Here is a 54,109-nt window from a genome sequence, read left to right as displayed (position 1 = left end):
GTCGGTTCGCACTGTGTCGGTTCGCACTGTGTCGGTTCGCACTGTGTCGGTTCGCACTGTGTCGGTTCGCACTGTGTCGGTTCGCACTGTGTCGCCTGACACAGTGTTGCCTGACACAGTGTTGCCTGACACAGTGTCGCCTGACACAGTGTCTACGGCCGTAGAGCCGTCCGCCGCCGCGTCGGACGGTGGTGTGTCCCCCGAGTCGGTGCTGTCTTGCGTGGGCGCTGGCTCATCGACAGCCCCCGCTGCTGGCGTGAGCGTAAGGCGTCGGCCCTCGGGCACGGCGTCGGGCGAGACGGGCCGCTGGAGGTCGAAGTAGTCAAACGAGCGCCACACGTCGATGGCGTCGTCGTAGTGCGTGCTCAGCGGGTTGCCGGACTGGCCGCCGGGATAGACGCCGCGCCCGACGGGGCCCGACGCCGTAAACTCGACGACCATGCGCCACGACGCGGCGTGGGTGGTCGTGAACGAGGTCCAGCCGCCGCGCAGACTGCCCGTGCCCGGCGCCACCGAGCGCGAGAAGCCCGGGTGTGGGTAGGGCCCGCGCCACAGCGGCCGCAGCGCCTCCGACTGCGTGAGGTGCTGGAACTCGACGGCATGATGCTCGCCCCAGGTCCAGTCAGCCGGCTCGGGACCGTAGCGGTTCGACAGGACGCGCGCGGCCGCTTCGAGCGCCGCCCTGAGGAGGTCATCGCGGTTCTCCAAGCCCAGCGTGAACTGGATGTCCCACCAACGCGCACCGGGGTCCTCGATGAGCCGTCGGTAGAGCGTCAGGTCGCCCGGACGTAGCTCGCGGCCGTCGAACTCGTCCCAGCCAAGCGCATCGAGCTGGCGCAGGAAGAGCGCGAGCGGCAGCGCGCCCTCCGCGTCGAGGTCGGCCACGCCGTCCCAGCGGACGATGGCGTCGCGGGCCGCTGCGGCCTCGGCGCTCAGCCCCGAGAGCGTGTCGAGGAGCGGGACGTAGAGCCCGTGCTGCACGGCACGCACGTCCCCGTGGTAGCTCGCCACCTGATTCGGCGTGTGCGAGAGTTGTCCGTCGAGGAGTTGCTCGATGCGGAGGGCGCGGAAGCCCTCGCGCCAGTCGTGGCCGAGGTAGGTCGTGTCGGCCTCGCCCGTGGGCGGCTGGTTGGCCGAGAAGACGTAGCCGCTCTCGGGGTCGATGACGGTCGGGAGCGCCTCGAAGGGGACCATCGCGACCCAGTCGCCGTCGGTGCTCGCGCCATCAAGGAGGCCTGCACCGGAGCCGCCGCGTCGGATCGGATAGGCGCCGGTAGAACGGATGGCGATGCTTCCATCGGCGCTGGCGACCGTGACGTTTTGCATCGGCGTGTCCCAGGAGCGCAGCGCCTCCTGGAAGGCGTCCATCCCATCGGCGTGGATCATGTCCCAGAGCGCCTGCATCGTGCGGGCGGGCCGGTGCGCCGTCCACTGCACGGCGACGGGCTCGGGCACCTGTTCGAGGATCGGCCCCCAATGCGTGACGCCCAGCGTGGTCGGAATGGGATCGCCCCCCTTCACGTGGATCGTGTCCGGGACGAGGTCGATGTCGAGCCAGCGGCCGTCGTAGCGGTACTGCGTGCCGTCGTCGGAGAGGGTGAGGCGGTAGTGGTCGACTTGATCGCTGCCGGTGTTGGTGAAGCCCCAGGCGACGGCGTCGGTGAAGCCCGCCACGGGCAGCGGTGCGCCGGGGATGGTGACCCCGTAGACATCCATCGACGGGGTGACGAGACGGCACTCGTACCAGATGGCGGGCAGCGTCAGCGCGAGGTGCATGTCGTTGGCGAGTACGGGCCGCCCCGTGGCCGACCTCGTCCCGTTGACCGCCCACGAGTTCGATCCTTTGCCCGGGACCTCTGCGCCGCGACCCAGGATGCCGTCCGGAAAGCGCGCCACGATGTCGGCCCAGGCAAACCCATCGGACGCGCTCGTCGTGTCGGCAGGCTGCAGGGGAGCGCTGGGCGTGTCTGGCAGCAGGAAGAGCGAGTCAGGGACGAGGCTGTCGGGCGGCACCGTGCCTCGCTGGAGGTCAGCAGGCCGGAGCGCGCCGGTTCCGGGCACCACGGGTGCGTAGAGCGGCGCGAGCGACGGGAAGAGCCGCTCGTACTCCTCCGTACCGAGTTCGTCGCGGAGTTGGGTGTAGCCTGCCTTGTCGGTCCACCACGAAAGGTCATAGCTCATCGCCTGGAGCACGCGGAGCGTGTGGAGCGGCGTCCAGCGCTCAGGGGCGAGGTCCAACAGGCGAAACTCAAGCGGCAGGTCGCGGGGGTCAAGGGCGTCGGTGTAGGCATTCACACCAACGGCGAACGCTTCGAGCAACGCCAGTTCGAGGCCGCCCTCCTGCTCGATGCGCTCCAGGTTGCGCCGCGCCCCGAGTTCCATCCCGGTGCGCCGGAGGAAGCGGTCCGTCTCCACGAGGTCAGGCCCGAAGGCCTCCGCGAGCCGCCCCGCCGGCATCCGCGGCGTGAGATTGAGCTGGAAGAGGCGGTCTTGCGCGACCACATAGCCAAGGGCCTGCACGGCGTCGAGGTCGTGCTCGGCGAAGATGTGCGGCACGCCGCGCGCATCGCGCACGACGGTCACAGGACCCTCAAGGCCTGGCAGATCGAGCGTGGCCTCGTCCGGCGTCGCGGCAGCACGCGCGGTGCGGTAGAGCCCGTCGAGCGGATCGAGCCACGCGCCTACCCGCGGGATCGTCCCGAAGGCTCCGAGCAACGCCACGACCACAGCACCGGTGAGCAAAGCGAGGAGAAGAGGGCGCATCGGCGGGAAGTGTGAAGTGCAGCGGAGGAGTTTGAGAGCGCCGTAGGTTACGATGCCGGTTTGAGTTCACGCGGCACGCTGAACGTCCATCGCCTCACTTCGAACCTCGCACTTCACTTATGTCCACTGTGCGCGGGCCGCGTCGAGGTCGGCATCGCCAGGCGCGGGCGTCTCGTCGTCCGGGGCGCTGGGCTCGGGCGGCGCTGGGGGCGCGACCGGCTCAGGCGACGTGACGTTCGCCTCACCGAAGAGGTACTGCCCGAGTTCGTCGGAGGCGTTGGCATAGTCGAGCGCGCCCCGCGAGGTAATGTCCCGGTCGAAGATGGTGGCGCCGCCCTCGGCGAACTCGGCGAGTTGGGCGGAGGTGCGGATGACGTTGGCGAGGATGCGGTCGCCGTAGCGCTCGCGGAGGTAGTGGGTGTAGGCCGCGTGGTCGCGCTTGCGGGCGTCGACCTGTGTGAGCAGGAAGAACGGGTCGCCGAGCGTCGGGTTGAGCTTCTGGCGCACCGTCTGCACCGTGCGGAAGGTCTGCTCCGCCCCCACGACAGGCTGGTACTCCGGCGTGACGGGGATGAGCGCATAGTCCGACGTCACGAGCGCGTTCATGCTGAAGACGCTCACCGCCGCCGCGGTGTCGAAGATGATGAGGTCGTAGGGATGGCCGTGCTGGAGTGCCTCCTTGATCCAGAAAACGTCGGTGGGCTTGTTAAGCCCACGTTGGGCGCGCGTCATCCCGGTGGCCGCCGGGAGCAGGTCGAAGTTCTTGAGCCGCTGGATGCCGCCGAGCGCCCGGAGCGTCACCGCCGCGTCGAAGAGCGCCAGCGACGAGTCGGCGGGCATGGGGCGGCTGATGCCGAGCGTCTTCGTGAGGAAGCCCTGCGGGTCGAGGTCCACCAGCAGCACGCGCATCCCGGAGAGGCCGTAGGCGGCAGCGATGTGGAGGACGGACGTGGTCTTGCCCGTGCCGCCTTTGTGATTGACGGCGGTGAGAATCGGCATGGCAGCAGCGCGACGGCAGCGTGGGGTGAAGGGCCGAGTGGAGAGGGCGACAAAATACACGGGGCCGCGCGGTCCCGCTTGGCGATCCCGGGAGTCGCAGCAGGCTTCACGCAACGATGAGCAGGCCGCCTCGCCGACGGGCCTGCCCTGCGCCCAACCGCCTGCCGGGTACGTGAGTTGCGCGCCCACGCGGGTCGCTGGGCGCTTCTGGAACGGTTTTCCCTGGCTTCAAGGGGTCCATACGTGCTGGCTATAGCCGCGCCCCATTCCGCCGATACCAGGCGTGATCGTTCCGCTGTGCGTTCCCTACCCGCACGTCCCGTCTTTATGCCCCCCCCTGTCCAGGCTGCTTCTGGCTCATCGCACCCCTTCCGCGCTCCGGTGTGGATGTTGCTGTCGGGTGTCCTTATGGGGCTCAGCCTCCCGCCAGCAGGGCTGTATCCGCTCGCCTGGCTTGCCCTCGTGCCGCTCGTCGTCCGCTGGCTCCACAGCCCGTCACCGTGGTTGTCCTTTGGCGATGCCTACGCAGCGTTCCTCGCGATGTCGGTGGTCGGCGGCTACTGGTCGCTGCTGCATGAAGAGCCGGCTCAAGCGATGAGTGCCGGGGTGTTACTCCTCGTCCTACCCTCGCTGATGGGGCTCCCCTTTATGTTGGGCTGGGTCGTTCGCCAGCGCGTCGGTCCGGTGCTTGGCTTCGCGGCCCTCGCCGCTTCCGCCCTGGTCATGGAGCACGTGATCGGAGGCTGGGCAATCCCGCTTCCCTGGGCACAAGTCGGGCATACGCAACTCGCGTCGCTGACCTTGCTGCAGGCGGCTGACCTGAGCGGGGTGTCCGCCTTATCCGCATGGCTCTGGATCGTGGGCGGGCTGGGCGCGTGGGTCGTCGTGACGGAGAGCTACGTCTGGCCCGTCTTTACGAACCGTACGGTGGCGCTACTCGTCCTCGCCATTGCTTTCATGTTGCCGTTTCTCTACGGCACCTACCGGCTCGAACGCATCTCACCCGACGTGCGCGGCCTACGCATCGGGCTAGTGCAGCCGTCCCTCCCGCCGCAGCAGTGGCTCCACTCCGACCCTGCGGCGCGCATCGACCACCTCGCCAGCCTCTCCACCTCGCTCCTGAAGCACGGGGGCGCGCCTGTTGCGAGCGCCGAGGCTGGGTTTAGCGCTCCCTACCCTTCGCGGCCGCACACCATCGATGTGGTCGTGTGGCCGGAGCTGGCCCTTCCTGTCTACGCGGACGTGAGCCGCACGGAGCGGCTCTACCGACGGGTCAACGCCTGGGCCCAGACGCAACAGGTCACGCTGCTTGCCGGAGCCGCCACGCTCCCCGACGGCACTACGCCTGCCGCAGCCACCCAGCGGTTCAACTCGGCGTTGCTCTTTGACGCCGAGGGAGCGCTTCAGCGCAGCGACCAAACCCGTATCCACCGGGCCTTCGACGGAGCCCGCTTCGTGGAGCCCCCGACCGAGGTCCCTCAGACACAACCCCACTGGCGCATCGCGCAGGCCGAGCAACCCTTCGCGGCAGCCTCCGACAAGCAGCCACTGAGACTGCCCAAGGGCCGCCTAGGCACGCTCATCGGCTTCGAGGCGCTGTTCTCCCAGGAGGCGCGCAGCCTCGTCCGGCAGGGCGCCGACGTGCTCATGGTGCTCTCCCAGGACGATTGGTGGGGGACCCAGACCGCGTCCGATATGCACTTCGCCCTAGCGCAGCTTCGTGCCGTCGAGACCCGGCGCCCCGTAGTCGTTTCCACAGTGAACGGCGCGACGGGCGTGGTGGAGCCGAGCGGCGCGAGCCAGAAGTACGACGCGACGGAGCAGCCCATTGGCGCCTATCGCGTGCTGCTGTCGGCCTCCGAGGCCGCCTATGTCCGATACGGCAACGTGGTCCTCAGCGGCTCGTGGCTCCTGCTCGTCCTCGTGTCGATCGCCTATGCAGCGCGGACCCTCCGCCCCCACCGACCGAATAAGGCAGACCCTGTGCATCCTCCAGCCGACGACAACGAGTTCGTCTCGTCGCGCAAGGGCGGCCTCGCCTGGCCGGAGGAGTCCACGGCCTACGACGACCTCGTCCTCGATCAGGAGGATCTCAACGCGCTCCCTTCGTTCGGAGCGCTTTCGCACGCTCCGTACGCCGCCATCGAGGAGCCGTCTGTGCAGGCTCCGCCGATGCCTCCGGTGAATAGCTTTCAGGAGCGCCTCGCGGCTCCCTCGCCGTTCTTGGGCGACGGTGGCTTCGAGGGGAACACGCCGTCTGCTCCCTCCGTCACGCAGGCCGCCGCTTCCCCCCCGCCTGAAGACAACCCGTGGTACGCCTCTCCGTCCCCCTCGTCCTCGCCTCCGGCTCCCCCCGCCGACGCCGACTCCTCCGCTCCCTGGGCCTCCCCTTCGAGGTTCACGTCTCCGGTCACCCCGAAGACTTCCCCACCGACGTCCCGCCCGGAGACGCCGTAGCGCGCCTCGCGCTGGAGAAGGCCCAACTCGTTGCCCCGGCGCACCCCGAGGCGCTCATCCTGGCTGCCGACACCACCGTCGTCCTAGACGGCCGCGTGCTCGAAAAGCCGACAGACGCAGACGACGCCAAGCGGATGCTCCGGGACCTCTCGGGCGCTACGCACACGGTCTATACGGGCGTCGCGCTGCACCACCTCGCCAGCCAGCGCACGGTCCACACCGCCGAGGCCACGCAGGTCACGTTCGGCACGCTCAGCGACGCGGAGATCGACGCCTACGTCGCCACTGGCTCCCCGCTCGACAAAGCCGGGGCCTATGGCATTCAGGACGACCACGGCCCGCTGTTCGTCGAGCGCATCGAGGGCGACTTCTACAACGTGGTGGGCTTGCCGCTGCGCCGGGTCTACCGTCTGCTGCGGGAGCACTTTGGTGACTTGCTGGTTTGAGGGCTTCGCTCTCATCTCACCTCCGCTCGTCGCCCCATGTCTGCTGCCCGCCCTCGCGTCCGCCTGCTTCAGATTCGAGAGCGGCCGGCCATCCTAGCCGAGGAGCAGGAGAGCTTCCGGATCCGCTGCGGCCTGGAGCCCGAGCAGCTCGTCGTCACGAACGTGCTCCGCGACCCGCTCCCGACATCGCTGCTGGACGGGGTCGAGGCCGTCATGATTGGCGGCGCGGGGGCCTACTCGGTGACGCAGACGTTTGACTGGACGGCAGCCCTGCTCGCGCTCGTCCATGCTTGCGCCGATCGTGCGCTTCCGCTGTTCGGCTCGTGCTGGGGCCATCAGTTCATCGCGCGGGCCTTCGGGGGCCGTGTGGTCAACGCGCCCCACCGATCTGAGATGGGGACCCACCGCGTGCACCTGACGCAGGCCGGACAGACCGATGCGCTCTTCGGTCAGCTTCCGCCCACGTTCGAGGCTCAGATGGGCCACCAGGACTGGGTCGAGACGCTCCCGGCTGATGCCATCGAGCTAGCCACCAACGACCGCGCGCCGCATCAGGCGTTTCGGATGGCCGGGCTTCCGATCTACGGCACGCAGTTCCACAGCGAACTCAACGCCGCCGCCGAGCGCGACCGTCTCGTCACCTACCGCGCCTACTATCCCGAGATGCAGGACGGCGCGCGCTTTGAAGCCGTCGTCGGCGGCGTCCGGGACACCCCAGAGGTGGATGCGCTGCTTGCGGCGTTCTTGGCTACCTACGCCGCGCCTGAAGTGCGCAGCAGCCCCGTGAGTTGATCGACCACCCTACCGTGTGGCCTCATCGAAGGCGGGGATGGCATCGAGGAACGTGTAGTGCTGCGTCTCAACCTCGACGCGGCAGCAGTAGTGATCCAGTCCGTTCGTCACGACAAGGTAGGGCGCCTGCACGACGGAGTTGTACCGCGCTGCCTGGTCGAAGACGCCCTGGTTGATCGGGACCGACGCGGCCTTGCACTCGGCGAGGAGCAGCGGCTGGTGGTCGCGCCCGACGGCGAGGACGTCCGCCCGATGTGCGGCCTGGAGATACCGCACCTCCCGCTCGATGGCGAGGAGGCCGGGCGGGTATGCGAGCGCCCCGATGAGGTAGGCGACGAGGTGTTGTCGCACCCATTCCTCCGGGGTGAGCCGCACCCAGCGCCGCCGCACGGGGTCGAGCACGTCGCGGCCACCGTCCCGTTCGCGGGTTTGCAGCGCGGCGGCTGGCAGCGTCAACTCGGGGAACGCACCGGCCACTTGCTCAGCCGCCGTCGGCTGTGGATTCCACCGTGACGTGCTCGGCAAAGAACGCAGCGGCACGGCGCTCCGACCAGTAGGCGCCCTCGCGCGTCACAAAGCCGACGTGGCCGCCGTAGGCTGAGACCTCTAGGGTCACCTTCGAGTTGGCTTCTGCCTCGGCGTGCGGGTAGCACGCGGGCGGCAGGAACGGATCGTCGGCGGCGTTGAGCAGCAGCGTGGGCACCGCGATGCGGTGCAGGTGCGGCTTAGCGGAGCACCGCGCCCAGTAGTCATCTGCATCGCGGAAGCCGTGGATCGGGGCCGTGTAGGCGTCATCGAAGGCCTGGAACGTACGCATGCGGTCGAGGCCTTTGGTTGAGAGCGCTGGATAGCGCTGGGCCTTCTCGTAGACCTTGCGCCGCAGCTTGCGCATGAAATAGAGCATGTAGCCCTGATTGTCCCAACGGGCGAGATGCGCCGCCCCCGCCGCGAGGTCCACGGGCACGGAGATCGCCACGGCGGCCGCGATGCGTCCGGGAGCTGTCCCTGCTTCCTCGGCGAGGTACTTCAGCGTGAGGTTGCCGCCGAGGCTGAAGCCGACCAGCGCGAAGGTGGTATAGGCGGAGCGCTCGGCGTGCTGGAGGACGCGCCGAAGGTCGTCCGTCGCGCCGCTGTGGTAGCTCCGGAGCAGGCGGTTCGGCTCCTCGCTGCAGCCCCGAAAGTTCCACGCGAGCACGTCGAATCCGGCCTCGTGGAGGGTGCGCGCCATGCCGACCATGTAGGGCCGGTGGGTGTTGCCTTCGAGGCCATGGGCCACCACGGCGAGCGGGCGGGGCGAACCCGAAGGCTCGTGCGCGAGCCAGTCGAGGTCGAGGAAGTCCCCGTCGTCCGTGTCGAGGCGTTCGCGGCGGTAGGGCACCGGCGGCACGCCGCGGCCGAGCGAGGCGAAGACGGTCTGAGCGTGCCCGCTGCGCAACCACCACGGCGGCTGGTAGGCAGGTGCCGGGGTGGCCGCCTGCGCCCCGCTGGTGTTCTGTACGCCGCTGGCTGCCTGTGCCGTCGTCGTCTGCCGCGTCGTCGTCTGCCGCATCGTCGCCTAGCTCGCCTCGGCGAGGGCCTCCGTCGGGCGCTCGCGCCGCACGTGCCGCTGGGCGACACGAGGCGAGGTCGGCTCGACGCGCTCGGCGGCACGCTGGCGGAGCAGCCGTCGGACGTAGAGGCGACGCATCGTCTTCGAGAGGCGCACGTAGCCCAGGAACCGAAGCAGGGCGTACACGAACGCCACGAGCCCGACCAGCAGCACCGCAGCCCGCACCATGCCGCCTGAGGCAATGAGCACGGCCGTGATCCCGAACACCATGCCCACCCCGTAGAGGACGAGCACAGCCCGGCGATGGCTCGCGCTGCTGCGCCGGACGCGATGATGGATATGATCCCCGTCGGGCATGAATGGCGAGCGGTGCTGCGCAATTCGACGGAAGAACGTCACCGACGTGTCCATGATCGGTAGGCCGAGCGCGATCACCGGGACGAGCAGCGCCAGCAGCGGATCGGCGTGCCCCGTGCCCTGGATGCTGTACATCGCGAGCAGAAAACCCAACACGAGGCTCCCGCTATCGCCCATGAAGATGGAGGCCGGGTTGAAGTTGAAGACCAGGAAGCCGACGAGCCCACCCGCGAGCGCCAACGCCAGCACGACCATGCCGATGTCGCCGTTCGATGCGAAGGCCACGGCCAGCGCCAGCAGCGCGACCATGCTGATTCCACCCGCCAGACCGTCCAAGCCGTCTAGCAAGTTGATCGCGTTGATGATGCCGACGATCCAGAGGAGGGTGAACGGCAGCGCGATCCAGAGCTGATGGTAGACACTCAGGTTCTCAATGAACGGGATCCCATCGAGCCGGAAGTGGAAGCCGGCAGCCACCATGAAGTAGGCCACGACTAACTGGACCGCGAACTTCCGTTTGAAGCCAAGGCCGTGGATGTCGTCGTAGAGCCCGGTGGCAAAGAGGACCAGGGCGCCGCCCCATACGGCCCACGTGCGGGGCGGTATGTCGAACGGCAGGCCGTCTTGGACGAGGTAGGCCAGGGCGAGCCCGGCGGTCAGTCCCGCGAAGATGGCGATGCCTCCGACGCGGGGGACGGGGACCGTGTGGATCTTGCGGGCGTCGGGGATATCGACCCAGCCAAACCGGAACGCGGCGGTTCTGAACGTGGGCGTCAGCACTAGGGCCACGCCGAGGGCCGCCAGGAAGATGAGCGCAAGCAGGACGAGCGCAGGAGCCGAGGCGAGAGTCGAGAGCAGGGAGCTGAGTGACGCAAACGCAACGAGCGCAGGAGCGGTAGCCAAAATGAGGATTGGGATGGCTCGAACAGGGGTGTGCGGGTATGGGAAGCAAATATGCTTCCGACTCGGCGCGCTTGCGGTGGTCAGCCGACGCCAGGGCTTTGAAGCTGGGTGAGGGCTTGCGCTTCGGCTCGGCAGTGCAGGGGTGATCTGACCTCTGCCAAGTCCTGTGACGCTGGCAAGAAAGTAAGGCTCTACCTCGCCCCCATGTCAATCCCTCCCACTATGATGCTGTAAACCTTCAGAACTCCACACGACTTTGTCGCTGCTCCATAGCACCGCGCACCCGTCAAGCTCGGCTGTCCAGCCCCCTCTGCCCTGCTTCGGCATTGCGCTTCGGCATTGCGCTTCAGCATTGCGCTTCGGCATTGCGCTCCAGCACGGCCTGGCCCTCACTCACCGAAGCCTTCCGAGGCGAGCTTCGAGCCGGTCCCAGTAGCGGCGGCTCAACCGCAGCGTGGTGTCGTCGCGCAGCCGCACCCGGTAGTCGCCGTGGTCGCTGGGGCGCAGCGCCACAACCCGGTCGAGGTTGACGAGCGACGACCGGTGGATGCGCACGAAGCCGTGCGGCGCGAGTTGCCGCTCCAGCGCGGCCATCGTCTCACGGATCAGGTGGCGGCGCCCGTCGACGTGCAGCACCATGTAGTCACCCGCAGCTTCCACCCAGTCGATGGACGCGACTTCCACGAAGACGATCTGCCCGCCGCTCTTCACCATGATGCGGTCCGGCGTCACCTCAGGCGACACCGACGGCTCCTGGGCGGCCTGGCGCTCGCTCACGCGCGTGCAGGCACGCTCGAAGGCCGCGAAGAAGCGCGCATCGTCGTAGGGCTTCAGGAGGTAGTCGAGGGCGCGGGCCTCGAAGGCGCGCAGGGCGTAGTGGTCGAACGCCGTCACGAACACGGTCACCGGCATCTGCGCCGCGCCGATCTCGTCCACGACGGCGAACCCGTCGCCTTCGGGCATCTGCACGTCCAGGAAGACGAGGTCGGGGCGGTGCTGGCGGATGGCGCGGACCGTGGCTGCGCCCGTCGCAGCCTCCCAACGCACCTCGGCCTCGGGGCGGTCGCGCAGCAGAAGCCCGACCGTCTCACGGGCGAGGGGCTCGTCGTCGGCAACGAGCACGCGGAGCGGAGCAGGGAACGCGGTGGACATCGGTTGACCTCGGCAAAACTACTCGGGTTCGCTGACCCACTCTGCGACGGAACGGGGGGTCTCGGCGCGGACGAAGGGCAGGGTAAGGTGGACGCTGAATCCGTCGCCCTCCTCGGCTCCCCCCACGTCGAGCGTGAGGTCGGCGTCCGCGCCGTAGAGGGCGTTGAGGCGCGCCCGGACATTGCCAAGACCCACGCCTTCGCGGACGGCCCCCTTCTCGGCGCCGGGCCCGCTGTCGCGCACTTCGAGGACCAGCTTTGCCTGGCGTCCAGCTCCGACCTTCCGCGCCCGAATCGAGATCGTGCCCTCGGCCGCATGGGGCGCAATGCCGTGCTGGATGGCGTTCTCGACGAGCGGTTGGAGGATCCAGATCGGCACCGCAGCGGAGGCGGCGGCCAGGCTCACGTCGTGCTCCACGTGGAGCCGATCCCCAAAGCGCACCATTTCGATGTCGAGGTAGCGCTGGACGACGTCGAGTTCCTGGCGCAGCGGTACGGTGTGGCGCCCCTCGGTGTCGAGCGCCAGCCGGAGCAGGTCGCCGAGGCGCGTCAGCATGGTCACGGCCTGCCGGTCTTCCCCCTTGCGCACCGTCGCGGCGACGGAGTGCAGCGTGTTGAAAAGGAAGTGTGGGTTGAGTTGCATCTTGAGCACCCGCAGCTCGGCCTCGGCCAGTTGTGCCGCCAACCGTCCGGCCTGCCGCTCGCGGGCGTGCGCGAGCCGGGCATAGTCGAACGCCCAGGTCCCCCCGACTACCACCGCATAGGCGACGGCGTTGACGGCCGCGCGTAGCGTGACGTGCGCCTCGAAGCCCGCGAGCGTCCAGCGCTCCATGAGTCCGCCGAGCTGAAACGCCGCCATGCTACCGACAGCGTGCAGGGCCATCACGACCGTGAGCCCCAACGCGTGGATCACCACCGTCGCCCACCCGCCCTCGGGCATGGCGCGCCGCGCCAGCCACACCACCGGCGGCGTCAGCGCCATCCACAGCACCCATGTCGGCACGGTTGTCCAGAGCGCATGCGCCCAGTCGACGTCGGTGCCAGCGAGGGCACTCTGGAGGTAGGTCTGCCCCAGTGCCACGGCCGCCGGGACGGTCCACGCCGCGACGATGGCGACGGTGACCCACGCTCGGTCGGCCGGGGCCAAGCGAGGCGGGTACGTACGTGATTCGGCGACGCGGGCAGACACAGACGGTGGAGGCTCTGGAGAACTCGTCGGATGAACGAACTACCCAGACGAAGGTGACGAGCGAAACGGTACGCCCTCCCAAACAAAAGTACCAGGCCTCGTTCCAAGGGCTGCGACGAGCGGCAATGCGGCGCGACGAGCGGACCGCGCAGGCGCTCACGCTTCTGGCGCGGCCTCCGGGGGGGTGTAGACGAGGCACCCAGCCTGAGAAGGGTGGTCCTCTACGAGCCAGTCTCCGGGAACGTTACGCAGCACCCAGAGCGTCACGGCGTCGCCGCCCGCCGCCACCGTGAAGAGGAAGCCGAACGCCGTCCACATCCCCCACCCCATCGCTGCGCCGACCAGCGCTGGCACCAAGCCCAGCACGACGCCGGGCGTCGCTGCCGCCACCCGGTAGGCCTGGGCGGTCATGGGGACCTGGCAGTGGGCATAGGGCGAGAGCGCCTTCCAACTGAACCCGAACCGAATCGCCGACCAGGGCACACCGCCGCGCAGGTGCCAGGCGAGCCCGTGCAGGAACTCGTGCGTCACGACTCCGACTCCGAGGCCGACGAGCCACCGCCCCCCGACGAGCCAGTCGTCGAAGCCGCGCGCCAGGTCGACGATGCCGTGCGCGTGGTTGTGCGCGACGAGCATGACAGCACCCAGCGGTAGGATGAGTGCGAGCGCGTAGAGGTTGGCGGCCCACACCGAGACGGAGTGGTCGCGCGCGGTGGAGCGAGGTAGCGATTGTGCGTCCATAAGCGGCGTCTCGGTCGTGCCGTGCAACTGCGGGGGAGTCCGGGCGTAGGTCGGCCCGCTTCGATCGTCCCCAACATCCGTTCCGGCTCTGCCGTCCAGCCCCATGCCCCGCACGCTCGTTGTCCTGTTGGCGCTTGCCACGCTCATCTGCACCCTCCCGGCCGCAGCGCAGAGCGCCACGACCCAAGACGCTGCCGTATCGGATTCGACGCGCGTGCCCCTGATGCTGTGGTCGCTCTCCGACGCCGACAACACCGTCTACCTCCTCGGCTCGATCCACTTCGCGCGGCCCGACCTCTTCCCGCTCGCTGCCCCCATCGAGGCGGCCTACGACCGCGCCGACGTGGTCGTGTTCGAGATTGACCTCGCCGACATGCAGGCGCAGGCGATGTCACTCGCGCAGCGCGGGATGTTCGCCGACACCACGACGCTCGCGGGCGTGCTGCCAGACAGCCTCTACGACCGCGCCGTCGCCGCCACGGCACCACTCGGCCTGCCCGAGGCGGCCGTGGCAAAGATGGAGCCCTGGATGCTCAGCCTCACCCTGTCGAGCCTGGAACTGATGACGAGCGGCTACGCGAACGGCATCGACCAGCACTTCTACGAGCGCGCCGTCGCCGACGAGAAGGCCGTCCGCGCGCTGGAGACGGTCGCCTTCCAGATCGACCTCTTCGACACGATGACGATGGCGACCCAGACCAGCTTCCTGCGGTACACGCTCGACGGGGCAGGCTCGATGGCCACGATGCTAGACGGTATGACGACGGCGTGGGCTCACGGCGACACCGCCGCCCTCGATGCGTTCATGAACGACGGCTTCGTCAACTTCCCCGAGGTGAAACAGCGCCTGCTCGGCGACCGGAACGCGGCGTGGGTCCCGCAGATCGAGGCTCTCCTCGACGGCGCCGACGATGCGTTCGTGGTGGTCGGCGCCGGCCACCTCGTCGGCGGCGAGAGCGTGATGGCGCTGCTTGAGGCGCAGGGACACCGCGTCACGCAGCGCTGGAGCACTCCGCGCTAGTCGCCGGACGCCGCAGCAGATGAGGGCTCACCCTCGGTGTAGCCGACGTAGACGCTGACGCGCCAGAGAACGCCGGTGCCGCTGCGGAGCTCCACCGCAGCCTTCAGGAACGCGGCCAGCGCGCGCACGAACGGAAGCCCCCTGGCCCCTGAGCGCTCCAAGCTGAACCCTTGAGGCAGGCCCCGGCCGTCGTCTTCGACCTCGAGATGAAGGTGCGCCTCCTCGTGGCGCAAGCGAAGCACGACGGTACCGGTCTGCCGACCCACAAAGGCATGTTCGATGGCGTTGAGGACGAGTTCGTAGACGATGAGGCCGAGGGGAGCGGCGTAGCGCACGGGCACGCGGAGCGGGGCCTCTACCCGCACACCGACCCCCGTGGCGAGGCTACCTCGCCGCAGCAGCACGTAGTCCCCGAGTGCTCCGAGGAAGCCCTGCATGTCGATCTCGACGCCCTGGCGCACCACCCGGTGCCGAAGCAAGCGGAGCACCTCGGCCTGGCCCAGCAAGCGACTGCGGTCGGGGATCGGCCCGCCATCGCCAAGCTGCTGGTCCAGCAGAAAGGCTGCGAGGGCGAGCCCCGTCTCTTCGGTGTCGCCCGCAGCCGGAAACCGTGGCGCTTTCGGCTTGGCACCCAGCCCCTCCGGTGCTGTCGCCGCGGCGGCCATGAGCCGCTCAGCGGCGGTCGTGGGCAAGGCCTCGCTGCCTGCATACGTTGCCACACGTGGTCGGACAAACGGCAGACCTACCGGGCCGCCTGCACCAGCCTCGTCTGCGTGGACGTTGTCGGGCAGAGCGTCTCCAGACATAGGCCCCGGGCTCGCCTCGCGCTGCCCATCTAGGTCGGCTTCCGACTCGATGTCTGGGAGCACAACGTCGGGCAGCGCTCTATCAGGGAACGCGTTCTGCCCAGGAGGAGCGGCCGTATCGGCGGTCACGTCCGGCTTCGCAGCGGGCACAGCCACAGACTCAGGCACAGCCACAGACTCGGGCACAGCCACAGACTCAGGCACAATCCGAACGCCAGCAGGGCGGCGTGGCCGCCTGCGGTGTTTTCGTCGGCGTCGGCGCACGGCCGTCCGGATCCGGTACCGGCGCCACGCCGTGAGGCTCCAGAGCACGAGCGCCATCCCGATGGCGCCGAGGGTGAGCGCCCCTGTCACCATCGCCACCCGGCGGCGCCATCGTAGTTGCTCGGCCTCCAGTAGGTCCTGCGTGCGCTCGTCGCCCAGGAGCCGCTCCGCCTCGCGCGTGGCTAGGGCAGCCAGGAGGCTGCGCTCGAGGTCAGTACGCTGCGCGGCGAGCTGCTCCACGAACTCAGCTTCCTGCAGGCCCTCGGCGCGGCGCAACGTCCGATAGGCCAGGTCGTGCTGCCCGATGCTTGCCGACGTCGCCGCGGCCAGGCGCAGGCTCTCAGCCTGCTCAGCGACCAGACCCGCAGCCTGTGCCGCCTCAGCGCTCTCGACGGCCGCGATCCGCGCTTCCTGCCCCCGACCCGCGAGGAGGTACGCCCGGCTCTGCGCCCGGAGCAGCGCAATCTGGGCGGGCGGATCGTCCTCGGAAAACGGCACGGCGGCACCGAAGTGCACGGCGGCCTCCTCGAAGCGATCGAGCGCTTGGAAGCTCGCGCCCAACCCACGGTAGGCCTGCCCTTGCCGCGCACGGTCGGCCGCGCCTTCCGCGATGGCGCGCGCGCGCCCGTAGGTGTCGAGCGCGTCCTCGTGCAGCGCATTGGCGCGCTGTGCCGCGCCGAGCAGCAGCAGCGCCTCTGCCTCAACCGCAGGATTACCGGCTTCCGTAAGTCTCGGAACTAGCTCGCCAATCCCTACGAGCGCCGTCCCCGCAGCGCCCACCTCAAGCTGGGCTCGGATGCCTGCAAACGCACTTGTGTCCGGTGTGACCGCTCGCGCCGTACCGACTTGTGCCCACGCCGGACCTCCTGCAACGCATGCCCACAGGCACGCCGATGCGAGCAGTAGCACGCGCCGCGAGGCAACAGCAGAGGAATCTGGGGCAGAGGAGAAGCGCAAGCGCAGAGGACCGAGCGCGGGTGATAGAACGGGGAGCTACGCTGGGGGCGCGCGAGCCAAGTTGTATGAAAAGCTACCAGGCCATGTCGGTTCAAGTCTAGGTCGATTTAGGCGACCCCGGGTGCGGCGTTGGGCGTCGGCGCTCCTGGCATCATCATCAACACCCGATGCGTCAACACCCGATGCCGTCAGCGCTTCATACGGCGAACCCCGTCCGCCACGACGCGGGGCTTAGGCACCACCACGAGCTCCTCAGCCCGGAACGGATCTACCACGATCGGTACGTAGCGATACGTCTCGAAGAAGCCTGCGCCGCGTTGGTTGAGCGCGCCGATCGCCTTGCGGAGGTGCTCGTAGGCGGCCGGTCCCACTACGATCGCGTGTGGCTCCTCTCCAGACTCCTGCAGCACACGCAGTTCGTCGTCGACGAGGGCGAGGATGGTCTCGCGGGTTGGGCGGTGTTGGCAGACAGTCATCGGGGCAAGCGGGTCGGTGTTTGTGGATGCTCCGTACGCGGAGGCATTCGGGGTGTAGGTTGGAGTCGGCCCATCATCATCTCTTTCAGCCTTCACGCACCGTGCTGCACGCGACCGACTCCATTCAGACACACGACGGGACGACGCTGTTCACGCGCGCCTGGTCGCCGGAACTCGGCAACGTACGCGCCGAGGTGCTGCTCGTGCATGGCATCGCCGAGCACTCGGGGCGCTACGCCCACGTCGCGGCCCACCTGATGATGCATGGCTTCCGCGTCATCGCCTACGACCAGCGCGGTCATGGCGAGTCGTCGGGCGAGCGTGCCTACATCGAGACGTTCGACGCACTCGTGACGGACCTCCGCCGTGTCCACGAACGCTTGCCGTCGCTGCGTGCCACCGTGGGCGGCGACGAGGCGGCCCCGCCGCTCTTTCTGCTCGGCCACTCGCTCGGCGGCCTCGTGGTGGCGCGCTACGTCACCGAGCACGGTACCGACGGCCTCGCTGGCGTTGTGCTCTCCTCGCCCGGCCTGCGGACCGACGTGGCTCCGCTCCTCCAAAAGATTGCGGCGCCCATCGCACGCCTGGCGCCCCGGCTGCCCACGGTCAAACTCGACATGAAGGGGCTCTCGCGCGATCCCCGCGTGATCCGCAACTACCAGGAGGACCCGCTCACGCACACCGGAGCCATCCGCGCCCGCACCGGCCACGAGACCATCGAGGCCATGAAGCAGGTAGACGCCTCGGCGTTTCGCGTGCCGCTCTACGTATTCCAGGGCAGCGCCGACCGCATCACGAGCCCTGACGGCTCCCGCGCGCTCGTGGACAACGTAGAGGCGAATGTCCCCGGTGCCCAGACTACCCTCCGCCTCTACGACGGCCTCTTCCACGAGACGATGAACGAGCCGGAGAAGGAGACGGTGCTCGCCGACCTCACGGCGTGGCTCCTGTCTCAGGTGTAGCGACATCCCGCAAGCCGAGGCCCGTCTGGTAGGAACCGGGGCGCCCCATTGCCGCGCCTTTAGCCCACACAAGCATCGCGCCAGCGTGACGGACTGTGCGCGTGGATAGCACAGTGCTGCGGAGGCCCACCGCTTGATCGGGCGCAGGTAACCGCTTACGCACGAAGCGCCTTGCTGCATGCGTACCGGATTTCACCGCGGCTCCTCGCCGGATTCGTGCGGGCTGCACGCCCGATTGAAGGAAGCTGCACGGTCCTTGCACAGGCCACACCCGTACGTTTTCTAGCCTCCCGCTCCCACCCTCCTAGCCCGCTCCACCCATGACACGCGGCATTGTTACAGCCTACGACGCCAAGAAAGGCACCGGCTACGTCCAGCGCTCTGAAGACGCCGACCGCATCCCGTTCTCCTCGCGAGCGCTCCTCGGCCCGATCCCCAACGTCGGCGACCGCGTTGAGTACAACGTGATCGGCGGCAAGATTGGCTGCCGCGCGGGCGTCGTCCGCCCGATCCGGTAAGCTCGACCCGGTAAAGTTCGGCGTCTACTCGACCCAGACGGACACGTCCTCCAGCGGCTTGCGCTGGAGCGCCGGCACCTGCGCGTCGTCAGCGGGATAGCCGATGGGAAAGAGGATGTAGGGGCGCTCATTGGCTGGGCGCTCCAACAGCGTGCTCAGGAAGCGCATTGGGCTCGGCGTATGCGTGAGCGTGGCGAGGCCTGTCCGGTGCAACGCCGCGATGAAAAGCCCGGCCGCGATGCCGCACGACTCCTGGACATAGTAGTGCTTTACCTTCGCGCCCGCGTCGTCGAGGCCGTAGTTCTGCGCGAACAGGACCACGATCCAGGGCACCGTTTCGAGGAACGGCTTGTGCCAGTCGGTCCCGATGGGCGCGAGCGCGTCGAGCCACTCGTCAGACATGCGCCCGTGGTAGGACTCGTATTCCTCCTGCTCGGCCGCTTCGCGGATGCGGCGCTTGGTCGCGGGGTTGCTCACCGCCACAAACGTCCACGGCTGCATGTGCGCCCCACTCGGGGCCGTGCTCGCCGTACGGATGGCATCCTCGATGAGCGCGCGCGGCACCGGCCGATCGGAGAAGTCGCGCACCGAGCGGCGGCGGTCCAGGTCCTCGAAAAAGGTGCGCGCCCGGTCCGCCATCGTCTCGGGGGAGTACGCGTGGAAGTCGAGCGGAAGAAAGCCGTCGGCGTCAGCCATGGAGCAGGGCGCGGTCGTAGGTGAGTTGAACGAGGCCGCTCGGAAACGACGTGCTGGCGATCAGACGAAGGGCTGCGCCCGGGAGCGTGCCGTCGAACAGAGGAATACCGTCGCCGAGTAGGACGGGGTGAACCGAGAGCACGTAGCGGTCGATGAGCGCGGCCTCGCGGAAGCTACGCACGAGCGCGCCGCCGCCCACGAGCCACACATCGCCACGGAGCGATGTCTCCCGAAGCGAGGCGAGCCACGCAGCCACATCGCCCTCGGCGACCTCGGCGACCTCGGCGACCTCGGCAGGCACGCCCTCGGGTATGTCGAGCGGGCGGTGGGTGAATACGGTCGTGGGAATGTCTCCGTAGGGCCAGGGACCGAACCCGAGCACCTGGTCGAAGGTCGCCCGCCCCATCACGAGCGCACCGATGGTGCCGAAGAAGTCGGTGTAGCCGTAGTCGGCATCCGTGAAGAGCCAGTCCACGCCGCCGTCCACGTCCGCGACGAAGCCGTCGAGGCTCGTGGCGATGAAGAGGACGACGCGGGGCATGGTTGATTGACGATTGACAGGTGCCAGCCTACACAGCTCTTATCAAGCCAAAAACGGAACCTTTTCGAACGCGATCTCCCTCATCATCAATACGTTGCCTTGTCCACGCGGGCATTGAAGGCGTCGAAGACCGCCTGGCACTCGTCGCGCAGGAAGCCCGAAACGATCTCGACATCGGTCTGGCCGATCTCCTTCAGCGTCTCGTTCGAGACGGCGAGTTCGTTGAAGCCCGAGACCTCGGCATCCGCGATGGAGGTCCCAAAAACGATGCGTTCGATGCGCGCCCAGTGGATCGCCGAGAAGCACATCGGGCACGGCTCCGTCGTCGAGTAGATCGTGCACCCCGACAGGTCGATCGTGCCGAGTTCGAGACACGCCTGGCGCAGGCAATGTACCTCGGCGTGCGCAGTGATGTCGGTGGTGAGCCACACCACGTTGTGCGTGCACGCCACGACGGCCCCGTCCTTCACGATGCAGGCCCCGAACGGGCTCTGCCCTTTCGCAACGCCCTGCATGCCCGCCTCGATGGCAAGCCGCATGAATCGCTGATCGTCTTCGAAGGAGGCGGGAGAGGCGTGCATAGAACGGAGCGGCGTGCGGTCAGGATGGGAGCGTGGCTGAGGACGACGCCCAGCCGCTTCTAACTTCGGCAATCGCCGCGCGCGCGTCCACCCGTCAGCCGTCGCTGATCTCGTAGCTCACGACGACGCTGACCGTCACGCGGGATTCGTTGGCGAGGAGCATCTGGGACTGGGCGAGCATGGACACCTCGGCCATCTCCTCGAAGCCCATGCCGTTGCCCTCGCCGTTGTAAGCCCCGCGCTCGCGGACGCTCACCACTGGGCCTAGCGCGACGCCGGCTGCAGCGGCGACCAACTCGGCGCGGGCCTGGGCGCGCCGCATCGCCTCGGCGAGCACCGCGTCCTGGATGCCCTCCGGGTCGCGGACCGTGTACCGCACCTCGACGTTGCGGCCGCGGACGGCGAGGGCAGCTTCGAGGTCGGCGGCGTCGCGGGCGAGTCCCACCGTGACGGGCTGGACCAGGTCGAGGTCGTCGAGCGTGACCACGAGCGCCCGGCTGACCACGAACGTCTCCTCGTCCCCATTGCCCGCACTCATACCGCGCCGACTGCCCTGCTGCTGGCGCACGGCCAGGTTCTCGACCCGCACGTCTTCCTCGGCGATGCCGAGGCTATCGAGGAGCGCGTCGACGTCGCCGAGGATGGCTTGGTGGCGGTCGAGTGCCTCGTTGGCAGTGGTGCCCTCCGTCTCGAAGGCGAGGTAGACCAGCGCCCGGTCAGCCTGGACGGTGCGCGACGCCTCGCCGCTGACGGTGATTTGCCCGGCCTGCTGCGCCGCGACAGAGGGCATGCCTACAGCGGCGGTGAGCACGACAAGCAGAGAGACGAAGAGCAGACGCCACATGGCACAGGAGGGATAACGGAGGGGGTGAAGCGAACAAAGAAACGGCGCTCCGGTCACCGTGACGCTGCGCAACATACCGACGGGGCGCTCGCCTCGTAACCTCCGCGGAACCTGCTCCGTACTATTTTCCCACGTGCCATCGCTCACCCTCCCTCCTCGCCATGCTCGCCCTCGACCTGATCCTGGCTGCCTCGCTGGTCGGCCTCGTCAAGACGCTCTTGGTGACGCTCATCGCCGTGCTTAACGCGGTGCTTGCGATGCTAGCCAGCCTCGCCGTGTGGAAGTCGTACCTCGCGGTCGGAGCGAAGGTGGCGTTCATCCTGGTGCTGTGCGTCCCCGTCGTCGGGGTGGTGTGGTACCTCGCCTTCGGCCAGAAGCGGGTCCGCGGCGCCCGGCGCTAGCGCCCCATCGAGCCCCATTCACGAGTCCCCACTCGCCTCCTATGCCTACGCTCTCCTCACTCTGGCAGCGCACCGCTGCCGTCCTCGGTCTTTTCGCTGCGACGCTCGCTCTAACGGGCTGCGGCGGTCCGAACCTCATGGACCGCGCCCAGGGGCCGTGGGGCATCTGTGGCCTGCTGGTCTTCATCCTGGCGATCGTTGCCATCGTGGAGGTCATCAACGGCAGCCGCGACACCGGCTCGAAGGTGCTCTGGGTGGCGATCCTGTTCTTCCTGCCCGGCCTTGGCGTGATCCTGTACTACTTCTTCGGACGCGACAAGTAGTCCTCGCCGACTCAGTCCGTGGGGAGCGTCACCGTGAAGATCGTCCCCTCGCCGAGCGTACTCGTCAGGTTGAGGGTGCCGCTGTGGCCCTGCGTGACGATGCCGTAGCTCAACCAGAGCCCGAGGCCGGTGCCTTCGCCGGGGCCTTTGGTCGTGAAGAACGGCTCGAAGATGCGGGCCTGGTTGGCTTCGCTGACGCCCGCGCCGTTGTCCGTCACCGAGATGCGAATGCCGTTGTCGTCGCGGGAGCTGCGGAGCGTGACCACGGGCGCATAGTCGCCGCTGTCGTCGGCCAGCCGGCGCTCGTTGACAGCGTGAAACGCGTTGGTGAGCAGGTTGAGCATCACCTGCCCAATGCTCTGCGGCACCACCTTGACCTCGCCCACGGCAGGGTCTAGCTCGGTCCGGAGGTCCACGTTGAACCCAGGCCTGCGGGCGCGCATGCCGTGGAAGGCGAGGCGCGCGTGCTCGTCGAGGAGCGCGTTGAGCGCGATGCGCTGGCGGTCGCCGGGCTGGCCGCGGGCGTGGAGCAGCATGCCACGCACGATGCGGTCGGCGCGGGTGCCGTGCTCGTTGATCTTGGCCACATTGGTGCGCAGGTCCGCGAGCACCTCGTCGAGGTCGGGCAGCACGTCGCTCACGGGCTTGCTGAGCGACTCCTGGAGCACCTCGTCGACCTCCTGCATGAGGTCGATGGAGAGCGCCGCGAAGTTGTTCACGAAGTTGAGTGGGTTCTTGATCTCGTGGGCGATCCCCGCCGTGAGTTGCCCGAGCGACGCCAGCTTCTCGCGCATGACGAGCTGCTGCTGCATCTCCTGGAGTTGGTCGAGCGTGGTGGCGAGCTCGTCGTTGGCCGAGGCGAGTTCGTCGTTCTTGCCCTGGAGCATGTCCGTCTGCTGCTGGAGCATGGCCGCGTTGTCCTGGAGCTTGGCGGCCTGCTCTTCGGTTTGCCGCTGGGCCTTGCGGAGCGAGGCGGCCATCACGTTGAACGAGTGGGTGAGCCGCCCGAGCTCGTCCTTGGCCGACGGTTCGACGTAGACATCGAGGTCGCCCTCTGCCATGCGGTCGGCAGCCCCGGCGAGCCGGCGCACGGGCCCAGCCATCGAGGCGACGAGCGTGGAGACGATACCGACGGCCAGGAGCGCTGCGGCCGCCAGCAGCACGATGATCACGACGGTCGTAGCGCGGAACGTCTCTTCGGCCCGCGCTGCCCCAGCGGCCGCCTGGGTCCGGTTCGCCTCCACGAGGTTGGCGAGGGTGGCGCTCATGCCCTGATAGACCTGCGTAGCCTCGCCGCGCAGCAGGCTCGTCGCGCGGCTCTCAGCGCCCAGCTCGGTGAGCGTGAGCAACTGGTTGGCGATGTCGAGGTACTGCTCCCAGAAGCTCTCGAAGCGGGCGTAGAGGTCGCGCTCCGTAGCGGGGTTCAGCCCCCGCGCCTGCGCCGTCTCGGTGAGCACCGCGTAGGTGTCGAGGTTGAGGTTGATCGCGTCGATGAGGTCGATCATGGCCACGGCCTGCGCCTGCCGCACCGAGTCGACGGTGGCCGTAGCGTGCTGGAGTTGGCGGATCCGGAGCTCGCCGACCTCCAGGTTGACGTCCGAGATCGCCACCACGCGCGGGAGCCAGAGCGCCACCGTCTGCTCGGCCTCGTCGGAGATGGCGCGGCTGCGGTTGACGGCGAACAGCCCCGCTCCCACCATCAAGAGCAGGATGAAGCCGAAGCCGAGCTTCTGCTTGGTGGCAATGCTGAGGTCGCGAAACGGCATGGCGGGCGGGCGTGAGTACCGCGCGAAGTTACACGTTGGCGGCCTTCCCCTCAGCGGGGCGTCCTCTCACCAGGGACGCGTCATTTCATGGGCACCAGGCGCACCACGCGAACATCGCCGGCATCGCGGGCGCGGTCGGCGCGCACAAAGCCGATGGCCCCGGGCGTCTCTGCGACCTGGGTGAGCACGTCGGCGTCCGAAGCGAGCGCTTCGGGCGGGTCGCCCTCGCCGGCCAGGCGCCGGCGCAGCCACAGCGACTTCATCCGCGAGATGCTGCGCCCGAGGTAGTCGTAGAAGGACTCTTTGACCTCAGTAGTTCGCCGCTGGTCGAACAGGATCACACGGGTGCCATCGTCCCAGAAGCGTACGTCGCCGAGGTAGAGGTCGAGGAGATCTGCCCGGTCGAGCGAGGTCTCGGGCACATCGACGTGCACGACGACGGCCACGGCACGGCTCCCCTGCACCGATGCCTCGTTCTGGGCCTGCGCATTGCTCTGGGCCTGCGCATTGCTCTGGGCCCGCGCATTGCTCTGGGCCTGCGCGCCGGGCGTGCCCACTGCGGCCCCCACTGCAAAGAGCAGCCCTGCCAAGAGCAGCCCCATCGCGCGCCGTCTGATTGCCGTAGCTGTTGATTCCATCGCCTCCCCCTAGAACATCACCGAGACGGCGAGGGTGAGGACGTGCGAGCGCTGGTCAAACACTTTGACCAGGTTCTCTGAGTTGTCCGTCAACCCGAAGGACCGTTCGTCATCGCTCAGCCAGACGACGGCGTACTGGCCCTTGAGCCGCACCCGATCCGTGGGCGCGAAGGAGAGGCCAGCCGTGAGCACGTCCACGTCGGAGCCTTGGCGCAAGGAGGCGTTGCTCACCTCGTTGCGCAGCCGCCCCAGCTCATCGCTGCTCCAGAATGAAACGTAGCCCAGCCATGCCGGATGCGGCTCGTAGCCGAGGGTTGCGTAGTAGAACGTACGCCGGAGGCTGATCGTCTCCTGGTCGTCGTCAAAGCTGACGCGCAGGATCTCGGCGTCGAGCGACCAGGGGCCGAAGAGGACCTGGAGGTCGCTGCCGAAGCGGAGGCGCGGGACGTCGCGCAGGGCGCCCGGCGCCAGCCTCAGCGTGTCGCCGAGGGGCTCGAACCGATTCGTGACGTCGCGCGAGGCGGAGAGGCCTAGTTCCATGGGCCCCACCCGAGCACCGACGCGGCCTCCGACGAGGACCGCCGTGGTCGTGTCCACGCCCGTCTGCCCGCGGAGCGGGTTCGTGTTGACGTTGCCCGTGTTGCCGAGGTAGCCGGCGTAGCTGAACCGCACGTCCCGGTAGGGCAGCGTGCCGCTGACCTGCGCAAACGCCTGGTTGGGCAGGTAGTCTTCCAGCGCTAGGAATTCCTCGAACGAGGTCTCATATACGAGGGGCCGCACGACGTAGGGCAGGAGCGGTGTGCGGTTCTTGATCTCGTTGAGCCGATTGAACGGCGGGACGTGCAGGCCGAGCTTGAACACGAGGCCACGCTTCATCCGGTAGCTCACCCACGCCTCGTTGAGCGCGGCCGAGCCCGTGCCATCGCCCGTCGAGAAGGTGTTGATGAACTCTAGATCGACGAAGGCGGTGGACTTCGAGCCGAGTGCTTTGCGAAAAAAGAGGTTGAGCTGCTGCAGGTTGAACGACGTGACGTCTTCGTCACGGTCGATGACGTTCTCGGACAGAAACGTCGGCGACGCCCCCTGCAAGCGCTCCTCGTCGACGTTCTCGTAGAGGAACTGCGCCTGGAAGTAGCCAAAGATGTCAAGCGGCTCCTCCTGCGCCCACGCGGGCCCTGCCACCAGCAGGGCGAGCAGCAGGGCAGAGCCGATAGCACGAGGCAGGCGCATGGCGTGAGGATCGAGGGACGGACGGGGTGCGGATGAGTCGAACGCGGGCGGCACAATATCGCGCAGAACGAACGCGGGGCTCAGCCGCCGCTCCGAGGCCCGACGTCACAGCCCTCCGCTAGCGATTCAGCGCTTTCGCAATCCACGCTGCCACCGTGCTGGCGGGAAAAGCATCAGCCTGCACAACCACGTCGGCACGCTCGTAGGCCCGCTCGCGCTGGCCGAGCAGCGCATCGATGCGGGCATGCAGGGCCGTGCCCGTGAGCGGAACGCCTGCTCCGTCGTGCAGGAGGGGGCGCTCCGCCGCTGCCGGCTCCAGCCGAGCGGCGAGCAGGTCAGTGGGCACACGCAGGTAGACGACGGCGCCGGCTGCTGCCGCGAGCCGGTATGCCGACTCGTCGAGCAGGGCCCCGCCCCCAGTCGCCACGACGAGGCCGCGACGCTCGGTCGTTGCCTGTAGGGCCGCCCGCTCCGCCCGCCGGAATGCGGCCTCCCCCTCGTTGGCGAAGAGCACAGGGATAGCCAGCCCGGTCGTCTGCTCGATGCTTGCGTCGAGGTCCACGAAGGCCGCGTCGAGCTGCGAGGCCAGCACAGGACCGACGGTGCTCTTGCCGCTGCCCATGAAGCCAGTGAGATAGATATTGGCTCGGGGCATAGCACGACCTGAAGGGGAGGGGAACGCTAAGTTACAGCTTGCCTGGTCTGTCGCCTGCCCGGTCCGCTTGTCTCGCCCGTCTCTCCTCTTCTCTGCTCGATTTCTCTGCCCGATGCGATTTCGCCTCTTGGTCGAATACGACGGCGGCCCCTACGCGGGCTGGCAGGTGCAGCCCGACCAACCGACCGTCCAGGCTGAGATCGAGCGCGCGCTGGCCACGGTGCTGCGCGGCGAGGTCAGCCTCGTTGGCTCGGGCCGGACCGACGCTGGCGTGCACGCGCGGGGCCAGGTGGCCCACTTCGACGCGCCTGGCGGGGCCACCGTGGACCCTGTCCGACTCCGGCGGTCGCTCAACGGGCTGCTGCCGGACGCCATCGCCGTGCTCGCCGCCGAGCGCTGCGCCGACGCCTTCCACGCGCGCTACGACGCCCGCGCACGGCGCTACCACTACCACATCGCCACGACCGCCCGCGCCCTCGACCGGCGCACCCGATGGCACGTCAAACCTGCGCCCGACTTCGTCCGCATGAACGAGGCAGCGCAGGCGCTCCTCGGGACGCAGCACTTCGGCGCGTTTTGCCGCACGCAGTCGGCCACCGTCAACCGCGTCTGCACGGTCACGCAGGCTTCCTGGGTGCCAGAGCCGCGCACAGGCGACTGGCGCTTCGAGGTCGTCGCGGACCGCTTCCTGCATGGGATGGTGCGCGCGCTCGTTGGCACGCTCGTCGAGGTGGGCCACGGCAAGCGCCCCGTCGATGCGATGGCAGGCATTCTAGCCACGCAAGACCGCAGGGCTGCCGGACCGGCCGCCCCCGCGCACGGGCTCGCCCTAGAGCACGTCGCCTACGACGCGCCCTTCGACGCGCCGGACAGGTAGGAAAATTCATACGCTAGGGCAAAAGCAGGCGCGTCCATACCGGAACCAGGAGGTCACCCGTTTCGTGCGTCCGTGCTTGATTTAGCTCCGCCCTATGCGCCTCCTCCCCACCCTCGTTCTCCTCATCCTCGTGCTCGCGGTCGGCGCCGGGTGCGACCGCCCGTTCGTGGAGGAATCGCCGCCGTCCATCACCATCCTGTCGCCCAACCTGTCAACGGTGGTGACCGAACCCGTTGTGGTCGTCGAGGTGCAGGTGGACTCGGAGTTGCGCGGCATCGACACGGTACGGGTCAACGGGCGCAGCGCGGCGTTCGACCCGGAAACGCAGACTTACCGCCTGGACTTTGCCTTTGCTCGTGGGGTGAACGCCCTGCAGATCGAAGCGGAGGACGCAGGCGGCAACGTGTCGCGCGCGACGCGCTTCGGCGTGTTCTTGCCGGCCGCCTTTGCCCTGGAAACCGCAGGCCCGGCCTTCGTGCTGATGCCGGAAGCCCTCGGCGGGCACGCAGCGGTGCGCCTTGACGACGGGCGCGTCCTCGTCACAGGTGGCACGCCACAGCGCGACGGCACGGTGCGTGACATAGCCTACGTGTTCAACCCGCAGTCGAATAGGTTCAAGACCCTCTCAGCGCGCATGGTGGAAGCGCGCGCGGGCCATACGGCTTCGTTGCTCCCTGACGGGCGCGTGCTCCTCCTGGGGGGCGTGCGCCAGTCTCCGGCCGGCGGCTTCGGCGACTTCGTCACCGACGGAGAGTTGTTCGATCCGCGAACCGAGACCTTCACCCGGGTAACCCTCTCCGAACGGAGCCCCGCTATGATCCGGGCAGACCACGCCGCGCACGTCGTCACGGTCGACGGCGGCACGTTCGTCTACGTGATCGGCGGCCGGGGACGAATCGCGAGCTCGGGGACGGCCGTTGGCACACGCTCCGACTTTCGGATTCTCGAACTCGTCCCGCCGAACGACGGGTTTGGCGCCGGGCCGACGCTCGACAGCGGCCTGAGCGTCGGCCCGGCGCTGGCGCGCACGCCCACCGCCGTCTCGGCGTTCACGTTCACCGCGCTCGGCGCGCAGGACGAGGAAGGCTTCGGCGACTTCCTGCTCGCGGGTACCTACGTGCCCCCCAACGACATCGCCGTGGACTCGGTCGCCCTCGCGGTCACGCTCGGGCTCAACCCCAGCTACGACGACGTGCCGGTGCGGCCCATGACGACCGCGCGCATCGGCCACGCCGGAGACGCCATCGAGCCCGGACTAGTGCTTGTGGCGGGCGGCCAGGTGCGCGGCACCGGGGCGCCCGTGCCCGAAGCCGAGGTCTACGCCGCCGAAGCCAGACGCTTCTTCGCCTTTCCCCTAGCCTCCGGCGCACCCCGCCTCAATGTGGGCCGCTCCGACCACACCGCAACCAAACTCGCCGATGGCCGAATACTGTTCCTAGGCGGCTTCGACCGTAATGGCGCGGGCATCGCGCTTGCTGAGTTCTTTACGACGTTGTAGACTCTCCCGCGCTCGCGCGGACCTTCCCTTGTTGCAACGCATTTAGTACGTGTAGACATGCTATCCGGCTTTCCACTATGAATGGATCCATGACCATCCAGCGCATCCTCCAGCTTGTTCTTGTGGCGATCGTGCTCATGATCGCCTTCTCGCTGCTGTCGATGCTGCTCCAACTCGGCGTCGCGCTGCTGGAGTTTGTGTTCCCCGTGCTGGTGGTGCTGCTCGTCATCGCGGTGGTGCTCCGCTTCGTTGAGCTCCTCGCCAAACGCCGACGGTGACCCTGTGCTGCAGCGACCGTTCCACGGCCGCGCCCTCGACCTCGTACTTTCCGAACGCCTGCTGGGACGCCCCGGCAGGCGTTTTCGCTGGCCTCGCCGCTTCTGCGCCCTCCCCCCTTGGCGCTCTCCCCCCTTGGCGCTCTCCTATGCCTACAGCTCCCCCTGCTCCCGCCCGCCCGTCCGACGCCGTCGATACGCTGCACGTCACGTCCGAGACGGCGCTGCTGCGCCAGGTCGTCGTCCACACGCCCGGCGAGGAAATGTCGCTCGTGGCCCCGGATAACAAAGACGCCCTCCTCTTCGACGATATCCTGTTCACCGACCGCGCCCGTGAGGAGCACCAGCAGCTGTGTGCCGTGTTCGAGCGCGTCGTCGGGAAGCCGGAGGCCGTCCTTCAGATCGGGGCGCTGCTCCGCGGGACGTTCGAGGACGCGGACGCAGGGGCGGATGCTCGTGCGTGGTTTGTGGCCGAGCTGAGCCGGGCGCTCCCGGCGCGCAACTACGCACGCTATGAGACCGACCTCCTCGCGCTCGACCCGGACGCGCTCGACCGCTTCGCCGTCACCGGGCAGTCGCCGCTGCCGCTGGTCGCCCCGCCGCTGCCCAACCTGCTCTTCACCCGCGACCTCTGCGCCGTGGTGGGCAGCCACGTGGTGATGAGCCGCGCTGCCACCGACGCCCGCCGCCGCGAGAGCGTGATCGTCGAGGCGATCCTCCGCCACCACCCGCGCTTCGCTGCGAACCGGGACCAGCTGTTCGTCCTACCCGACTATGTCTCGTTCGAAGGTGGCGACCTCCTCGTGGTCAACGAGTCGCTCGTGCTCATTGGGCAGTCGGAGCGGACCTCGCTCGGCGGCGTGATGGCCGTCACGGAGCGCCTACTCGCCGAGACGCCCGTCACGGACGTGCTGATGGTCAACCTGCCGAACAAGCGCTCGTGCATGCACCTCGACACGGTGTTCACCTTCATCGACGACGAGACGTGCATGGTCTATCCGCCGATCATTGCGCGGGAGCGGCACAACGTCTTCCACTTCTCGGAGTACGACGCCACCACCGCAGGGGGCGGGCGCTTCCAGACGCGCGTGCTGCCCAGCGTGCAGGTTGCCATCGAGGAGTTGACGGGGCACCCATTCACGTTCATCCCGTGCGGCGGCGCCGACCCGCTCAACCAGGAGCGCGAGCAGTGGACCGACGGAGCCAACCTCTTCGCCGTCGCACCGAACCTGGTGCTGGCCTACGAGCGCAACCGCCACACCTTCGCCGCGCTGCGCGACCAGGGCTTCCACGTCGTCAACGCCGAGCACTTCCTCTCCTTCTACGAGAACGGCACCGTCCCCGTGGGCGAGAAGGTCGCCCTCCAGCTCACCGGCCACGAGCTCTCGCGCGGCCGCGGCGGCGCCCGCTGCATGACGATGCCGCTGGTGCGAGAGGGCTAGCGCCCTCGTGAAGCCGTGTTTCTGTGGGGCCGTGTTGCCGCGAAGGTGCTCACCCCACGGCCTCACAGAAACACGGCCGCACAGCCACACTCCCCCTACGCCATCTTCCGCAGCGGCTCGACGACCTGGAGGGCGTGCTTGGCCGTCTGCATGATGTAGAAGTGCAGCGCCGGGGCTCCGCCTTCGAGCAGTTCCTGCGCCTGCTGCCGTGCCCACTCGATGCCAACGGCGGACACGTTCTTCCGGTCGGCGGCCTCGACCTCGGCCGCGAGCGCTTCGGGGATCTCTAGGTGGAAAAACGCCGGGAGCGACGTGAGGTGCTTCTTCGATGTGATGATCTTCAGGCCCGGCACGATGGGCACCGTGATGCCGACCTCGCGGCAGCGCTCGACGAAGTCGAAGTAGTGCCGGTTGTCGAAGAACATCTGCGTGACGATGTAGTCCGCGCCGGCGTCGACCTTGCGCTTGAGCGCGAGCACGTCCCACGTCGGGTTGGGCGACTCGAAGTGCTTCTCCGGGTAGCCCGCCACGCCGACGCAGAAGTCGGTCGCCTGCGCGTCGATGAGCTGTTCGAGAAACTGGCCCCGGTTCATGTTGTCGATCTGCCGGACGAGGTCCTCGGCGTAGTCGTTGCGCGAGCGGTTGTTGTTGGTGGGCTTGCGGAAGCCCTTGTCGTCGCCGCGCAGCGCAAGCACGTTGCGGATGCCGAGGTAGTGCAGTTCGATGAGGGCGTCCTCGGTCTCCTCGCGGGTGAAGCCCTGGCAGAGCAGGTGCGGCACGGCGGGGATGCCGAAGCGGTGCTGGATGGCGGCGCACAGCCCGAGCGTGCCGGGGCGCTTGCGCTTGACGTGCTTGCGCACGGTGCCGTCGGGCATCTCCTCGTAGTAGATCTCGGCCGCGTGGCTCGTCACGTCGATGAACGGCGGCTCGTGCGGCTTGAGCTGCTCCACGATGCCAAAGACGCTCTCGATGTTGGTGCCGCGCTTGGGTGGGATGATCTCGTAGGAAATCGGCGGCGTTTCGGCGTTGAGGATCTGATCGCTGACTTTCACGAATCGAAGCGCTAGGAGTAAGAGGTGTGAAGGGAAATGATGATACGGGGAAGGGATCCCCTCTACCGGCAAGGCCCCGCAAAATTGAGGCCTTCTACATAACGACCACGGTGGCTCGTTCCGGTACGCTGCCCCGCAGCCTCCGCCTAGGCTGGATGCGTGGAAGCCGTACATGCGCCGCTTGGGTTCCTTGCGTCTTTGCAGGCACAGCCAGGTCGCTCAGCGTAGGTTGCCCAAGCTTTGCCGATGCCGATGCCGACCGCCCCCACCCCACCCGTTCGTGTGCGAACCGATGCCCCGCCCGGCCCTCAGGGCTGGGGCTTCGTGCGGCTGCTGCCGCGCCTAATGCGCGATCCACTCGGAGCCTTCACGCACATCGCGCGCACCTACGGGCCGCTCGTCTACCTCCACCTGTCCGACGCGGAGACGTACCTCGTCAACCACCCTGACCTCGTCCGTCACGTCCTGCGCGACCGCGTCGAGAACTACACGCGCGGCAAGCTCCTCGACGACCTGCGACCGCTCATCGGGCAGGGACTGTTCACGAGCGAGGGCGACCTATGGAAACAGCAGCGGCGGCTCGTCGGGCAGGCGTTTCGCACGGAGTACGATGCCACCGTCGAGACAGCCCTGCGTACCGAGTTGGACGCGCTCCTCGACACGTGGCAGGACGGGGACGTGGTGGACGTGCAGGCGGCGATGAAACGGCTACTCCTGCGGGTGATGACGCGCACGATGTTCGCGCCCGCCTGGCAAATCGACGCCGACGCGATGATCGCGGACCTCGACATCGTGCTTCAGCACGCGAGCCTAGCCAACAACTTCCTCCGACGCGTCTGGAGCGGGACGCCGGGCCTGCGTCGCCTACGTCCGCCGGGGACGGCACGCGCCGCGGCCGCGCTCGCCCGCATCGACGCGGTCACCTACGACGTGATCGAACGCGCCGCGCTGCCAGACGGGGACCCGCGCGCGCTTGCGCCTGCGCCCCTCCTCCGCCTGCTCCTGAACGCCGAGTCCGAAGAGACGCTCGACCGCAAGCAGATCCGCGACGAACTCAACACCTTCCTCTTCGCGGGCTTCGACACCACGGCTGGCGCCCTCTCGGCTGCCTGGATGAGCCTCGGGATGACTTCAGATGCGCGCGCGCGCATGGACGCCGAACTGGACGCGAGTGTCGCCGATCGCGCGCCAACGCTCGCCGACCTCCGCGCGCTGCCCTACACCGAGGCGGTGCTCCACGAGACGCTGCGGCTCTACCCGCCGGCCTGGGCCTACCACCGCATTGCCCTCGACGACGACGTGATGCCGGACGCGGACGGTGCGGGCTGGCGCGTCCCGATCCGCGCGCACGTGATGCTGTGCCCCTACGCGCTGCATCGCCACCCCGATTTCTGGGACCGCCCCGATGCCTTCAACCCGACGCGCTTCCTCAGCGAGGATGGCGCCCCAGACGCCTTTGTTGGCTTGCACTATGCGCCATTCGGCTTCGGGCGGCACATCTGCATTGGGCGGCGGCACGCGCTCCTGCAGGCTCACCTCGTCCTGGCCACGCTCGGCCAACGGCTCCACCTCGAACCGACCTGGCAGTCGCCGCCAAAGCTCGACGCGGGCATCATCCTGAAGGCGAAAGCCGGTCTGCCGATGCGGGTCGCGGTGAGGCGGTGAGGCGGACATGCCTCTCTCCAACTCCAGAAGTCCTGCTCCTGTGGGCGGCACAGCTATACCGATGCACTGCTACGCCGCAGCGCTCACCCCAGCGAGAGACGCGGGACGCGCAGGTCGGACTGCCCGTCGCCGCTCGCGTGCCCGTCGCCGAGGCCGCGGCCCAGGCCGAGCACGTCGAGGAAATCGCTCAGTTTGTGCTCGATCTCGGCCCACTCGGCGTCGGCGTCGGAGCCGCGTACGATGCCAGCTCCGGAGTAGAGCGCCAGCGAGGTGTCGCGCACGAGCCCGGAGCGAATCGCTACGGCAAACTCGGCGGCGTCGACGCCCACCCAGCCTACGGGCCCGGCATACCAGCCCCGGTCGAACGGCTCGGTGTCGCGCAGGAACGCAAGCGCGGCGTCCGTCGGCGTGCCGCCCACGGCAGGCGTCGGGTGGAGGGCGGCCAGGATGTCAGTCGAGGCAACGCCGTCGTGCAGGAGCCCGCGGATGCCGGAGCGCAGGTGTCGCTTGTTGGCGAGGGCCATTTCGCTCGCCTGCGCGTCGATGTCGAGCGTCTCCGTGAACGGGCGCAGCCCGGCGAGGATGGCGTCGCGGACATAGCCGTGCTCGCGGAGGTCCTTCTCGCTGCCGAGCAGTTCATCGCGCAGACGGGCATCGTCGCCCCGGAGCAGACCGCGGGGGCGCGTTCCGGCGACGGCCTCACTCTGGACGCGCCAGCCATCGCGGTGGAACAGGCGCTCGGGCGAGGCCCCGATGAACGTGGCATCGGCGTCTGAATGCGCGTCGGCAAAGCGGAACGCGAAGTGGTAACAGTTGGGCGTGGCCGCCTCCAGGCGCTCCAGCAGGTCCAGTGCCTCGACGGGCGCGTCGAAGCCGAACGTGGCGCGGCGGGCCAGGACTACCTTCTCGAAGCGGCCCGCGTCGAAGCCATCGAGTGCTTCAGCGATGTGCGCGGACCAATCCGGGTGCGTAGGTGCATCGACGCGTCCGGTCGGCGTCGGGCGGTCGAGGGCATGACGGCGCGCTGGGAGCGGCAGCCGCGTCCACGCCGGGAAGCGCAGGGCCGCGACGGCTGCCAGGACCGCGTCGAGGTTGTCGCCCGGCACGAGGTGACAGGCGAGCGTCGCGGAGCGGGGGCCCGCCGTCAATTCAAAGCGAGGCAGGACGAAGCGCGCGGTGCCGAACGAGGTCCATGCCTCGGAGACGGGCGCCTGCGGGTCGAAGCGGAGGCCGCCGTAGTACCGCGAGACGGGCGCTCGCGTGCGCAGCGCCTCCGTCCGCATGTCGAGGGCTGCCAGCACGGAGGCGACCGACCCATCGAGCTCGTCGGCGACGCCGAGCGCTGCGACAGCGTCGGTGTCGCCGCGCCCGTGCCAGTAGAGGGCGGTACCCTTGACCTGCACGGCGGACTCGTCCTGGGCGTGGAGCCACGCGAGCGGACGCACCGGACCAACCGGGATCTCGACGCGCTGAACGCCACCACGCTCACGCCGTGATGCCTGGGCCACGGCTGCCGCAAGACGCCCGGACAGGGACGCGCCCGTTTCGCGACGGGGGTAGATCTCAGACGCAGGGGGGCGCGACACAGACGTGAGTGGTGGGCGAAGAAAAACCTGGATGGTCCGCGATTTCAGTATCGGCAGCCAATCTGGATAGTTTCAGTCAAAAGTGAAAATAGACGCAATGCGGCAATGCGTGAGGTTGGGACGAACCCGTGCCCCGCCCTGCGCGTCGTAAGCGGCATCTGGGTAGGAACCCGCGTCCGTTTTGTCTCGGCTTGCTTTGCCTCCGCTGGTTTTACATCGGCACAGCGGCGTCCTGCGACATCGCGCGTCCTGCATCAGGCTTTCCCCTAGAACCTACGCCGTAGCGGCGATGAAGTCCACCGACGTCTCTCCTTCCCCTGCAGCCCCGCCGCCCGGTCAGGTCGACGGCAAGCGCGAGCAGGTCGCGGCCATGTTCGACCGCATCGCGCCGCGCTACGATCTGCTCAACCGCACCCTCTCGCTCGGCATCGACGTGCGGTGGCGCAAGCGAGCCATCCGCCTCCTCGCCGAGCGCCTTGTAGGCCCGCCCGAGCGGCTGCTCGACGTGGCGACGGGCACCGCAGACCTCGCCATCGCTGCCCACGAGGCGCTCGCACCGGCGGAGACCATCGGCGTCGACCCGTCCGAGGGCATGCTCGCCTTCGGGCGCGAGAAGGTCGCCGAGCGCGGCCTCGGCGGGGCCGTCCGCCTGGACGTGGGCGCGAGCGAGGCGCTCCCCTACCCGGACGACCACTTCGATGGCGCACTGGTCGCGTTCGGGGTCCGCAACTTCGAGCACCTGCAGGGCGGCTTGGCCGAAATCCACCGCGTGCTGCGTCCAAGCGCACCGCTCGTGGTGCTGGAGTTCAGCCGGCCGCGTGCGCCCGGGCTAAGCCAGGCGTATCAGTTCTATTTCACGCAGGTCCTCCCCCGCATCGGGCGCACCGTCTCCGGCGACGCTGGAGCCTACACCTACCTCCCCGAGTCCGTCCGCGTCTTCCCCGACGGCGACGATTTCCTCCGCGAGCTGCGGGAAACGGGCTACCGCGACCTCCACGCCGAGACGCTCACCTTCGGCATCGCCTCCCTCTACGTCGGAATCGCGTAGGATTGTAGACTGGCGATTTGAGATTTCCGGCGTAAAGGCAGCAATCGTCAGTCACAGGTCCACCCTCATCAGTCCCTGATGATTCGGATGAACGGCTCGTCGTCATCGTCGTCGCGGCGGTAGCGCTCCCCACGTGACGAGGAGCGGGCGCGGCGGGCAGCCTCACGGCGTTCTTTTTTCTCTTGCGTCTCCTGGTTGGGCAGCACGAACCCAAGCAGGATGTAGATGAAGAAGCCCATCCCGCTTCCGAAGATCGAGGCGAGCACGAAGGCGATCCGCACCAGCGTGGGGTCGATGCCGAGGAAGTCGCCGATCCCGCCGGCCACGCCCAGGATCTTCTTTTCGCGGCTCTTCATCAGCTTCTTTCGGCGCCCAGACGACTTCGCTGTCCGCGACGACGACCGCGCGGCGCGGCGCTCGTCCCGCCGTTGGCGCCTCGACGAGGTGCGGCCCTTCGATGAAGTTGCTTCGCGGCGCTCGCGTTCTCGGCGTTTCCGCGCGGCCTGCTGCTTACGGCGGCGCTCGGCGCGCTTCTGCTTTTTGCGGCGGCGGTCCGGGCTCCACGAGAGCAACCCGAAGCCGAGCAGGATGATGAGAATGCCGGCGAGCCATGGCAGCACCGTCATGAGTTCGCCCAACCCGCTCCACAGCGGCAGGCCCATCTGCTGCAGCGAGTAGAGCGTGCCCAGCCCGATCAGCGAGATCCCGGAGGCGGTGGGCAGATTCCAGAAGCCCGGCTTCTTCTGGGCCAGTTCCTCGTAGGCCTGCTCGTCCAGGAATGCCTCGATTTCCTCGTCGGTGACCTCGTCGTAGAAATCGTCGTAGAGGCCCTCGTCGAGCCGGTCGCCGAGCTCTTCGTCGGCACGCGTATCCCTATCCTTGGGATCGGCACGGAGCGTGAGTTCGTCGTCGGACTCGAAGTTGTCGGCGCGGTCGAGTTCGTCCGACCGTCGGCGTTGTCGGGAGCGGGTGGACATGGATGCGGGGCGGCTCGTGGGGCTGTGCCGGAAAGTACGGCGGCGTTTGGCGGGATGTTACGTGGAGACGAAACGGAGACAGCGCTCTGAAGCAAAGACCGTGCGTCGTCTGTCCCCCTGCCAGGTTGGCATTGATGCGGAGCCTCGGCGCAAAAAAGAGGGGTACGGCCCCACCCCTAGAGCCGCACCCCTATTCCCTCTCATGGAGGGTCCCCCTCATCGGGACTGAATGCAGGATGACGGTCTTACGGGACCGTCGCACCTATAACGCCGCTACCACCCGGCTTATTGTCACCGCGAGGCTTGGGCATTCTGAAGTGCCCCGGCTGTCTCCACAAGCCGGATGAACTCGCCCCGGTAGCCGTTCGGGTCGGCCCCGCGCCCGTCGCGGGCGAGCGCGAGTACGTCCTCATAGGTGGTGTCGCCGGCGTGGTCGGAGCCGCGCAGGAGCATGCCGAAGCTGGCTACGGCGGCCGCGAACTGCGTGTCGGCGCTCGCACGGGCCATCGGCGTGTCGGACGGGCGGACCGCGTGCGTGAGCAGCGCGCTCGTGTCACCGTCCGGCTGCTTGTAGCGCAGCTTCACGAAGAGGAGTTCGTCCTCGCCCTCTGTCGGTGTGAAGAGCTCTTCCTGGGTTGGTTCGACGTTTTGCTGGTAGCGCAGCGGATCGACGGTCGGCAAGCCTGAGAGTGTGGGCGAATCGGCACCGACCGGGACGACTTCGTAGAGCGCCGTCACGGAGTGTCCCGCGCCGAGGTCGCCGCTGTCTTTCGTGTCGTCGTTGAAGTCCTCGTCGGCGAGGAGGCGGTTTTCATAGCCGATCAGCCGATAGGCAGCCACGGCGGCCGGGTTGAACTCGATCTGGAGCTTCACGTCCTTGGCGATGGTGAAGAGCGTGCCGCCCATCTGCGCCACGAGGGTCTTCTGCGCCTCCTGGATAGTGTCGATGTAGGCGTAGTTGCCGTTGCCGTGGTTGGCGATGGCTTCCATCTTGCTGTCCTGTAGGTTGCCCTGGCCGAAGCCGAGCACCGAGAGGAAGACGCCGCTCTCACGCGCCTCTTCGATGAGTCGCTGCATCTCCGCGTCCGACGACGCGCCCACGTTGAAGTCGCCGTCGGTGGCGAGCAGCACGCGGTTGTTCTTTTCGGCGTCGAACTGCTGCCGGGCGAGCTGATAGGCGAGGCGGATGCCTTGGCCGCCGGCCGTGGAGCCGCCTGCTTCGAGACGGTCGAGCGCTTCGAGGATCGTCTCCTTGTCCGCGCCGGAGGTCGGTTCGAGGACGACGCCCGCGGCGCCTGCATAGACGGCGATGGCGACAGTGTCCTCCTCTCGCAACTCATTCACGAGCAGCCGCAGCGCCGACTTCAGGAGCGGCAGCTTGTCCGCGTTGCCCATCGAGCCGGAGACGTCGAGGAGGAATACGAGGTTGGCAGGCGGCAGGTCTTCCGTGTCGATACGGCGTCCCTGGAGGCCGATGCGGACGAGCCGGTGCGCGGACTGCCACGGCGCGACGGCCACCTCGGTCGTGATCGAGAACGGTGCGCCCTCCCCGGCAGGGCCCTCGGGGTCGGGGTAGTCGTAGGTGAAGTAGTTGACGAACTCCTCGATGCGGATCGCGTCGGCGGGCGGGAGACGACCGCTGTTGAGGAAACGCCGCATGTTGGCGTACGACGCCGCGTCCACGTCGATGCCGAACGTCGAGAGCGGCGCGTCGCCCACGCGCTTGAACGGGTTCTCGTCGATGGCCGCGTAGCCCTCCCGGTCCGTCGGCAGCGGGTTGTGCGTCTGCACGCCGGGGATGTAGCCACCGGGCGGAGGTGGAGGCGCAGGAGAGACATACGAAGTGAGGCCGTGCATTCGGCTTGCGTCCCCAGACGCCGTCCTTGCCACTCCGACGGCATCGTTCTTCATAGCCGGCCCCTCGTATTCAACCACGATCTCTTGGAGGTCGGACGGCGAGGACAACTCGAAGTCGAGTATGCGGGTCAAGTTGGCAGCCACCTGAACGCCGCGCGTTGTCACGGAGGTGTAGCCGACGAAGCTGGCTGTGACCTCGTATTCCCCTGCAGGAACGCCGAGGATGACGTACTCCCCGTCGATGTTGGTGGCCGCGCCCAACGCCGTTCCTTCGATGACGATAGTGGCACCGGGGAGCGGGTCTCCGGCCTCGTCGGTGACGGTGCCGGCGATCTTGCCGGTGTTGGGCAGCGGAGCCGGGCCGTGGAGCGCAACGGCGGGCCCGAGCAACAGGCCGAGGGCCGCGAGGAGGACAAGCGGTATCGTAGAAATGCGTAGCATGGCTGTGACGAGAGCGTGGACGTGACAGAGAAACCACGGGCGCCTTACGGGACACCGCGCAGAGCGTAGACCGCAACCCCGGAAGGAAGTCGCCGTCAGAGAGCGTCCACGGAAGCACAGCCGGCGTCGCCTCCGCGTCTGCCCCCTAAACAGCTACGGCGCTCCGGTTATTGCCACGGCTCAGAATTGCGTGAGCCGTGGTGCCGCCGTGCTGTCTGGCCGTGAGGTCGCTCCAACGGTGGCACGACACACTGCCCTAAGCGCTCATCCTTGCTCAACTATCCTTGCTCATGCCTCGCCTCGTACTCGCCGCCCTACTTCTCCTCGTCTCCTCTGCGGCCGTTGCACAGTCCAGCGACGACGAGGCAGCCATCGCCGAGGCTGCGGCTTCGTTCTCCAATGCCTTCATGCGCGACGACGTGGACGCGATGCTGGCCCTCTACACCGAGGACGCGGTCATCTTCCCCGAGCGGACCCACGCGCTCCAGGGCACCGACGCCCTCCGCGCCTACTGGACGCTCCCGCCCGGCCGCACCATCACGAACCACCACATCACGCCGACCGCCGTCGAGGTGGTCGGCGACACGGCCTACGACCACGGCACCTACACGGTGAGCGGCACGAACGACGGCCAGGCCTGGGGGCCGAGCTACGGGAAATACCTCATCGTGTGGAAGCGCGGCACGGACGGCGCATGGCGGATGCACCTCGACATGTGGAACAGCGCGCCCAGCCCCGAGACGGAGTAGGCTGCTTCGCTATCACCCGATCACAACCCGCATGCTGCCATGCTGACCCCTGAGATCCTCGACGCCATCGACCGCAGCGTCCTGTGCTGGCTCGCCACCGCCGACGCCAACGGGGTGCCCAACGTGTCGCCGAAGGAAGCCTTCGCGGCCCACCACGAACGCAGCCTCCTGATCGCGCAGATCGCCTCGCCGCAGAGCGTGCGCAACATCGAAGTCAACCCGAATGTGTGCGTGAGCTTCGTGGACGTGTTCGTGCAGAAGGGCTTCAAGCTCACGGGCACGGCTGACCTCGTCGCGCCCGGCACGGCGCGCTTCGAAGCGCTGCTCCCGCCGCTCCACCGCATCACGCAGGGGCTGTTTCCCATCCGCAGCATCATCGCCATCGACGTGACGGCGACCGCACCTATCGTGGCGCCGAGCTACTTCCTCTATCCCGACGTCACCGAAGCCGAGCAGCGCGCCGCGGCGATGCGGACCTACGGCGTCGCTCCGCTTCCTCACCATGATTGACGACCTCCTTCGACTCGCCTCGACCATCCGCTACGTCGCCGTCTACCGCGACGGCCACCTCGCCACGAAGCAGAAGGCCGACGCGCCCGACGCCAGCAGTTCGGAATCGGATCGCTACGAGGAGTTGCTCGTCAACCCGGCGCTGCTCACGCTCGCCACCCAGCGCGGCAACATCGACTGCGGCGGCCTCGACTACGTCCTCGTGCGCTATGGCCACTTCTTCCAGTTCGTCCTGCCGCAGCCGTGGGGCCACGTCTCCGTCTGCATCGCCGCCGAAGCCGACCCGGTCGAACTCGGTGCCCGCATCCGCGCGCTCGTGGCCGACCTAGGGTGACGCGCGAGGCTATCCCACAAGTCGCATCCGCTCGCCGGTCCAGTCGGGGAAGAGCGTCCGGTCGTCGGCGACGCCGAGCGTGGGGCCAGCGACGCCCGCGAAGACCGCGCGGAAGTCGGTAGTGACGGGGAGGTCGCGGCCATCTTCGAGCGCGTCGGGGTCGAGGACGAGGGGCCGTCCGTGGACCCGCCCGCCCGCGACGCCGTTGCCAAGCACGAACATCGCCGAGGCGCGGCCGTGGTCGGTGCCCCGCGCGCCATTCTGCGCCACCGTCCGCCCAAACTCGGTCATCGTCATCACGGTCACCTCGTCGTGGTGGCGTTCGAGGTCGGTCCAGAAGGCGGCGAGGCTCTCGGCGAGGTCGCGGGCCTGCCGGGCGAACGAGCCGTTGGTGCCGCCCTGCCGGACGTGCGTGTCCCAGCCGCCCTGCTCGGCGAAGGCCACTTCGAGGCCGACGTCGAGCTTGATGAGCTGCGCGATCTGGCGGAGGCTCTGCCCCAGCTTGCTCCGAGGGTACTCCGCGCCGTTCTCGGAGCGGTAGTTGCTCAGGTCGGCCTCCTGCAGAATGCGCGCGGCGTCGAGGCCCTCACGGCCCGCCTGGCTGAGCGCGTCCTCCTCCCCGAGCAGGTTGCGTGTCGTCTGTTCGTAGAGCGCTTCCAGGCTCTGCCCGGCGGTCTGGGCCAGGTCGGCCCCGCGCACGTGCAGTCCGAAGTCTTCGAGCTTGGCGATCGAGAGCGCGTTTTCGGGCCCGAAGAGCGAGCGCGGCAGCGCGGGCGTGAGCGAGACGGCCTGGAACGGCGTCGCCTCGTGCCCGGCCAGCCCGACGGCGCGGTTGAGCCAGCCGCTGCGCCCGCGGACGCCCGGCGTGCCCGTCTCCATGTAGTCCTGCGCGTCGAAGTGCGAGCGCGTCGGGACGGGCGAGCCAACGCCGTGGACGATGGCGAGGCGTTGCTCCTCATAGAAGCGCGCGAGCGGCTCCAGCGCCGGGTGTAGGCCATAGGTTCCGTCGAGGTCGCGCAGGCGCGTCTCGGCGTTGCGCGCTGCCGAGAGGGTCAGGGCTGGGCGCACGCGCTGAAGGTGCGGGTCCACGAGCGGCTGCACGGCGGCGAGGCCGTCCATCGCGCCGCGCTGGAAGAGGCACACGAGCGTCTTCCGGCGCTGGAAGAGCCCCGGGCCCGTACTCGCCTGCGCGGTGCGTCCGAGGAACAGCGGGCACCCGCCGAGGCCGCTCGCCAGCAGCGCGAGGCCCGAGGACTTGAGAAAAGCACGACGGTCGATCATGGCGATGCGGTGTTGCTGTGTGGCAGTGGGACGGAGGGCTTGATGACGGCTACCGCCGCACCGCCCAACGGCCTCACCGCTGCACTCATTTACTGTCGTTGAAACTCGGGCGAGCCGAGGATGACGCCGACGACCAGCGCCAGCGTCTCATTCGAGCGAGTGGCGCGCGCGCGCTGGCGACGGGGACGCTCCGGCTCGTCGAGCTGCTCTCCGTCCACGACATCAGGGCGAGCCTCAGGCGCGGCCTCGCGGACGCGGTCCGCAAAGTCGGGGCGGGCGATGAGCGGGGTCAGACGCGCTAGCGTCTCGTCGAGGTCGCGCCCGGGGAGGAGCAGCCGCGCGTACGTCTCCAGCGCGGCCTCAGCAGACTCGGGCTGGCGATGCTGGTTGAGCGCGGCAAGGTCGAGCCGCACGCCGCGGATCGTGCCCTGGGCGAGTCGCAGGCCGAAGTCCATGCGGGCGAGCAGCGACCCGGTGTTGATCCAGGCCTCCGAGGCTTCGTCGTAGCCGGTCGGTGGGACGGCGCGGTAGGGGCCCTCCCCCATCGTGCGGAGCGCGGTCGTGAGCGGCCCGACCCGCGCAACGTCGGCGTCGGTCGCGCGGAGGGCGCTCGCCACGTACTCCAGCGGCGTCTTGACCTTGCCTTCGAGCGCAGGCAGTGCCCAAAACTCAGGCGCCTCCACGATGGCCCACATCATCGCTTTGAGGTCGCCGTTGGTCTCAGCGAAGACCTCCGCAAGTCGCTCCACGAGCACATCGTCGGGCTCGTCTTGGACGAACTTCACGGCCAGCTTGCGCGCGAGGTGCCGCGCCGTGGACGGGTGCGCGGCGAGCATGCCGAGGATGCGCTCGCCCTCGTCCATGCCGCCGCCGGTCGGGAAGCGCTCGCCGAGGATGGTTTTTTCCTCCGCGTCGTGATAGTTGGGGATGAACAAGAAATGGCCCTCGCGGACGATGCCGGGCCGGTTCAAAAATCGGTCGAGTTGCTGCTGGCCCCGGGCATCTACCATCGCGGCCTGAATGCGGCGGCGCGGCAGCAGCGTCCACCCGGTGAACGCCCGCGCGACCTCCTCGACATCGCTCTGCGTGTAGCCCCCATCGACGCCGAGGGTGTGCAGTTCCATCAGTTCGCGGGCGTAGTTCTCGTTGACGCCGCTCAGTCCGCCGGGAATCCGCCGGGGGCGCGGTGCCGTCGTCCGGGTACCCTCGGGCGCGACCGAGAGCGCGTTGTCGAGATAGCTCAGCATCGCCGGGTGGCGGGCCGTCGCGCGCAGCATGTCCTCGAACCGCCCGGTCACATGGGCGCGGATTGCCGTAGTCTCATAGTCGCGGAGGTAGAGCACCACGTCCGGTTCGAGCGTCACGTTGAAGTGGTTGAACCAGAAATCAGTCAGCACCTCTTGCAACTGATAGGGACTGTGGACCGCCCGCATGATTTTGTAGTGCGCCAGATCGCCGAAGATCTCGTTGGCGTTGCGGTAGCCTTTTTCTTCGCGGATCTGGCGGATGGCGGCGGCGCCATCTGGAGCGGCGGGCCGCGTGTCTCGCGGCACCATCCCGCGCGTCCTCGCCTCCTGGAGGACTTCGCCGTTGCGGCGGTAGATGCTGATCAGGTCGTCCATCGAGCGGGCTAACGAGTACCGGTCCGCGAAGAGCGCTGTGACTTCGGGAGGCAGCGCCCCCGGATCGAGTTGCGCGGCAAACCAGGCGTCCAGGCCCTGATTCACCATCGCATCTACGTCGCCGGGGCGAGGTCCGTAGGCGAACCGGTTGAGCAAGTGTGCCGCCGCCTCGCGCTCGGTCAGGCCCGCCTCGATGTAGGGCATGCGCGACGCCTGCATCGCGGTCGGCATCGACGGCGAGGCTCCGGAGCGCTCCGTGGGCTGCGAGCACGCCGACCCGGCGAGGAGCATCCAGAACAAGACGAGGACATGCAAGACCATCACACCGCAGGAGGACGAGGGGGTTGGCAGAGAATAGGCACTCATTCGATCACACGAACGTCCCGCAGGCGCAACGATTGTTCCACGAGCACGGTGAACGTCCGGATGCGGCGGCGCTGCTGCGCGACGAGCGTGAGCGATTGAGCGGCGGGCAGGTCGAGCCCGTTGGTCCGGGCATAGACGGTGGCGATGTCGAGGCGCGTGCGAACGTCGGGGGCACGCACATCCGGACCGCGGCGCGGCGGCGCCCCACGCGGGGGACCACCCCCAGGAGGGCCTCCCCGAGGCAGACGCCCGCTGGGCGGAGGCCGATCGCCGCGCGGGGGCTGGCCGCTCTCGAACGCGACGCGGACCTCACTGGCGACGAGGCGCGGGGCGGCCGGGAGCCGATCCCCGTCGCGGGCAAACCAGAACGTGGCCGCGTCCACGCCGCGCGGCAGCCGCCCAACCCGAGTGCGCCACACGGGCTGGCCGTCCCGCACCTCAGCCACGAGGTCACGGGCTTCCGCGACCCGCAGGATGGGGTAGGGCAGCGTCATCGGCCGTTCGAGCCACGAGGCCCCGCGCCCCAGGAGGCGCCGCAGCGGGTGCGTCGCTCGCTCGTAGTCCGCCGGGGCCATCGTCTCGCCATCGACTTCGAGCGCCTGCACGTCAGCGTCGAAGCGCGGCAGGCCCGACACAGCCTCGCCGTCGAGCCGCACGCGCACGTCCACGTCGGCGCGCAGCCGGTGAGCGCCCTTCGGCCCGTCGACGGTCCGGTCGAGGGTGAGCGCAAACGCGACGCCGTCCGCGGCCCGGAGCTGCGCGGTCTGCTGCGCCCGCCACGCCGCGAGCAGCGCATCGCCGTCGGCTGCGTCCTGCGCACGCACATCCGGCGCGCCTGCGAGGAGCAGGGCCGCGAGCAGCGCCGCGAGCAAGGCCGCGATGGAGAACGAGAGACGCATCGGGGTTGGTAGCCGTGGAAACGTAAGGGGTAGGGTGGCTTCGTGATGAAGTCGGGGCGACCGGGCACGGTAGGCTCAAGAACGGGCCTCGTCGGCGGTAGTTGTCACGAAGCCGTGGCGGAGGCATTGGCATTCTACGGCATCCCGCTGCCTGGCGCCCCTAGCGTGCAACCTCGGCGGACGTTCGCCCTATGTTTGCCCTACCTGCCTAGCTGCACCTGCCTAGCTGCACCTGCTTGGCTGCCCCGCCTACTACGCCGCGCTCCCCTCGCTGAATGCCCCCGCTATGACCACCCCGCACCTGCTCCTCGTCGAGGACGATCCCGACCTGAGCACGCTCGTCGGCACCCGCTTCTCGGACGCGGGCTATGAGGTCACGACCGCCGACACCGGCCCGGCCGCCCTCGATGCGGTCGCGCGCCGCGTCCCCGACCTCGTCCTGCTCGACGTGATGCTGCCGGGCCTCGACGGCCTGGAGGTCTGCCGCCGCCTCCGCGCCGACCACCCGCTGCTCTACATCATCATGCTCACCGCGCGCAGCGACGAGCTCGACCGCGTCGTCGGACTGGAAGTCGGGGCCGACGACTACGTCACGAAGCCGTTCAGCATGCAGGAGTTGGTCGCCCGCGTCCGTGCCGCGCTGCGCCGCCTGCGCCGGATCGAGGAGTTGCGGGCCATCGCCCCAAGCGACACGCCCAGCGAGGCCCCGATCACGTTCGACGACCTCACCATCGACCCAATGCGGCGCGCGGTGGCACGCGGCGGCGACTTCCTGCACCTGACCGTTCGGGAGTACGACCTCCTCCTCCACCTCGCCCAGAACCCAGATCGTCCGTTCTCGCGCACGCAGTTGCTGGAAGACATTTGGGGCATCACCTACGAAGGCTACGACCGCACCATCGACAGCCATGTGCAGCGGCTGCGCGCCAAGCTGGAGGACGACCCTGGCGCGCCGCGTTTCGTCCGCACCGTCTGGGGCGTCGGCTACAAATTCGCCTCGGCAGCAGAGTGAGGGCGTGTGAGCGCTTGAGGGTATGAGGGTGTTTTTCCGATGAAGCAGACGGCTTCGAAATCAACACATTCTGCGGGACGGCTTCCGCGCGACTCGGTGCAACCGCAATCACTGGAAGCGCGCCCCCACACCCCCACACCCCCACGCACCAGTACCCTATTCTGGCGGCTCGCTGCGCTGCTGGCGGGGGCGCTCGTGGCGACGGCGGTGCTGTCGGTGCTGCTGGCCGCGACGCTCGTGCGGAGCGAGTCGTCGGCGCTCATCGAGCGGAGCCTGACGCTGCGCCTGGACGCGCTCGCCCGCGAGATCGAAGACCGGGCCGTCGTCTCCGCCGACACGATTGCGCTGCCGGACCTGTTGCGCTACGACCTCGCCACGCGCTTCGCCGACCCGCTCGCGCTCATCGACACCACGGGCACCCCCCTCGACACGTTCGAGCCAGGTGGGCTCTTCGCGGAGGCGACGCGCCCGACCACCGGCGTGGCCGTGCCCGACAGCGCAGTTGCAGCGGTGCGCGCCGGCCGGATCGCGGTGGCGCTCGACGTCTGGAGCACCGAGACGTCGTGGGCGGCGGTGCCGCTTCTGGACGACGCGGGCTATCCCGTCGCTGGCGTGGTGGTGCAGCCACTCACCGGCACGGTGGAGGAAGAGGCCGCGGGCGCTCAGCGGGCCTACCGAAACGCCTTGCTCCTCGGCGGGGCGATCGCGCTAGGCCTCGCGCTCGTGCTCGGCGGCGCGCTAACGTGGTGGCTCGTGCGCCCGATCCGGCGCTTCACGCAGCGCGTCGAGCGCATCGGCGAGGGCGACTATACCGCCCGGCTGCCCGTCGAGCGCGCCGACGAGATCGGACGGCTCGCTGCGGCCATCAACGACATGGCCGCGCAGGTCGAGGCCAGCATCGACGCACTCGCTGCGACGGGCCGGATGCGGCGCGAACTCGTCGCCAACGTGGGCCACGACCTCCGCACGCCGCTGACGGCCATCCGCGGCTACCTCGACGAGGCGGCGCGCTACCTCGGCGAGGACCGCCCCGACGCCGCCCGCGACGCGCTCGCCATCGCCCAGCGGCAGGGTCGCCAGATGACGAGCCTCGTGTCGGACCTCTTCGAACTGAGCACGCTCGAACGGGCAGCGGCTTCGACGGGCGAACTCGTCGGCGCGCTGCACCTTGGCCCAGTCCCGCTCGGCGAGCTTGCCCGCGACGCCGCCCGCGCCCACGCCAAGCACTTCGCTGGCGCCGACGTCACGCTCGACACCGACCTCCCCGACGGCCTCCCCGTGCTCAGGGCTGACGGTGCGCGGCTGATGCGGGTCCTCGACAACCTGCTCTCCAACGCGCTGCGCCACACGCCCGAGGGCGGCACCGTCCGGCTCAGCGCCGAAGCTTTCGATAGCGTCGTGTGTCTGCGCATCGCGGACACCGGCGAGGGCATCCCACCCGAGCAGTTGGCGACGGTCTTCGAGCGCTACTACCGCGGCACGTCGGCGCGCACGCGCGCCGCTGCGGGTGCGTCCGGCAGCGGCCTCGGCCTCGCGATCAGCCGCGCCATCGCCCACGCTCACGGCGGCGACCTCACGGCGACAAGTAGCTCCGGCGAGGGTGCCACGTTCACGCTGACGTTGCCGACTGGACGCCGCCCCCGTGTCTAGCGACGCTTCACCGTGTTGCCAGCATGGCGATCATGGGTAGAGACGCCTCGGCGAGGCGTCTCTACGGGACCACGGCGTCTCTACGGGGCATCGTGACAACCCACAAAAAAACGCCCCCGACCGCGAGGGCCAGGGGCGTGAACCGGAGCGGACCAGGATGCTGACGCTCGTCACCTCGTCAGCGTGGGCGGCCAGCCGAGCCGTTTAACTGGCAAGCCCGTTGTGAACGGGTCCGTTCCGGATGCGTGGCCCTACGGGGCCGTTTCGAGCAAAGATGCAGGCGGTGAAAAATTTTGCCCCCTACCTTTCTCCTGCTACGAACAACGACTGCGTAGCCACCGACCGAGCCGTCGTCAACCGGCACACGTAGACGCCTGCGACCAGCGAGTCCGTCCGCACGGTTCGCGTGTGTTGCCCCTGCCCAAGACGCCCCGCATGCACTGTAGCTACACGGCGGCCTAGAAGGTCGTAGATCGCCAGATCTACCGGTTCTGCCTTGGCTAGCTCGACATTCAGGGTGGCGCTGCCGCGAGCAGGGTTGGGATACGGCGGGGCGAGCAGCGGCCGCGCTAGGTCTGCGCTGCCCGTCTCGGTAGCCGTTCCCACGTTCGGGTCGCGGAGCAGCAGGCGGTCGACCTGCCCACGGTTGCCGATGAACAGGTCCAGGCGTTTGTCGCCGTCAAAGTCAGCTACTTCGAGCGCGAGGCCGTCGGCGGTCGGCAACGCAGGAAGCAACGCGTCGGTGGCGTCTATGAACACGCCTGCCCCGTCGTTCGTGTAGAGCCGCACCGGTACAGTCTGCCCTACGCCGTGCGCGATGAGGTCGAGGTCGCCGTCGCCGTCCACATCGAGGAACTTCGCGTCGAGGTTGGTGGCGGCCGAGGCCGGGAGGTTGGCCGCGGTGGCATCGGTGAAGACGCCCGTGCCGTCGTTGAGCCAGAGCCGGTCCTGCGGGTCGCGCTGAAAGAGGAAGAACACGTTCGAGAGGTAGACGTCGAGGTCACCATCGCCGTCCACGTCGGCGAACGTCGCCTTGCGCGTCTCGACGGGCGGGGAGGCCGGCAGGTTGGTCGCCGTCACATCGGTGAACACGCCGGTGCCGTCGTTGAGCAGCAGCGCGTTGTCGTTCTCGTTGCCGACGAAGAGGTCGAGGTCGCCGTCGCCGTCCACGTCCGCAAAGGCGACGTCCTGGTTGGTGCGGTCCTCGACCGGAATGCGCGCGGCCGTCTCGTCGAGGAAGCCGCCCTGCCCGTCGTTGATGAGCACGAAGTCTTGACCAGCGTTGCCTATGACGATGTCCGGCCGGTCGTCGCTGTTGAGATCTGCCACGGCGATGGCGTTGGCCTCGCTGTCGGGCAACGTGAAGCGCGCCGGGGTGAAGGTGCCCGTGCCGTCGTTGAGGAAGAACTCGTGCTGGCGGCCGATGCCGTTGAAGTTGATGAAGTCCTCCTGCACGAAAATCAGGTCGAGGTCGCCGTCCCCGTCGAAATCCGCGATGGCGATGTCCTCGGAGTCGTACGTGTTCGAATCGGGCAGACGATCGCGGCCATCGGCGAAGGTGCCGTCGCCGTTGTTGATCAGCAGGACGTTCTCGCAGCCCTCGCAGGCGAGCACGATGTCGAGGTCGCCGTCCCCGTCGAGGTCAGCGGCTTCGATGTCCATCGTGGCGCGTTGGTTGAACGGGATCGTCGGTAGCGCGTCGTCGGTGACGTCGAGATACAGGGGCTGGGCGAGCGCGGGAGGAGCCGCGAGCAGGAGAGCCAGAAGGAGGCGCATGAGGCTGGGGCTGGTGAACGGTGGCGGCCTCAACCTAGCCGCCTGCGCCGCGCGGTTCTAGGCAAATCCTGCACGACCGAGGCGGATTTGGAGGCATGGCCGCTGCTTCGCTGGGGCCTAGGTCTACCCCGCCTGATGCCTCAGGCGCCGCCACATTTTCCCGCCTTCCCCTGCCGATGTCATCCTGAGCGAGCAACGCGAGTCGCAGGATCTGCGGGCCATCATCTATGTGCCCACCGAAGCGCGGGGGTAGACAGGGTGTTATACCCCAATCTCTTTTCCCTACAGCAGGCCATCATCCGCTATACCAGCACACCGCATGCAGCCAAGCGAGAAGTCAAATAAAATCCTCGAACCGAAACGAAAGAACCGAGTCCTGATCGTCGCCAGCATGCTCGGCTGTTACGCTCTCAGCTTCGCTCCTGATGAGTTCGTTCCCATTGCCTGGATGAGCGAAGTCTTAGCGTATGCGATGCTAATTGGCATCCTGGCGAACTACATCTACGATGGAGATTCCGAGCGCTAATTTTTTCAGAACCTGCTCTGCGCCTGGCGGAAGGCCATCGTCACCTTTTACCAAGATGTCATCCTGAGCGAACGGAGTGAGCCGAAGGATCTCTGTCTATCTCAATACCTAGGATGAAGCCGTCAAGCCAGCCCGCAGATCCTTCGACTCCGCCGTTCCGGCTCCGCTCAGGATGACACGCGGGGAGATCGCTGTTCCCTCGACTCCCCGTTTCCCTGTCCCGTCGGTTCGTCACTCCGGCGTCCAGGCGTCGATGCGCTGCTGGATGACCTCGGCGGCGCGCTCGGCGGGGATGCGGACCTGCTCCAGCGAGTCGCGGTCGCGGATCGTCACCGTGCCGTCCTCCAGCGTGTCGCCGTCGATGGTGAGGCAGTAGGGCGTACCGATCTCGTCCATGCGGCGGTAGCGCTTGCCGACGGAGCCCTTCTCGTCGTACATCACGTTGAAGCGCCCGCGCAGGTCGGCGGCGATGGCCTCGGCGCGCTCGGGCATGCCGTCCTTCTTGACGAGCGGGAAGATCGCCGCCGTGAAGGGCGCGAGCTGCGGCTGGAACTTCATCACGGTCCGCTTAGCGACTTTCCCGTTGTGGTCGGCGACTTCCTCCTCCCGGTAGGCGTCGCAGAGCACCATCAGGATCGTGCGGTCGAGGCCGACGGACGTCTCGACGACGTAGGGGATGTAGCGCTCCTTCGTGTGCGGGTCGAAGTACTCCATCTTCTTGCCGGAGTGCTCCTGGTGGCCTTTCAGGTCGAAGTCCGTGCGCGAGTGGATGCCCTCGACCTCGTTCCAGCCAAAGGGGAACTCGTACTGTACGTCCTGCGCGGCATCGGCGTAGTGGGCGAGCTTCTCGTGCTCGTGCCAGCGCAGCTTGCTCGTGCGGATGCCGTTGCCGACGTGCCAGCCCATCCGCTTTTCGGACCACGCGGCGTAGGCGTCCCTCTGGTCACCGGGCTTGATGAAGTACTGCATCTCCATCTGCTCGAACTCGCGCATGCGGAAGATGAACTGGCGCGCGACGATCTCGTTGCGGAAGGCCTTCCCGATCTGGGCGATGCCGAAGGGCACCTGCTGGCGGCTCGTCTGCTGGACGTTGTGGAAGTTGACGAAGATGCCCTGCGCGGTCTCAGGGCGGAGGTAGACCGTGCTGTCGCCTTCAGCGAGCGCGCCGAGTTGCGTCTCGAACATGAGGTTGAACTGCCGCACGGCGGTCCAGTCGAACGCGCCGGAGTCAGGGGCGCGGATGCCCTCGTCCTGGATGATGTCGAAGAGGGCCTGCGGCAGGTCGTCGGCGTGGAGCGCGCGGACGAAGCGCTCGTAGACGGCGTCGGCGTCCTCGTCCTTGCCCTTCTTGCGCAGCTTCGCGATGTGGCCCTCGATGAGTTGGTCGGCGCGGTAGCGCTTCTTCGACTGCTTGTCGTCGATCATCGGGTCGTTGAACGCGTCCACGTGGCCCGACGCCTTCCAGACGGTCGGGTGCATGAGGATGGCCGCGTCGAGGCCCTCGACGTTGTCGTGCTCGTAGACCATCGCGCGCCACCAGCGGTCCTGAACGCGGCGCTTGAGCTCGACGCCGAGCGGGCCGTAGTCGTAGGTCGCGGCGAGGCCGCCGTAGATCTCAGAGGACTGGAAGAGGAAGCCGCGGCGCTTCGCAAGGGAGACGATGGTGTCGAGGGTGTCGGCCATGATCGAGGCGTCAGAGACGGGGGGCGGAGAAAGATGAATCGCGTCCTACTAAAAAAGACACCCCGGCGCGGGATGTCTCAGAATCGTTGGCGAAAGGTACGAATCGGGCGTGGCGGGAACGTCGTGGGCCGCGTGCGCTACAGGGTGCCATTCACGGTTCAAGGTTATTCTCTGCCATGCTTCGCTCCCCCCGTTCTCATCGTCTCCGCGCCTGGCGGCTCTCCGCTCTTCGAACTGTCCCCCTCGCTCGCGAGGGGGACAGCTTGACCACCGTGCAGGTGCGTCAAGCGGGGGGAGCCGCCGTGCTCCTTCTCTCCCTTGTGCTCGCCGCTGGCTGTGGTACGGCCTCGGAAAACGAGGGCGCTACCTTGCTAGAAGCAGACGGTACTGCGGGGATGGTGACGGCGCTGGCCGCCATCGTCGATTCGGCGAACGCGACGCCCACGCCCTACTTCCACCGCAACCGGCGCCGGGCCGAGGCGATCCGGGCGCGGCTCATGCGCGTCGTCGGGCCGCAGGCATTCTCGCTGCGCTACGCCTTTGCCGAGGAGGTGCTCGACGCGGGCGACTCGCGCGCGGCCATCGTCGAGACCGAGGACCTGCTGCGGCAAGTGGGCCTGCGCCCCGAGCAGATCGGCACCGACGCGATGCCTAGCGACCCCCGGGCGCCCGGGGCGCTCTCGCCACGCACGAAGCCGCTCGTGGATCTCCTCGCGCTCAGCCACCTCCGCCTCGCCGAGCAGGAAAACTGCTTGACCAACCACAACGGCGCCGTCTGTATCCTCCCGTTTGCGCCCGAGGCCGAGCACACCGACGAAACGCATGCCCGCACCGCGATCCGGCTCTACACCGCCCTCGCGCGCCACTTCCCCAGTGACCTCGGCAGTCGATACCTGCTGAATCTCGCGTACATCGCCGTCGGCGAGTACCCCAGCGGCGTGCCTGCCAACCTCCGCGTGCCGGGCCTCGCGCGCCCTGCGAACGCCGCGCTCCCGCGCTTCGAGAACGTCGCGCCGAAGCTCGGGCTGGATGTGGATGGGCTCTCAGGCGGCATCTCGGTGGCCGACTTCGACGGCGACGGGCACCTCGACCTGTTTATGAGCGCCTACGGACTCGACGAGAACGTGCGGCTCTTCCTTGCTGACGGGACGGGCGGCTACCGCGACCACACGCAGGCCGCTGGCCTCGACGGCATCGTGAGCGGGCTCAACACGACGCACGCCGACATCGACAACGACGGCAACACGGACGTGCTCGTACTGCGTGGCGCGTGGCTCGGCGCCGTCGGGACGCACCCAAACTCACTGCTGCGCAACAACGGCGATGGGACGTTTGAGGATGTGACGACAGCAGCGGGACTCGGCAGCACCGACTTCGGCGCGGGCCATCCGACACAGGTGGCCGCCTGGGCCGACGTGGACCGTGACGGCGACCTCGACCTCTTCGTCGGGCACGAGTCGATGGGGTCGTACGCCGAGCTAGGCGTAGGCGACGCGGCGGCGGGGCAGCGGCACCCGTCGCACCTCTACCTCAACGATGGCACCGGCGTCTTCACGGAGAGCGCTGCGGACCTCGGCCTCACCGTCGATGCGTTCGTCAAGGGCGCGGCCTTCGGCGACGCGAACGACGACGGCTGGCCTGACCTCTATGTCTCGGTCCTCGGCAGCAACAACCTCCTCTTCCTCAACCGCGAAGGCGCCCTATTCGAGGAAGTAGCGGCCCAGGCGGGCGTGCAAGCTCCGACGTTCTCGTTCCCGACGTGGTGGTGGGACTACGACCACGACGGCGATGAGGACCTGTTTGTTGTCTCCTACGACGCGCGCTTCTTTGAAGACGTGGCGGGCCAGGTCGCCCGCGAGTTTCTCGGCGAGGCGTCGCAAGCCGAACGCCCGCGCCTCTACCGAAATGACGGCGCCGACGAGGCAGGGCTCCCGATGTTCACCGACGTGACAACCGAAGCCGGCCTCGACCGCGTCGTCTTCGGGATGGGCAGCAGCTTCGGCGACCTCAACGGCGACGGCTGGCTCGACGCCTACGTCGGGACGGGCGCGCCGGACCTGCGCTCGCTCGTGCCCAACCGCATGTTCCTCGGTGGCCCGACCGGCACGTTCGACGAGGTGACGATGGACGGCGGCTTCGGGCACCTCCAGAAGGGGCACGGCATCGCCTTCGCCGACCTCGACCGCGACGGCGACGAGGACGTCTACGCCGTCATGGGTGGCGCCGTCGAGGGCGATGTCTTTCCGAACGCGCTCTTCGAGAACCCGGGCTTCGGGCAGGCACACGTCACGTTCTTGCTCGAAGGCAACCCGGCTGCCAACGAAGGGAGCGGCTCGAACCGCAGCGCCATCGGAGCCCGGTTGCGGCTCACCGTCGCCGACGCACGCGGCACCGAGCGGACGATCACGCGCACCGTCTCGACGGGCGGCTCTTTCGGCGCAAACGCCCTGCTGCAGACTATCGGGCTGGGCGACGCTGCGCGCATCCTCGCACTGGAGGTGACGTGGCCCGATGCGGCTGGCACCGTGCAGACCTACGACGCGCTCGAACTAGGCGGCACCTACCACCTCGTTCAAGGCCAGCCTGCCAAGCGCCTCGTCCGTCCGTCCGTCCCCTTCCGCCTCGACTCGCCGACGGAGCACACCGCCCACTCGATGTAACCCTCCTGGTTTCCCGCGAAGCACCTCGACTCGATCCGCGACCTAGAAGAGGTCGTCGAGCGACGGCGAAGCGTCGGGGCGCACGAGCGCGAGGATGGCCTCGTGCGGCAGGATGAGGTACTGCTCGCCGTCGTATTCCAGCTCGATGGCCTTCTCCTGGAGAAACAGGGCGAGGTCGCCGGGCTCGGCCTGGAGCGGGAGGTAGCGCACCGCAGGGCGCTCGGGCGCCCACGGCTCGGCGTCGGAGAACTCGGGGTTCGGCATCATGTGGCCCGGCCCGGTTTTGACTACGCGGCC

At 68.3% G+C, this 54,109-nt stretch carries 49 protein-coding genes (1 of these 49 running past the window's edge); 21 read left to right on the top strand and 28 right to left on the bottom strand.

From position 1 onward, the window contains the following. Both AAFU51_12440 and AAFU51_12435 read right to left on the bottom strand, forming a co-directional pair. The coding region (locus AAFU51_12440) for a penicillin acylase family protein (GenBank protein ID MEO1572069.1) at nucleotides 1–2,763 on the bottom strand (2,763 nt) is incomplete at its 3' end. A 117-nt stretch (nucleotides 2,764–2,880) separates the two neighbouring features. Further along, complete coding sequence (locus AAFU51_12435) at nucleotides 2,881–3,762, bottom strand: ParA family protein (protein ID MEO1572068.1); 882 nt, start codon at nucleotides 3,760–3,762, stop codon at nucleotides 2,881–2,883. Between the two features lie 327 nt (nucleotides 3,763–4,089). Between AAFU51_12435 and lnt the strand changes: the two genes are divergently transcribed. Genes lnt through AAFU51_12420 form a run of 3 tightly spaced genes read left to right on the top strand, consistent with a single transcriptional unit; the run spans nucleotide 4,090 to nucleotide 7,457 of the window. Continuing rightward, nucleotides 4,090–6,219 carry an apolipoprotein N-acyltransferase gene (gene lnt / locus AAFU51_12430; protein MEO1572067.1) on the top strand — a complete coding sequence of 710 codons (2,130 nt, stop codon included), beginning with the start codon at nucleotides 4,090–4,092 and terminating at the stop codon, nucleotides 6,217–6,219. Beyond that, nucleotides 6,141–6,665: a Maf family protein gene (locus AAFU51_12425; GenBank protein ID MEO1572066.1), complete on the top strand. Its 525-nt coding sequence runs from the start codon at nucleotides 6,141–6,143 to the stop codon at nucleotides 6,663–6,665. The genes lnt and AAFU51_12425 overlap by 79 nt, the downstream gene beginning before the upstream one ends. 36 nt (nucleotides 6,666–6,701) lie before the next feature. After that, complete coding sequence (locus AAFU51_12420) at nucleotides 6,702–7,457, top strand: type 1 glutamine amidotransferase (protein MEO1572065.1); 756 nt, start codon at nucleotides 6,702–6,704, stop codon at nucleotides 7,455–7,457. Nucleotides 7,458–7,466: 9 nt separating this feature from the next. Here the strand turns inward: AAFU51_12420 and AAFU51_12415 are convergent, their stop codons facing one another. From AAFU51_12415 to AAFU51_12390, 6 genes are all read right to left on the bottom strand, one after another. Continuing rightward, on the bottom strand, nucleotides 7,467–7,997 hold the full coding sequence (locus AAFU51_12415) for a type I restriction enzyme HsdR N-terminal domain-containing protein (GenBank protein ID MEO1572064.1): 531 nt from the start codon (nucleotides 7,995–7,997) through the stop codon (nucleotides 7,467–7,469). Beyond that, nucleotides 7,939–9,006, bottom strand: coding sequence for an alpha/beta fold hydrolase (locus AAFU51_12410; GenBank protein MEO1572063.1), 1,068 nt, complete (start codon nucleotides 9,004–9,006; stop codon nucleotides 7,939–7,941). Before AAFU51_12410 ends, AAFU51_12415 begins: the two co-directional genes overlap by 59 nt. A 6-nt stretch (nucleotides 9,007–9,012) precedes the next feature. Next, complete coding sequence (locus AAFU51_12405) at nucleotides 9,013–10,266, bottom strand: MraY family glycosyltransferase (protein MEO1572062.1); 1,254 nt, start codon at nucleotides 10,264–10,266, stop codon at nucleotides 9,013–9,015. A 393-nt stretch (nucleotides 10,267–10,659) separates the two neighbouring features. After that, a complete protein-coding gene (locus AAFU51_12400; protein MEO1572061.1) occupies nucleotides 10,660–11,418 on the bottom strand; it encodes a LytTR family DNA-binding domain-containing protein in 759 nt (252 codons plus the stop codon). Between the two features lie 18 nt (nucleotides 11,419–11,436). Further along, a complete protein-coding gene (locus AAFU51_12395) occupies nucleotides 11,437–12,606 on the bottom strand; it encodes a histidine kinase (GenBank protein MEO1572060.1) in 1,170 nt (389 codons plus the stop codon). A gap of 156 nt (nucleotides 12,607–12,762) precedes the next feature. Then, a complete protein-coding gene (locus AAFU51_12390; GenBank protein MEO1572059.1) occupies nucleotides 12,763–13,347 on the bottom strand; it encodes a DUF3267 domain-containing protein in 585 nt (194 codons plus the stop codon). A gap of 103 nt (nucleotides 13,348–13,450) precedes the next feature. Between AAFU51_12390 and AAFU51_12385 the strand changes: the two genes are divergently transcribed. Beyond that, nucleotides 13,451–14,368, top strand: coding sequence for a TraB/GumN family protein (locus tag AAFU51_12385; protein MEO1572058.1), 918 nt, complete (start codon nucleotides 13,451–13,453; stop codon nucleotides 14,366–14,368). Here the strand turns inward: AAFU51_12385 and AAFU51_12380 are convergent. Both AAFU51_12380 and AAFU51_12375 read right to left on the bottom strand, forming a co-directional pair. Next, nucleotides 14,365–16,395 carry an ATP-binding protein gene (locus AAFU51_12380; protein ID MEO1572057.1) on the bottom strand — a complete coding sequence of 677 codons (2,031 nt, stop codon included), beginning with the start codon at nucleotides 16,393–16,395 and terminating at the stop codon, nucleotides 14,365–14,367. The genes AAFU51_12385 and AAFU51_12380 overlap by 4 nt on opposite strands. 188 nt (nucleotides 16,396–16,583) lie before the next feature. Further along, on the bottom strand, nucleotides 16,584–16,871 hold the full coding sequence (locus tag AAFU51_12375; protein MEO1572056.1) for a family 4C encapsulin nanocompartment shell protein: 288 nt from the start codon (nucleotides 16,869–16,871) through the stop codon (nucleotides 16,584–16,586). Between the two features lie 101 nt (nucleotides 16,872–16,972). On the opposite strand from AAFU51_12375, the gene AAFU51_12370 reads away from it, so the two are divergent. Both AAFU51_12370 and AAFU51_12365 read left to right on the top strand, forming a co-directional pair. Beyond that, nucleotides 16,973–17,833, top strand: a complete 861-nt coding sequence (locus AAFU51_12370; GenBank protein ID MEO1572055.1) for a lysophospholipase — start codon at nucleotides 16,973–16,975, stop codon at nucleotides 17,831–17,833. Nucleotides 17,834–18,153: 320 nt separating this feature from the next. Further along, on the top strand, nucleotides 18,154–18,351 hold the full coding sequence (locus AAFU51_12365) for a hypothetical protein (protein MEO1572054.1): 198 nt from the start codon (nucleotides 18,154–18,156) through the stop codon (nucleotides 18,349–18,351). Nucleotides 18,352–18,375: 24 nt separating this feature from the next. Here the strand turns inward: AAFU51_12365 and AAFU51_12360 are convergent, their stop codons facing one another. From AAFU51_12360 to AAFU51_12345, 4 genes are all read right to left on the bottom strand, one after another. Further along, entirely contained in the window at nucleotides 18,376–19,047 is a 672-nt protein-coding gene (locus tag AAFU51_12360; protein ID MEO1572053.1) for a nitroreductase family protein, read from the bottom strand. Further along, on the bottom strand, nucleotides 19,040–19,588 hold the full coding sequence (locus AAFU51_12355; GenBank protein ID MEO1572052.1) for a dihydrofolate reductase family protein: 549 nt from the start codon (nucleotides 19,586–19,588) through the stop codon (nucleotides 19,040–19,042). Before AAFU51_12355 ends, AAFU51_12360 begins: the two co-directional genes overlap by 8 nt. An 86-nt stretch (nucleotides 19,589–19,674) precedes the next feature. After that, nucleotides 19,675–20,169, bottom strand: coding sequence for a nucleoside deaminase (locus tag AAFU51_12350; GenBank protein ID MEO1572051.1), 495 nt, complete (start codon nucleotides 20,167–20,169; stop codon nucleotides 19,675–19,677). Between the two features lie 94 nt (nucleotides 20,170–20,263). After that, complete coding sequence (locus AAFU51_12345; GenBank protein MEO1572050.1) at nucleotides 20,264–21,013, bottom strand: SIMPL domain-containing protein; 750 nt, start codon at nucleotides 21,011–21,013, stop codon at nucleotides 20,264–20,266. A 161-nt stretch (nucleotides 21,014–21,174) separates the two neighbouring features. On the opposite strand from AAFU51_12345, the gene AAFU51_12340 reads away from it, so the two are divergent. Beyond that, nucleotides 21,175–21,414, top strand: a complete 240-nt coding sequence (locus AAFU51_12340; protein ID MEO1572049.1) for a hypothetical protein — start codon at nucleotides 21,175–21,177, stop codon at nucleotides 21,412–21,414. A 41-nt stretch (nucleotides 21,415–21,455) separates the two neighbouring features. Continuing rightward, nucleotides 21,456–21,737 (top strand): PLD nuclease N-terminal domain-containing protein, encoded by a 282-nt coding sequence (locus AAFU51_12335; GenBank protein ID MEO1572048.1) that lies wholly within the window; start codon nucleotides 21,456–21,458, stop codon nucleotides 21,735–21,737. An 11-nt stretch (nucleotides 21,738–21,748) separates the two neighbouring features. Here AAFU51_12335 and AAFU51_12330 read toward each other — a convergent pair whose 3' ends face one another. From AAFU51_12330 to AAFU51_12315, 4 genes are all read right to left on the bottom strand, one after another. After that, a complete protein-coding gene (locus AAFU51_12330) occupies nucleotides 21,749–23,503 on the bottom strand; it encodes an ATP-binding protein (GenBank protein ID MEO1572047.1) in 1,755 nt (584 codons plus the stop codon). An 80-nt stretch (nucleotides 23,504–23,583) separates the two neighbouring features. Continuing rightward, the gene (locus AAFU51_12325) at nucleotides 23,584–24,141 is read right to left on the bottom strand and encodes a hypothetical protein (protein ID MEO1572046.1); all 558 of its coding nucleotides are present in this window, start codon (nucleotides 24,139–24,141) and stop codon (nucleotides 23,584–23,586) included. A gap of 9 nt (nucleotides 24,142–24,150) precedes the next feature. Continuing rightward, a complete protein-coding gene (locus tag AAFU51_12320; GenBank protein MEO1572045.1) occupies nucleotides 24,151–25,371 on the bottom strand; it encodes a hypothetical protein in 1,221 nt (406 codons plus the stop codon). A gap of 118 nt (nucleotides 25,372–25,489) precedes the next feature. After that, the gene (locus AAFU51_12315) at nucleotides 25,490–26,026 is read right to left on the bottom strand and encodes a shikimate kinase (protein MEO1572044.1); all 537 of its coding nucleotides are present in this window, start codon (nucleotides 26,024–26,026) and stop codon (nucleotides 25,490–25,492) included. 112 nt (nucleotides 26,027–26,138) lie between these two features. On the opposite strand from AAFU51_12315, the gene truA reads away from it, so the two are divergent. From truA to AAFU51_12295, 4 genes are all read left to right on the top strand, one after another. Next, nucleotides 26,139–26,903 carry a tRNA pseudouridine(38-40) synthase TruA gene (truA, locus tag AAFU51_12310; GenBank protein MEO1572043.1) on the top strand — a complete coding sequence of 255 codons (765 nt, stop codon included), beginning with the start codon at nucleotides 26,139–26,141 and terminating at the stop codon, nucleotides 26,901–26,903. A 94-nt stretch (nucleotides 26,904–26,997) separates the two neighbouring features. Further along, a complete protein-coding gene (locus AAFU51_12305; GenBank protein ID MEO1572042.1) occupies nucleotides 26,998–28,401 on the top strand; it encodes a kelch repeat-containing protein in 1,404 nt (467 codons plus the stop codon). Nucleotides 28,402–28,490: 89 nt separating this feature from the next. Then, on the top strand, nucleotides 28,491–28,679 hold the full coding sequence (locus tag AAFU51_12300) for a hypothetical protein (protein MEO1572041.1): 189 nt from the start codon (nucleotides 28,491–28,493) through the stop codon (nucleotides 28,677–28,679). Nucleotides 28,680–28,825: 146 nt separating this feature from the next. Next, entirely contained in the window at nucleotides 28,826–30,118 is a 1,293-nt protein-coding gene (locus AAFU51_12295; protein MEO1572040.1) for an arginine deiminase family protein, read from the top strand. A 95-nt stretch (nucleotides 30,119–30,213) separates the two neighbouring features. On the opposite strand, the gene metF is transcribed toward AAFU51_12295, so the two are convergent. Continuing rightward, nucleotides 30,214–31,170, bottom strand: a complete 957-nt coding sequence (gene metF, locus AAFU51_12290) for a methylenetetrahydrofolate reductase [NAD(P)H] (GenBank protein ID MEO1572039.1) — start codon at nucleotides 31,168–31,170, stop codon at nucleotides 30,214–30,216. A 252-nt stretch (nucleotides 31,171–31,422) separates the two neighbouring features. Here metF and AAFU51_12285 point away from each other — a divergent pair, with 252 nt between their 5' ends. After that, complete coding sequence (locus tag AAFU51_12285) at nucleotides 31,423–32,835, top strand: cytochrome P450 (protein MEO1572038.1); 1,413 nt, start codon at nucleotides 31,423–31,425, stop codon at nucleotides 32,833–32,835. Between the two features lie 83 nt (nucleotides 32,836–32,918). Here the strand turns inward: AAFU51_12285 and AAFU51_12280 are convergent, their stop codons facing one another. Further along, nucleotides 32,919–34,343: an isochorismate synthase gene (locus tag AAFU51_12280; GenBank protein ID MEO1572037.1), complete on the bottom strand. Its 1,425-nt coding sequence runs from the start codon at nucleotides 34,341–34,343 to the stop codon at nucleotides 32,919–32,921. A 367-nt stretch (nucleotides 34,344–34,710) separates the two neighbouring features. Here AAFU51_12280 and ubiE point away from each other — a divergent pair, with 367 nt between their 5' ends. Next, on the top strand, nucleotides 34,711–35,469 hold the full coding sequence (gene ubiE, locus AAFU51_12275; GenBank protein MEO1572036.1) for a bifunctional demethylmenaquinone methyltransferase/2-methoxy-6-polyprenyl-1,4-benzoquinol methylase UbiE: 759 nt from the start codon (nucleotides 34,711–34,713) through the stop codon (nucleotides 35,467–35,469). 68 nt (nucleotides 35,470–35,537) lie between these two features. Here the strand turns inward: ubiE and AAFU51_12270 are convergent, their stop codons facing one another. Further along, nucleotides 35,538–36,446 carry a PspC domain-containing protein gene (locus AAFU51_12270; protein MEO1572035.1) on the bottom strand — a complete coding sequence of 303 codons (909 nt, stop codon included), beginning with the start codon at nucleotides 36,444–36,446 and terminating at the stop codon, nucleotides 35,538–35,540. Nucleotides 36,447–36,737: 291 nt separating this feature from the next. Further along, nucleotides 36,738–38,744, bottom strand: coding sequence for a von Willebrand factor type A domain-containing protein (locus AAFU51_12265; protein ID MEO1572034.1), 2,007 nt, complete (start codon nucleotides 38,742–38,744; stop codon nucleotides 36,738–36,740). 290 nt (nucleotides 38,745–39,034) lie between these two features. On the opposite strand from AAFU51_12265, the gene AAFU51_12260 reads away from it, so the two are divergent. From AAFU51_12260 to AAFU51_12250, 3 genes are read left to right on the top strand one after another with little or no spacing between them, the layout of a single operon-like run. After that, on the top strand, nucleotides 39,035–39,493 hold the full coding sequence (locus tag AAFU51_12260; GenBank protein MEO1572033.1) for a DUF4440 domain-containing protein: 459 nt from the start codon (nucleotides 39,035–39,037) through the stop codon (nucleotides 39,491–39,493). 39 nt (nucleotides 39,494–39,532) lie between these two features. After that, the gene (locus AAFU51_12255) at nucleotides 39,533–40,003 is read left to right on the top strand and encodes a pyridoxamine 5'-phosphate oxidase family protein (GenBank protein MEO1572032.1); all 471 of its coding nucleotides are present in this window, start codon (nucleotides 39,533–39,535) and stop codon (nucleotides 40,001–40,003) included. Next, nucleotides 39,996–40,337, top strand: a complete 342-nt coding sequence (locus AAFU51_12250) for a hypothetical protein (protein ID MEO1572031.1) — start codon at nucleotides 39,996–39,998, stop codon at nucleotides 40,335–40,337. The genes AAFU51_12255 and AAFU51_12250 overlap by 8 nt, the downstream gene beginning before the upstream one ends. 9 nt (nucleotides 40,338–40,346) lie before the next feature. Here the strand turns inward: AAFU51_12250 and AAFU51_12245 are convergent, their stop codons facing one another. From AAFU51_12245 to AAFU51_12235, 3 genes are all read right to left on the bottom strand, one after another. After that, the gene (locus AAFU51_12245) at nucleotides 40,347–41,618 is read right to left on the bottom strand and encodes a DUF1501 domain-containing protein (protein MEO1572030.1); all 1,272 of its coding nucleotides are present in this window, start codon (nucleotides 41,616–41,618) and stop codon (nucleotides 40,347–40,349) included. Nucleotides 41,619–41,707: 89 nt separating this feature from the next. After that, the gene (locus AAFU51_12240) at nucleotides 41,708–43,561 is read right to left on the bottom strand and encodes a DUF1800 domain-containing protein (GenBank protein MEO1572029.1); all 1,854 of its coding nucleotides are present in this window, start codon (nucleotides 43,559–43,561) and stop codon (nucleotides 41,708–41,710) included. Between the two features lie 41 nt (nucleotides 43,562–43,602). Next, the gene (locus AAFU51_12235) at nucleotides 43,603–44,505 is read right to left on the bottom strand and encodes a hypothetical protein (GenBank protein ID MEO1572028.1); all 903 of its coding nucleotides are present in this window, start codon (nucleotides 44,503–44,505) and stop codon (nucleotides 43,603–43,605) included. Nucleotides 44,506–44,791: 286 nt separating this feature from the next. Between AAFU51_12235 and AAFU51_12230 the strand changes: the two genes are divergently transcribed. Together AAFU51_12230 and AAFU51_12225 are read left to right on the top strand one after the other, a co-directional pair. Continuing rightward, on the top strand, nucleotides 44,792–45,517 hold the full coding sequence (locus AAFU51_12230) for a response regulator transcription factor (protein MEO1572027.1): 726 nt from the start codon (nucleotides 44,792–44,794) through the stop codon (nucleotides 45,515–45,517). A gap of 96 nt (nucleotides 45,518–45,613) precedes the next feature. Next, entirely contained in the window at nucleotides 45,614–47,167 is a 1,554-nt protein-coding gene (locus tag AAFU51_12225; GenBank protein ID MEO1572026.1) for a HAMP domain-containing sensor histidine kinase, read from the top strand. 300 nt (nucleotides 47,168–47,467) lie between these two features. Here AAFU51_12225 and AAFU51_12220 read toward each other — a convergent pair whose 3' ends face one another. Continuing rightward, nucleotides 47,468–48,943, bottom strand: a complete 1,476-nt coding sequence (locus tag AAFU51_12220) for a T9SS type A sorting domain-containing protein (GenBank protein MEO1572025.1) — start codon at nucleotides 48,941–48,943, stop codon at nucleotides 47,468–47,470. A gap of 391 nt (nucleotides 48,944–49,334) precedes the next feature. Between AAFU51_12220 and AAFU51_12215 the strand changes: the two genes are divergently transcribed. Further along, the gene (locus AAFU51_12215) at nucleotides 49,335–49,469 is read left to right on the top strand and encodes a hypothetical protein (protein ID MEO1572024.1); all 135 of its coding nucleotides are present in this window, start codon (nucleotides 49,335–49,337) and stop codon (nucleotides 49,467–49,469) included. A 231-nt stretch (nucleotides 49,470–49,700) separates the two neighbouring features. Here the strand turns inward: AAFU51_12215 and AAFU51_12210 are convergent, their stop codons facing one another. Further along, nucleotides 49,701–51,152, bottom strand: coding sequence for a glycine--tRNA ligase (locus AAFU51_12210; protein MEO1572023.1), 1,452 nt, complete (start codon nucleotides 51,150–51,152; stop codon nucleotides 49,701–49,703). A gap of 302 nt (nucleotides 51,153–51,454) precedes the next feature. On the opposite strand from AAFU51_12210, the gene AAFU51_12205 reads away from it, so the two are divergent. Further along, on the top strand, nucleotides 51,455–53,812 hold the full coding sequence (locus AAFU51_12205; GenBank protein MEO1572022.1) for a CRTAC1 family protein: 2,358 nt from the start codon (nucleotides 51,455–51,457) through the stop codon (nucleotides 53,810–53,812). Nucleotides 53,813–53,854: 42 nt separating this feature from the next. Here the strand turns inward: AAFU51_12205 and AAFU51_12200 are convergent, their stop codons facing one another. Then, nucleotides 53,855–54,109, bottom strand: partial view of a co-chaperone GroES family protein gene (locus AAFU51_12200; GenBank protein ID MEO1572021.1) — the 3' portion only. Its footprint extends 126 nt past the window's final position; the window shows 255 of its 381 coding nt (coding positions 127–381); the start codon falls outside the window, past its right edge; it ends in the stop codon at nucleotides 53,855–53,857.

The sequence above is a fragment of the Bacteroidota bacterium genome, assembly GCA_039821555.1.
Lineage (GTDB): Bacteria > Bacteroidota > Rhodothermia > Rhodothermales > Rubricoccaceae > JBCBEX01.
Note: the sequence above shows the minus strand (reverse complement) of the source record. Positions and strands in the feature narration are given on the sequence as shown.

Bases quoted from the DNA above. Each gene is read 5' to 3' on its own strand.
- AAFU51_12435 (MEO1572068.1), bottom strand. From the start codon at position 3,762: ATGCCGATTCTCACCGCCGTCAATCACAAAGGCGGCACGGGCAAGACC.
- lnt (MEO1572067.1), top strand. From the start codon at position 4,090: ATGCCCCCCCCTGTCCAGGCTGCTTCTGGCTCATCGCACCCCTTCCGC.
- AAFU51_12420 (MEO1572065.1), top strand. From the start codon at position 6,702: ATGTCTGCTGCCCGCCCTCGCGTCCGCCTGCTTCAGATTCGAGAGCGG.
- AAFU51_12410 (MEO1572063.1), bottom strand. From the start codon at position 9,006: ATGCGGCAGACGACGACGCGGCAGACGACGACGGCACAGGCAGCCAGC.
- AAFU51_12400 (MEO1572061.1), bottom strand. From the start codon at position 11,418: ATGTCCACCGCGTTCCCTGCTCCGCTCCGCGTGCTCGTTGCCGACGAC.
- AAFU51_12390 (MEO1572059.1), bottom strand. From the start codon at position 13,347: ATGGACGCACAATCGCTACCTCGCTCCACCGCGCGCGACCACTCCGTC.
- AAFU51_12385 (MEO1572058.1), top strand. From the start codon at position 13,451: ATGCCCCGCACGCTCGTTGTCCTGTTGGCGCTTGCCACGCTCATCTGC.
- AAFU51_12375 (MEO1572056.1), bottom strand. From the start codon at position 16,871: ATGACTGTCTGCCAACACCGCCCAACCCGCGAGACCATCCTCGCCCTC.
- AAFU51_12365 (MEO1572054.1), top strand. From the start codon at position 18,154: ATGACACGCGGCATTGTTACAGCCTACGACGCCAAGAAAGGCACCGGC.
- AAFU51_12360 (MEO1572053.1), bottom strand. From the start codon at position 19,047: ATGGCTGACGCCGACGGCTTTCTTCCGCTCGACTTCCACGCGTACTCC.
- AAFU51_12355 (MEO1572052.1), bottom strand. From the start codon at position 19,588: ATGCCCCGCGTCGTCCTCTTCATCGCCACGAGCCTCGACGGCTTCGTC.
- AAFU51_12350 (MEO1572051.1), bottom strand. From the start codon at position 20,169: ATGCACGCCTCTCCCGCCTCCTTCGAAGACGATCAGCGATTCATGCGG.
- AAFU51_12345 (MEO1572050.1), bottom strand. From the start codon at position 21,013: ATGTGGCGTCTGCTCTTCGTCTCTCTGCTTGTCGTGCTCACCGCCGCT.
- AAFU51_12340 (MEO1572049.1), top strand. From the start codon at position 21,175: ATGCTCGCCCTCGACCTGATCCTGGCTGCCTCGCTGGTCGGCCTCGTC.
- AAFU51_12335 (MEO1572048.1), top strand. From the start codon at position 21,456: ATGCCTACGCTCTCCTCACTCTGGCAGCGCACCGCTGCCGTCCTCGGT.
- AAFU51_12330 (MEO1572047.1), bottom strand. From the start codon at position 23,503: ATGCCGTTTCGCGACCTCAGCATTGCCACCAAGCAGAAGCTCGGCTTC.
- AAFU51_12325 (MEO1572046.1), bottom strand. From the start codon at position 24,141: ATGGAATCAACAGCTACGGCAATCAGACGGCGCGCGATGGGGCTGCTC.
- AAFU51_12320 (MEO1572045.1), bottom strand. From the start codon at position 25,371: ATGCGCCTGCCTCGTGCTATCGGCTCTGCCCTGCTGCTCGCCCTGCTG.
- AAFU51_12315 (MEO1572044.1), bottom strand. From the start codon at position 26,026: ATGCCCCGAGCCAATATCTATCTCACTGGCTTCATGGGCAGCGGCAAG.
- truA (MEO1572043.1), top strand. From the start codon at position 26,139: ATGCGATTTCGCCTCTTGGTCGAATACGACGGCGGCCCCTACGCGGGC.
- AAFU51_12305 (MEO1572042.1), top strand. From the start codon at position 26,998: ATGCGCCTCCTCCCCACCCTCGTTCTCCTCATCCTCGTGCTCGCGGTC.
- AAFU51_12300 (MEO1572041.1), top strand. From the start codon at position 28,491: ATGACCATCCAGCGCATCCTCCAGCTTGTTCTTGTGGCGATCGTGCTC.
- AAFU51_12295 (MEO1572040.1), top strand. From the start codon at position 28,826: ATGCCTACAGCTCCCCCTGCTCCCGCCCGCCCGTCCGACGCCGTCGAT.
- AAFU51_12285 (MEO1572038.1), top strand. From the start codon at position 31,423: ATGCCGACCGCCCCCACCCCACCCGTTCGTGTGCGAACCGATGCCCCG.
- ubiE (MEO1572036.1), top strand. From the start codon at position 34,711: ATGAAGTCCACCGACGTCTCTCCTTCCCCTGCAGCCCCGCCGCCCGGT.
- AAFU51_12270 (MEO1572035.1), bottom strand. From the start codon at position 36,446: ATGTCCACCCGCTCCCGACAACGCCGACGGTCGGACGAACTCGACCGC.
- AAFU51_12265 (MEO1572034.1), bottom strand. From the start codon at position 38,744: ATGCTACGCATTTCTACGATACCGCTTGTCCTCCTCGCGGCCCTCGGC.
- AAFU51_12260 (MEO1572033.1), top strand. From the start codon at position 39,035: ATGCCTCGCCTCGTACTCGCCGCCCTACTTCTCCTCGTCTCCTCTGCG.
- AAFU51_12255 (MEO1572032.1), top strand. From the start codon at position 39,533: ATGCTGACCCCTGAGATCCTCGACGCCATCGACCGCAGCGTCCTGTGC.
- AAFU51_12250 (MEO1572031.1), top strand. From the start codon at position 39,996: ATGATTGACGACCTCCTTCGACTCGCCTCGACCATCCGCTACGTCGCC.
- AAFU51_12245 (MEO1572030.1), bottom strand. From the start codon at position 41,618: ATGATCGACCGTCGTGCTTTTCTCAAGTCCTCGGGCCTCGCGCTGCTG.
- AAFU51_12240 (MEO1572029.1), bottom strand. From the start codon at position 43,561: ATGGTCTTGCATGTCCTCGTCTTGTTCTGGATGCTCCTCGCCGGGTCG.
- AAFU51_12235 (MEO1572028.1), bottom strand. From the start codon at position 44,505: ATGCGTCTCTCGTTCTCCATCGCGGCCTTGCTCGCGGCGCTGCTCGCG.
- AAFU51_12230 (MEO1572027.1), top strand. From the start codon at position 44,792: ATGACCACCCCGCACCTGCTCCTCGTCGAGGACGATCCCGACCTGAGC.
- AAFU51_12220 (MEO1572025.1), bottom strand. From the start codon at position 48,943: ATGCGCCTCCTTCTGGCTCTCCTGCTCGCGGCTCCTCCCGCGCTCGCC.
- AAFU51_12215 (MEO1572024.1), top strand. From the start codon at position 49,335: ATGCTCGGCTGTTACGCTCTCAGCTTCGCTCCTGATGAGTTCGTTCCC.
- AAFU51_12210 (MEO1572023.1), bottom strand. From the start codon at position 51,152: ATGGCCGACACCCTCGACACCATCGTCTCCCTTGCGAAGCGCCGCGGC.